50 protein-coding genes and 1 pseudogene (1 of these 51 cut by a window edge) are annotated in these 57,671 nt (G+C 38.7%); 17 read left to right on the forward strand and 34 right to left on the reverse strand.

Annotated elements, in window-relative coordinates:
* The first annotated feature begins 88 nt into the window (after positions 1-88).
* The 4 genes from AC04NP_RS14640 to AC04NP_RS14655 all read left to right on the forward strand — a co-directional run bounded on the left by AC04NP_RS14640 (position 89) and on the right by AC04NP_RS14655 (position 3,827).
* A complete protein-coding gene (locus tag AC04NP_RS14640) occupies positions 89-1,135 on the forward strand; it encodes a DHH family phosphoesterase (protein ID WP_482860517.1) in 1,047 nt (348 codons plus the stop codon).
* Positions 1,122-2,078 (forward strand): FKBP-type peptidyl-prolyl cis-trans isomerase, encoded by a 957-nt coding sequence (locus tag AC04NP_RS14645; RefSeq protein ID WP_482860518.1) that lies wholly within the window; start codon positions 1,122-1,124, stop codon positions 2,076-2,078. Before AC04NP_RS14640 ends, AC04NP_RS14645 begins: the two co-directional genes overlap by 14 nt.
* An 84-nt stretch (positions 2,079-2,162) precedes the next feature.
* Complete coding sequence (locus AC04NP_RS14650) at positions 2,163-3,131, forward strand: FKBP-type peptidyl-prolyl cis-trans isomerase (protein WP_482860520.1); 969 nt, start codon at positions 2,163-2,165, stop codon at positions 3,129-3,131.
* A gap of 114 nt (positions 3,132-3,245) precedes the next feature.
* Positions 3,246-3,827, forward strand: a complete 582-nt coding sequence (locus AC04NP_RS14655) for a non-canonical purine NTP diphosphatase (protein ID WP_482860522.1) — start codon at positions 3,246-3,248, stop codon at positions 3,825-3,827.
* Between the two features lie 367 nt (positions 3,828-4,194).
* Here the strand turns inward: AC04NP_RS14655 and ccsA (AC04NP_RS14660) are convergent, their stop codons facing one another.
* The 7 genes from ccsA (AC04NP_RS14660) to AC04NP_RS14690 all read right to left on the reverse strand — a co-directional run bounded on the left by ccsA (AC04NP_RS14660) (position 4,195) and on the right by AC04NP_RS14690 (position 11,620).
* Complete coding sequence (ccsA, locus tag AC04NP_RS14660; protein WP_482860524.1) at positions 4,195-6,744, reverse strand: cytochrome c biogenesis protein CcsA; 2,550 nt, start codon at positions 6,742-6,744, stop codon at positions 4,195-4,197.
* Between the two features lie 3 nt (positions 6,745-6,747).
* A complete protein-coding gene (locus AC04NP_RS14665; RefSeq protein ID WP_482860526.1) occupies positions 6,748-7,155 on the reverse strand; it encodes a cytochrome c maturation protein CcmE domain-containing protein in 408 nt (135 codons plus the stop codon).
* A gap of 170 nt (positions 7,156-7,325) precedes the next feature.
* Entirely contained in the window at positions 7,326-7,562 is a 237-nt protein-coding gene (locus AC04NP_RS14670) for a CcmD family protein (RefSeq protein WP_482860528.1), read from the reverse strand.
* A gap of 9 nt (positions 7,563-7,571) precedes the next feature.
* Entirely contained in the window at positions 7,572-8,234 is a 663-nt protein-coding gene (ccsA, locus tag AC04NP_RS14675) for a cytochrome c biogenesis protein CcsA (protein ID WP_482860578.1), read from the reverse strand.
* A gap of 148 nt (positions 8,235-8,382) precedes the next feature.
* Positions 8,383-9,051, reverse strand: coding sequence for a heme exporter protein CcmB (locus AC04NP_RS14680; protein WP_482860530.1), 669 nt, complete (start codon positions 9,049-9,051; stop codon positions 8,383-8,385).
* Positions 9,052-9,335: 284 nt separating this feature from the next.
* Positions 9,336-10,757 (reverse strand): hypothetical protein, encoded by a 1,422-nt coding sequence (locus AC04NP_RS14685; protein WP_482860531.1) that lies wholly within the window; start codon positions 10,755-10,757, stop codon positions 9,336-9,338.
* Positions 10,758-10,780: 23 nt separating this feature from the next.
* Entirely contained in the window at positions 10,781-11,620 is an 840-nt protein-coding gene (locus AC04NP_RS14690) for a hypothetical protein (protein ID WP_482860533.1), read from the reverse strand.
* Between the two features lie 243 nt (positions 11,621-11,863).
* On the opposite strand from AC04NP_RS14690, the gene AC04NP_RS14695 reads away from it, so the two are divergent.
* Entirely contained in the window at positions 11,864-12,556 is a 693-nt protein-coding gene (locus AC04NP_RS14695; RefSeq protein ID WP_482860534.1) for a hypothetical protein, read from the forward strand.
* 331 nt (positions 12,557-12,887) lie between these two features.
* On the opposite strand, the gene AC04NP_RS14700 is transcribed toward AC04NP_RS14695, so the two are convergent.
* The 7 genes from AC04NP_RS14700 to AC04NP_RS14730 all read right to left on the reverse strand — a co-directional run bounded on the left by AC04NP_RS14700 (position 12,888) and on the right by AC04NP_RS14730 (position 24,546).
* Positions 12,888-13,115 carry a hypothetical protein gene (locus AC04NP_RS14700; protein ID WP_482860535.1) on the reverse strand — a complete coding sequence of 76 codons (228 nt, stop codon included), beginning with the start codon at positions 13,113-13,115 and terminating at the stop codon, positions 12,888-12,890.
* Positions 13,116-13,510: 395 nt separating this feature from the next.
* Positions 13,511-17,041, reverse strand: coding sequence for an RHS repeat-associated core domain-containing protein (locus tag AC04NP_RS14705; protein WP_482860537.1), 3,531 nt, complete (start codon positions 17,039-17,041; stop codon positions 13,511-13,513).
* A 23-nt stretch (positions 17,042-17,064) separates the two neighbouring features.
* The gene (locus tag AC04NP_RS14710; RefSeq protein WP_482860538.1) at positions 17,065-18,360 is read right to left on the reverse strand and encodes a DUF6443 domain-containing protein; all 1,296 of its coding nucleotides are present in this window, start codon (positions 18,358-18,360) and stop codon (positions 17,065-17,067) included.
* The gene (locus tag AC04NP_RS14715) at positions 18,354-20,582 is read right to left on the reverse strand and encodes a hypothetical protein (protein ID WP_482860539.1); all 2,229 of its coding nucleotides are present in this window, start codon (positions 20,580-20,582) and stop codon (positions 18,354-18,356) included. The genes AC04NP_RS14710 and AC04NP_RS14715 overlap by 7 nt, the downstream gene beginning before the upstream one ends.
* A gap of 78 nt (positions 20,583-20,660) precedes the next feature.
* Positions 20,661-21,911, reverse strand: a complete 1,251-nt coding sequence (locus AC04NP_RS14720; RefSeq protein ID WP_482860540.1) for a hypothetical protein — start codon at positions 21,909-21,911, stop codon at positions 20,661-20,663.
* Positions 21,908-23,269 (reverse strand): hypothetical protein, encoded by a 1,362-nt coding sequence (locus tag AC04NP_RS14725; protein ID WP_482860541.1) that lies wholly within the window; start codon positions 23,267-23,269, stop codon positions 21,908-21,910. Before AC04NP_RS14725 ends, AC04NP_RS14720 begins: the two co-directional genes overlap by 4 nt.
* A gap of 200 nt (positions 23,270-23,469) precedes the next feature.
* Entirely contained in the window at positions 23,470-24,546 is a 1,077-nt protein-coding gene (locus tag AC04NP_RS14730) for a tail fiber protein (RefSeq protein ID WP_482860542.1), read from the reverse strand.
* Between the two features lie 326 nt (positions 24,547-24,872).
* Between AC04NP_RS14730 and AC04NP_RS14735 the strand changes: the two genes are divergently transcribed.
* Entirely contained in the window at positions 24,873-25,751 is an 879-nt protein-coding gene (locus AC04NP_RS14735; protein WP_482860543.1) for a hypothetical protein, read from the forward strand.
* Between the two features lie 266 nt (positions 25,752-26,017).
* On the opposite strand, the gene AC04NP_RS14740 is transcribed toward AC04NP_RS14735, so the two are convergent.
* Positions 26,018-26,218, reverse strand: a complete 201-nt coding sequence (locus AC04NP_RS14740) for an HTH domain-containing protein (protein ID WP_482860544.1) — start codon at positions 26,216-26,218, stop codon at positions 26,018-26,020.
* A 704-nt stretch (positions 26,219-26,922) separates the two neighbouring features.
* On the opposite strand from AC04NP_RS14740, the gene AC04NP_RS14745 reads away from it, so the two are divergent.
* A complete protein-coding gene (locus tag AC04NP_RS14745; protein ID WP_482860545.1) occupies positions 26,923-27,012 on the forward strand; it encodes a transposase domain-containing protein in 90 nt (29 codons plus the stop codon).
* A 499-nt stretch (positions 27,013-27,511) separates the two neighbouring features.
* Here AC04NP_RS14745 and AC04NP_RS14750 read toward each other — a convergent pair whose 3' ends face one another.
* The 7 genes from AC04NP_RS14750 to AC04NP_RS14780 all read right to left on the reverse strand — a co-directional run bounded on the left by AC04NP_RS14750 (position 27,512) and on the right by AC04NP_RS14780 (position 32,304).
* Complete coding sequence (locus AC04NP_RS14750; RefSeq protein ID WP_482860547.1) at positions 27,512-28,162, reverse strand: hypothetical protein; 651 nt, start codon at positions 28,160-28,162, stop codon at positions 27,512-27,514.
* A gap of 189 nt (positions 28,163-28,351) precedes the next feature.
* Positions 28,352-29,005: a hypothetical protein gene (locus tag AC04NP_RS14755; RefSeq protein WP_482860548.1), complete on the reverse strand. Its 654-nt coding sequence runs from the start codon at positions 29,003-29,005 to the stop codon at positions 28,352-28,354.
* A gap of 129 nt (positions 29,006-29,134) precedes the next feature.
* On the reverse strand, positions 29,135-29,695 hold the full coding sequence (locus tag AC04NP_RS14760; protein WP_482860549.1) for a hypothetical protein: 561 nt from the start codon (positions 29,693-29,695) through the stop codon (positions 29,135-29,137).
* The gene (locus tag AC04NP_RS14765) at positions 29,692-30,093 is read right to left on the reverse strand and encodes a hypothetical protein (RefSeq protein WP_482860550.1); all 402 of its coding nucleotides are present in this window, start codon (positions 30,091-30,093) and stop codon (positions 29,692-29,694) included. The genes AC04NP_RS14760 and AC04NP_RS14765 overlap by 4 nt, the downstream gene beginning before the upstream one ends.
* Positions 30,053-30,511, reverse strand: a complete 459-nt coding sequence (locus AC04NP_RS14770) for a hypothetical protein (RefSeq protein WP_482860551.1) — start codon at positions 30,509-30,511, stop codon at positions 30,053-30,055. Before AC04NP_RS14770 ends, AC04NP_RS14765 begins: the two co-directional genes overlap by 41 nt.
* Positions 30,512-30,529: 18 nt before the next feature.
* Complete coding sequence (locus AC04NP_RS14775; RefSeq protein WP_482860552.1) at positions 30,530-31,165, reverse strand: hypothetical protein; 636 nt, start codon at positions 31,163-31,165, stop codon at positions 30,530-30,532.
* Positions 31,162-32,304 (reverse strand): RHS repeat-associated core domain-containing protein, encoded by a 1,143-nt coding sequence (locus AC04NP_RS14780; protein WP_482860553.1) that lies wholly within the window; start codon positions 32,302-32,304, stop codon positions 31,162-31,164. The genes AC04NP_RS14775 and AC04NP_RS14780 overlap by 4 nt, the downstream gene beginning before the upstream one ends.
* 235 nt (positions 32,305-32,539) lie before the next feature.
* Here AC04NP_RS14780 and AC04NP_RS14785 point away from each other — a divergent pair, with 235 nt between their 5' ends.
* Both AC04NP_RS14785 and AC04NP_RS14790 read left to right on the forward strand, forming a co-directional pair.
* Positions 32,540-33,415 (forward strand): hypothetical protein, encoded by an 876-nt coding sequence (locus AC04NP_RS14785; protein WP_482860554.1) that lies wholly within the window; start codon positions 32,540-32,542, stop codon positions 33,413-33,415.
* Positions 33,416-33,485: 70 nt separating this feature from the next.
* On the forward strand, positions 33,486-33,686 hold the full coding sequence (locus AC04NP_RS14790; RefSeq protein ID WP_482860555.1) for a hypothetical protein: 201 nt from the start codon (positions 33,486-33,488) through the stop codon (positions 33,684-33,686).
* A gap of 95 nt (positions 33,687-33,781) precedes the next feature.
* Here the strand turns inward: AC04NP_RS14790 and AC04NP_RS14795 are convergent, their stop codons facing one another.
* The 3 genes from AC04NP_RS14795 to AC04NP_RS14805 all read right to left on the reverse strand — a co-directional run bounded on the left by AC04NP_RS14795 (position 33,782) and on the right by AC04NP_RS14805 (position 40,749).
* Positions 33,782-34,699: a hypothetical protein gene (locus AC04NP_RS14795; RefSeq protein ID WP_482860556.1), complete on the reverse strand. Its 918-nt coding sequence runs from the start codon at positions 34,697-34,699 to the stop codon at positions 33,782-33,784.
* Positions 34,700-35,817: 1,118 nt separating this feature from the next.
* Positions 35,818-36,297 (reverse strand): hypothetical protein, encoded by a 480-nt coding sequence (locus AC04NP_RS14800; RefSeq protein WP_482860557.1) that lies wholly within the window; start codon positions 36,295-36,297, stop codon positions 35,818-35,820.
* A 12-nt stretch (positions 36,298-36,309) separates the two neighbouring features.
* Positions 36,310-40,749: a DUF6443 domain-containing protein gene (locus AC04NP_RS14805; RefSeq protein WP_482860558.1), complete on the reverse strand. Its 4,440-nt coding sequence runs from the start codon at positions 40,747-40,749 to the stop codon at positions 36,310-36,312.
* A 481-nt stretch (positions 40,750-41,230) separates the two neighbouring features.
* On the opposite strand from AC04NP_RS14805, the gene AC04NP_RS14810 reads away from it, so the two are divergent.
* Positions 41,231-42,124, forward strand: a complete 894-nt coding sequence (locus tag AC04NP_RS14810; protein ID WP_482860559.1) for a transposase — start codon at positions 41,231-41,233, stop codon at positions 42,122-42,124.
* 225 nt (positions 42,125-42,349) lie between these two features.
* On the forward strand, positions 42,350-43,537 hold the full coding sequence (locus AC04NP_RS14815) for an FISUMP domain-containing protein (protein ID WP_482860560.1): 1,188 nt from the start codon (positions 42,350-42,352) through the stop codon (positions 43,535-43,537).
* Positions 43,538-43,928: 391 nt separating this feature from the next.
* Here AC04NP_RS14815 and AC04NP_RS14820 read toward each other — a convergent pair whose 3' ends face one another.
* Positions 43,929-44,084, reverse strand: coding sequence for a transposase domain-containing protein (locus AC04NP_RS14820; protein WP_482860579.1), 156 nt, complete (start codon positions 44,082-44,084; stop codon positions 43,929-43,931).
* Between the two features lie 223 nt (positions 44,085-44,307).
* Here AC04NP_RS14820 and AC04NP_RS14825 point away from each other — a divergent pair, with 223 nt between their 5' ends.
* From AC04NP_RS14825 to AC04NP_RS14850, 6 genes and pseudogenes are all read left to right on the forward strand, one after another.
* On the forward strand, positions 44,308-45,561 hold the full coding sequence (locus AC04NP_RS14825; RefSeq protein WP_482860561.1) for a site-specific integrase: 1,254 nt from the start codon (positions 44,308-44,310) through the stop codon (positions 45,559-45,561).
* Entirely contained in the window at positions 45,554-46,531 is a 978-nt protein-coding gene (locus AC04NP_RS14830) for a tyrosine-type recombinase/integrase (protein ID WP_482860562.1), read from the forward strand. Before AC04NP_RS14825 ends, AC04NP_RS14830 begins: the two co-directional genes overlap by 8 nt.
* Positions 46,518-47,036, forward strand: a complete 519-nt coding sequence (locus AC04NP_RS14835; RefSeq protein ID WP_482860563.1) for a tyrosine-type recombinase/integrase — start codon at positions 46,518-46,520, stop codon at positions 47,034-47,036. The genes AC04NP_RS14830 and AC04NP_RS14835 overlap by 14 nt, the downstream gene beginning before the upstream one ends.
* Positions 46,981-47,523: a tyrosine-type recombinase/integrase gene (locus AC04NP_RS14840; protein WP_482860564.1), complete on the forward strand. Its 543-nt coding sequence runs from the start codon at positions 46,981-46,983 to the stop codon at positions 47,521-47,523. The genes AC04NP_RS14835 and AC04NP_RS14840 overlap by 56 nt, the downstream gene beginning before the upstream one ends.
* A gap of 133 nt (positions 47,524-47,656) precedes the next feature.
* Positions 47,657-47,869: pseudogene (locus AC04NP_RS14845) on the forward strand (transposase domain-containing protein); the annotation flags it as partial.
* Positions 47,870-47,893: 24 nt separating this feature from the next.
* Positions 47,894-48,046 carry a transposase domain-containing protein gene (locus AC04NP_RS14850; RefSeq protein ID WP_482860580.1) on the forward strand — a complete coding sequence of 51 codons (153 nt, stop codon included), beginning with the start codon at positions 47,894-47,896 and terminating at the stop codon, positions 48,044-48,046.
* A gap of 187 nt (positions 48,047-48,233) precedes the next feature.
* Here the strand turns inward: AC04NP_RS14850 and AC04NP_RS14855 are convergent, their stop codons facing one another.
* The 8 genes from AC04NP_RS14855 to AC04NP_RS14890 all read right to left on the reverse strand — a co-directional run.
* Complete coding sequence (locus AC04NP_RS14855; RefSeq protein ID WP_482860565.1) at positions 48,234-49,331, reverse strand: DUF1972 domain-containing protein; 1,098 nt, start codon at positions 49,329-49,331, stop codon at positions 48,234-48,236.
* Between the two features lie 94 nt (positions 49,332-49,425).
* On the reverse strand, positions 49,426-50,718 hold the full coding sequence (locus AC04NP_RS14860; protein WP_482860567.1) for an O-antigen ligase family protein: 1,293 nt from the start codon (positions 50,716-50,718) through the stop codon (positions 49,426-49,428).
* Positions 50,719-50,739: 21 nt separating this feature from the next.
* Positions 50,740-51,921 carry a glycosyltransferase gene (locus AC04NP_RS14865; protein WP_482860568.1) on the reverse strand — a complete coding sequence of 394 codons (1,182 nt, stop codon included), beginning with the start codon at positions 51,919-51,921 and terminating at the stop codon, positions 50,740-50,742.
* Positions 51,918-53,090: a hypothetical protein gene (locus AC04NP_RS14870; protein WP_482860569.1), complete on the reverse strand. Its 1,173-nt coding sequence runs from the start codon at positions 53,088-53,090 to the stop codon at positions 51,918-51,920. Before AC04NP_RS14870 ends, AC04NP_RS14865 begins: the two co-directional genes overlap by 4 nt.
* A gap of 38 nt (positions 53,091-53,128) precedes the next feature.
* On the reverse strand, positions 53,129-54,175 hold the full coding sequence (locus AC04NP_RS14875; RefSeq protein ID WP_482860570.1) for a glycosyltransferase family 2 protein: 1,047 nt from the start codon (positions 54,173-54,175) through the stop codon (positions 53,129-53,131).
* 11 nt (positions 54,176-54,186) lie between these two features.
* Positions 54,187-55,110 carry a class I SAM-dependent methyltransferase gene (locus AC04NP_RS14880; RefSeq protein WP_482860571.1) on the reverse strand — a complete coding sequence of 308 codons (924 nt, stop codon included), beginning with the start codon at positions 55,108-55,110 and terminating at the stop codon, positions 54,187-54,189.
* A gap of 45 nt (positions 55,111-55,155) precedes the next feature.
* Positions 55,156-56,430, reverse strand: coding sequence for an oligosaccharide flippase family protein (locus AC04NP_RS14885; protein WP_482860572.1), 1,275 nt, complete (start codon positions 56,428-56,430; stop codon positions 55,156-55,158).
* Between the two features lie 393 nt (positions 56,431-56,823).
* On the reverse strand, positions 56,824-57,671 hold the 3' portion of the coding sequence (locus AC04NP_RS14890) for a hypothetical protein (RefSeq protein ID WP_482860573.1). Its footprint extends 10 nt past the window's final position; 848 of the gene's 858 nt are visible here — the last part of the coding sequence; its start codon lies off the right edge, out of view; the stop codon is at positions 56,824-56,826.

Below are 57,671 nucleotides of genomic sequence, written 5' to 3' on the forward strand. Positions count from 1 at the left end.
ATATAAATTTTTGTTTTTGGAATTTTTGTATCACTTTTACATTTCACAATTTAGGGATACCTCATGTTTTTGAGGTGTTTTTTGGTTTATGCAAAACCTTAATGCTTTTAAAGAATTACTGGATTCACCCAAAAAGGTCGCCATAACTACTCATCAAAAACCAGATGCCGATGCTTTGGGCTCTTCCTTAGCATTAGCAGCGTTTTTAAAGAAAAAAGGCCATAAGGTTTTTGTAATTTCACCCACCGATTATCCCGCATTTCTCAACTGGATGAAGGGGGACGATGAGGTCATAATATACAATCAACAAAATGAGGGCAGATCACATAAGATTATCGAAGAAGCTGAGGTGGTATTTTGCCTGGATTTTTCCAGTTTGCATAGAATTAATGAATTGGGAGAAAAAGTAAGGCAATCGTCGGCAGTAAAGGTTTTAATAGACCATCATCTTGACCCTGAAGACTTTGCTGATTTCACCAAATGGTCCACAAAGGCTGCCGCAACTACCGAACTGCTTTACGAACTTATCGTTGAAATGGGTGATCAACATCTTATCGATAAGGACATTGCGGAGTGCCTTTATGCCGGAATAATGACCGATACAGGGTCTTTCAAACATCCGAACACAACCAAAAATGTGCACCTGATTACTGCAGCCCTGATAGAGAAAGGTGCGGATGTATCGAAGGTCAGCCGCTTTATTTATGATACCAACTCCCTGGAAAAGTTAAAATTCATCGGTTATGCTTTAAGCGAAAAGTTGGTGGTTCTGAAAGAATTTAATACCGCCTACATTTCTATCAACGCCGAGGAATTATCAAAATTCAATTCCAAAACAGGAGATACCGAAGGACTGGTTAATTATGCCCTTTCTATAGAGGGAATTGTCTTTGCAGCTATCATCATTGACAGAAATGACATGATTAAAATGTCATTCCGGTCACTGGGTGAATTTTCGGTCAATGAGTTTGCCAAGAATCATTTTGATGGCGGCGGGCATAAAAATGCCGCAGGGGGGAAATCAAACCTGTCATTGGAAGAAACACTCAAACTATTTGAAGAACTGCTGCCCCGTTATAAGGAAAAACTAAATCCACTTTTAAAAAAACCATATACAACCAATGTTGAAAACTAAAAATCTGATGTTGGCCTTTGCAGGCCTGTTGTTTATTGGCCTTCAGGCTTGTGAAAACAATAAATTGTCCGGAACACTCGAGGGCGGCATGGAATATGAATTCATTAAAAATGTCGACGGACAGAAAACAGTGGATGGGGATTTCATAACCTTAAATGTAATTTACAAAAATGAAAAAGATTCCGTTCTGGGAAGTAGCCTGGATGCCGGTGTACCTTTTGTAATGCGAAAAGATTCTACATGGGGTGCATCAAAATCCTTCGAAGATTGTTTTAACCTGCTGGACAAAGGAGATAGTGCCGTATTCAAAATCCCGGCCAAATCATTATTCAAAAATCAATTACCCCCGGATATAGGTGCGGAAAGCGTCATAACCATTTTTGCCGGGTTGGAAGATATACTCAACGAAGAGGAATTCAACGAGAAATCCATGGAATGGCAGGCCATTCAAAGAAAAAAGCAAATGGAGCTGACCCGGAAAAGCATCCTGGAAAATAGCAAAGAACTGATTGATGAACAAGGGGTTACCATCGATAAATATATTGCCGACAATAGCCTGGAAGCCCAAAAAACTGAAAGTGGATTACGCTATGTTATCTCTGAGCAAGGAAACGGAGCCATACCAAATCCTGGCGACAGGGTCCAGGTAAATTACACAGGAAAGCTGATGGATGGCACCGTATTTGACACCAGCGTTGAAGCCGTTGCCAAAGAAGCCGGCGTGTACACTGAAGGGAGATCCTATCAGCCGTTTACCTTCCAATTGGGTTTCGGCCAGGTAATTTTAGGATGGGATGAAGGCATCGGGCTGTTGAACGTAGGTTCCAAAGCTACCATCTTTATCCCCTCACCGCTAGGCTATGGGGAAAGAGGGGCCGGAGAAAAAATCAAACCGAACGCTATCCTGGTTTTTGAGGTTGAATTAGTGGACGTTGTGCAATAATTAGCAAAGTTTTTTCAATAAAATGTTCTGAACTTCGTATTAAAAATAGTTGTTGTCATAAAAATTACCCTAAATGTAGCGGATATGAAGACAGACCTTTACAAAAAATCATACCTGTTTTTTTTTCTCTGCCTCACTGCACTTGTGGCCTGCAACTCAGACGATAGCATTGATCCATCGGAGCAATTAAGGATAGATCAAGGCAGAATTGAAGAGTTCCTGAACAGCAACGGGATTACCGCACAGCAGGCTCCTGCAGGCTTTTATTATAATCCTGTTTTGAGTGATGAAAGCGGCAGGGAAATTGAAACCGATGACATCGTTTCCATTTACTATACCATATCTATATTAGATGGACAAACCCTGCATACCGTTGATACGCCTGATGATCCTATACAGCTATCTTTTGGCGGATTCGGGGCCATACCATTGGCATTGGAGGCAGGGCTGGAAGTAATGAGAGAAGGTGAGGTATTTGACTTTTACATGCCCTCCGGTTTAAGTTACGGCACTTATTCTTACAAAAATCTAATTCCCTCTTTAGCGCTTACAAGACTTCAGGTGCGTGTGGTAAGAGTGGACGATGAGGCGTCTCAGCGGGAACTCGAAACGGAGAGAATTCTGACCTACATTGAAGATCAGGGCCTTGAAGGTGAAGAAGCCCGGGAAAAAGGCTTGTATTACATACAAACCGAGGCCGGAGAAGGTGAATTGCCCAATGAAGGTCAGAATATAAGCGTACATTATACGGGTACCTTTTTGAATGGTGAAGAATTCGACAGCTCCTTTGACCAGAATCAGCCTTTGACTTTCCGGCTTGGCGCAGATCAGGTGATAGATGGCTGGGACCTGGCTTTTAAAGATCTCCGGGAAGGTGAAAAGGGAATTATTTTCATTCCTTCACATTTGGCTTATGGCTCCAATATTTATATAATACCACCGGCTATCATTCAGGATCTGGTAAACCAGAACAGTATTCCCCCGCAAACACCTCCTGGCATACCACCCTTTTCTACGTTGGTTTTTGAGGTTGAGGTGGTTGATATTCTTTAGGTGAAAAGTAAGGTTCGGAATTTACTTACATGACATTATAGTCATCGTATGGCTTTGAGCCAGGCTATGACTGGTGGTTGAATATTAAAGGTATGACTTTATTGTGTTAAAAAAATGAAAATTTGTTTTGCCACTAACAACCAAAATAAACTAAAGGAAATCAGATCCCTGATCGATGATAGATTTGAAATATTAAGTTTGCAGGATATAGGGTGTGAGGAGGAACTGCCGGAAAACCAGGAAACCATAGCAGGCAACTCGCTGGAGAAGGCACAATATGTCTATGACCGGTACCAGGTCAACTGTTTTGCCGATGATACCGGTCTGGAGGTCGATGCGCTCGATGGCGAACCAGGTGTTTATTCGGCCAGATATGCAGGCACCCATAGAGACAGCGGTGATAACATCAGGTTGTTGCTGGAAAACCTGAAGTCCGAAGAAAACCGGAAAGCCCGATTCAGAACAGTGATCAGCCTGATTAACGATGGAAAAGTTGATCAATTCGAGGGTACTGCCGAGGGTAGAATCATCGATGACCTGAAAGGGTTGCATGGGTTTGGTTATGACCCTGTATTTATTCCCGAACACTCGGATAAAACTTTTGCGGAAATGACTTTAGAGGAAAAAAATCAGCTATCCCACAGGGCAAAAGCCATCAGTAAGCTGGTCAGTTTCTTAAATACGCATGCCAAATGAAGTAATGAAAGTCTTGCAAGATTAATTCTTCATGCAAGATTTGGGTCTGTACAATAGATATCACTCTTGTTTTTTGGTTGAATTTTACTGGCTTCAACGACTAGTATAGCGCTGAACCTACCCACAAATGCGGACGAGTATGGCAATCTTTCCCCTGCATAATCCAGTCCTCGTTTCCAACGAGGATTTTATGGCTCCGAGTTTGTAACTCAATTTATCAAATAGGAATAGTGCTCAAAAAACGTTGCCCAGGCATTACAAATGCATGACCATGGCATCCGCATTAGCTTGGTACCAGGCTAACCCACAAATGCAGACGATAACAAGCGATAATAGGGTACGATGTCAATAAGATTCATTAATAGTGTTAACTACGTAACTCAGTACCCTTGTTTCTCATTGTGATGAATTCAAGGTACCGGCGTCTGATAGCGATAATAAAGCCGAGCATCATCACCAGTGTGCCAGTCCATAAAACGTTGATTCCGGGCTTTTGAATAGCCTTTAAGACGATAAAATCCCTTTGCGTAGTTCGTACTTCAAAAGTGAATTCATTGGTTGAAGGGTGGATTTTGGTGAAAACAATTTGTATCCCCAATTCCTGCAAAGTCTCCGGAATCCTTCCCAACATCCTGTCCCTGATGACATATAAAGGTTCCACCGTATAGTTCCCATCATTGCCAAAAATAGAAATAGAAGCCCTGACAGCCAGGTCCGATTCATTCAACCCTAACGCTACGACATCTTCCACCCTTTCAACCTTATCGAGGATGGTAACAAAGTCATTGATAAAAAACCGCTCGCCTAATTTCACGGTATGTGATTCGGGATCGCTCCATTCAATTTCTTCTTCAGGGTTAAGATAGGGGGCATAGTTAAGGTGAGTGTATAAATCCTTAGCAAAGTATTTTTTGATGTCAGGAGATGCTACATTGCCCATATTTTCATTGATTTGTATCCTGGGGTACAAAGAAAAATTACGGCCCTTTTCATCTATGTAGTCCACCTGGAAGTAAACATTCTCAGGATGTATTTTTACCGTGTCACCTTTTTTGGCATAGGCTTTGCCATTGATGTTTATATCTTCCAGCGCAATGGCTCTGGTCCGGTCCTCAGTAGGGGCCAGGTTGTTGTAATCGACATATCCGGGTATGCCTTTTACATCTAAACGCCTCCCTTTATAGGTTAAATCATAAGGCTCCATCCTGTAGGATTGATTTAAGAACAGCACGATGTTTTCAAGGTTAAACTCTTCCTCTACATCTGCAAATATTTTAAACCCACTTTTATTTAAAGAAACCACCTTGGAATATCCGGTTGAGAATAAAATGCCAATCAGCATCAGGGCTATGCCAATGTGGGCAATGGCCCCTCCCGCCAGGTTGATGTTATTTTTAACCAGTTTTATCAAAATGCTACTGTTGGCCACCACCGAATAAATACTGGCAGTCAGCAATAGTATGTAGCTGAATTCCTTAACTTTTCCAAATATGATTACGATTCCTGTCAGGATCAATGTGATAATAAAAGGATAAGTCAAAGCTGCTTTCAACTTTTCTTTATCAATTTTTTTCCACCAGAAAAACTGTCCTGTTCCTGAAAACAAAGCCAGGAAAATAGCAAACCAAAGCTGTTTACTGGAATAAAATGCCACCTGATCAGATGGGATTGCAATATTGCCAATCCCACCAAAGAATTCTATAATTTCATTAAATACCGGTATGGATGTGGCTACGATCACCTGGAAAGCCATGAGACACAGGGTAGTAGCCCCCATAAAAATCCAAAACTCCCGTGAGTAAGTAGATACTTCCTTGGCAGACTTGGGGAGATCTTTCCAGCGAAAAATAACCAGGGAAACTGACAGCACCAAAAATGTCAGTAAATAAATCAACAGTTGTCCTGACAAGCCAAGGTCTGTAAAAGAATGCACCGATGCATCGCCCAGCACTCCGCTACGGGTTAAAAAGGTAGAATACAAAATCAGGATAAAAGTAGCCACAATAAGAATTACAGAGGCTTTAAGCGCGGTACTGCTGTTACGATAGCTGATCATAGTGTGATAGCTGGCCACCAGTGTAAGCCAAGGTACAAATGAGGCATTTTCAACAGGATCCCAGTTCCAGAAACCACCAAAATTCAAGGTTTCATACGCCCAGTAGCCACCCATCAATATGCCTGTGCCCAACGCCAGGGCTGAAACCAATGACCAGGGTAAAGCCGGCCGGATCCATTCGGTGTATCTTTTTTTCCATAAGCCACCGAGACAAAATGCAAAGGGCACCAGGGTAGTGGAAAACCCTAAAAATAACGTGGGCGGATGAATAGCCATCCAGTAATTCTGGAGCAAGGGGTTAAGCCCGGTGCCATCGGCTGGGACAAAATTCGGATTTAACCTGAATATTTCATCATTATGAAATACGTCCCGTAGCAAGATGAACGGATCACTTCCGATTTTGAGATTAATACCCGGGATGACCACACCCAATATCATGGAGGTAAGAAAAGCCTGCACCAGCGCAAAAATCGTCATTACCGGAGCTTCCCAATACCTGTTAGTAAATATAATGACCAACCCCAGGACTACATTCCAGAATATCCATAGCAAAAAACTACCCTCCTGATCCTGCCATAAGCTGGAAATCTTATATATATTGGATAGATTGCGATCCGAAACTTTCCAGGCATAGTGGTACTCGTAATAGTAGTTGGTAATGATATGAAAAAGGCAAAACACGGTCGCAAACACTGCAGCGGCATGGATAAAATAAGAAGTTCTGGCGAACAGTTGCCATTGACCCGCCTTTAAAGGATTATCACTCGAAGATAAAAAGTAGGAAATAGCTGCCGAGGCAGAAGAAACAAATGCAATAATGATCATTAAATGCCCCAGATTCCCAACAAAAGAATGTACCATAACTTATAAGGGCTTTATTTCAGTTTCCTCATACTTGGACGGACATTTTAGCAGGATCTTGTCGGCAACAAAAGTTTCATTATAATAATTTCCTATTACCACTACCTTCTCAGATTTTGTGAAATCAGCCGGTACCGGTTCTTTGTAAAATACAAGCTGTTCCTGCTGGCTGTCATCTACCATGATAAATGAAAAAGATAATCTGTCATTACTGGGCTTAATTCCGACGACTTTTCCCTGGCCATCTTTCTTCAACTCGCCTACGACATGTACCATATTATCATCTCCATTCTGTTTCATTTCTTTGGCAGTTTTAAAATTAACGTAGGAACTGGCATCACCGGCAGTGGAGATAACTACACTCACGGCAATAGCTATGACAACTAATAAAAATATATGTGATTTCTTCATCTCATCCAGATTTATACTCGACCATCCTTATGGCATTATATCAGTCCAAATTAGAACCGCTAAAATGCCGGAAAAGTTTATGCAAATTTAAAGTAAAAAGCATTAAAACCTGCTTTTTATGACAATAACCTTCTAAGCATTGGTGATCATTGGAGGAATGGGTGGATTATTCAGTGGGTTTTTTTTTCCAGCCTTCGTAATTTTCGGTCAATAGCGATGACATAAGTGAGAATACCCCCCATTACCAGGGAAATCACCAGCACCACCACATATATTTTTCCGTTTTCCCTCATTTTGTCGGCCATCTCAACTTCGGTGTTATGATAGTCCTCCTCGGTGACCTCTATTTTCTGCGCAAAAGACCGGAGAGAAAGCAACAAAAGCGTTATTACCAGGTATTTTTTCATCGATATTTTTTAATGCTCTGTTTTCAAATACAAGGCTTTTATCCTTATCCTGAGACTTGCCAGCCACACACCCAAAAGCGTCCATCCGACAACTGCCGGGTAAAAGACCAGTCTCAATTTGCTATCCAGGTCATACGCATTGAAACCAGGGTTTCCACCTTTTCCGGGATGCAGAGAGTTTTCGGCCATTCTTGGCAGGACAAAAAGCAATGGAATAAAAGCCGCGAAGGCAAAAATATTATACACACCACTTACCGTACCCCGCCTCTGTTCATCTTCGATAGAATTTCTGAGCACCGCGTAGGCCAGATAAATCAACACAGCAATGGCCGCGCTGTTCAATTGCGGGTCATTTACCCACCATGCCCCCCACGTAAACCGCGCCCAGATACTTCCGGTGCCCAGTCCCAGGCCCCCCAACAACAGGCCGACATTGGCAAATTCATTGGCAGCGGCATCGTGTATGGGATTGTTTTTGTGGAGGTATTTGATGGAATATATCATGGAAATAAATAAAATGATCACCATCGCAAACCACATCGTCACATGAAAATACAGGTTGCGGATGGTCTCATTTAATATCGCCAACCTGGGCACGTCAAATAATAAGCCACCTATAATGGTATAAAGTACCAGAATGACCGTTATTATTTTCCACCAGGTTTTTTTTATGAAGTCCATTCGATAACCCCCAGACCCCTTTCAGGGGCTTTAGTTTAGATTTTGCTCAAAGATAAGGAAAGCGGATTAAAGATTGATAATTAAATGGGATGATAGTGCCGGCTAAACCTTTGGCCCTATCCGGGGGAATTTAGGTGGCCTAGCTTCGCCAGATATAGGGGAACAACAAATACGACACTACACCTACAATCACATTAATGGACAGCAACGTTACCATTTCATTATAACTTTCACTACGGGCGATGCCATCGATGGCGTTTTTTGAGATTTTGATGACCATTAAAATAATAGGCAGTATTACGGGAAAACCCAATATAGCCATAAGGGTACTGTTATTGCTGGCCTTGGCAGCTATACTGGAAATCATCGTTAAAGAAGTAGAAAAACCAAGGGCCCCTAAAAAAATCCCCGCTGCAAACAATACCTGATCCTGTACTTTATTCCCTAAAACCAGCGAGTAAACCAAATAAGCCAGGATGGTAAGGGCCAGCATCAAAAAAACATTGTAAACTGTTTTGGCGACAATAATACCATGGGGGCTGACGAGCGTGTAATAATATAGTTGCCTTTGCTCCCTCTCCTGGATAAAGCTTTTCGTGATGGCATTGACCGCATTGAAAAGCATGATAATCCAGAACAGCGCATTCCAGGTGATCACATTGAGTTGCGACATGTTGAGGTTAAAACTGAGATAGCACACAAAAATGGTGCTGCCTACATACAACAACATTCCGTTCAACGCATAACGCTGCCTCCATTCCAGGATGAACTCTTTTTTGAGCAGTATTCTAACTTCTTTGAATAACACGACACAAAGTTAGCAGGAAATGCCAGAAAAAAACAAAGCATAAGTTCTCGCTTCCGGCAAATAACCGATTCTACTTGAAAAGAGTATTCTGAGCGCTCATCCTGGCCGTCCCTTACAAAAAGAATGCCAGGCTCCCATGGCGCGAGCGGACGTGGTTGTTGCACTACGTTTTCAACAAAATTCTCTGTGTCTCTTTGTGCCTTGGTGCCTCCGTGGTGAAAAATGGTGAACCACCAAGGCACAAAGAGACACAGAGGTTTTTGCCGATGATGGGTGCGTAGGTGTTAGATTTTTTTTAGCTGGAAGCCGGTTTTAAATATCCAGGGACTTCGGTAGGGGCTTTCGCCTAGTTCGTGGAGGAAGTTGTAGATCAGCATGATACTGGTGTCGATTTTGGGGTGAACGCCGATGGTTTTACCGGCACCTGCCATGAAGCCAGGTATCCAGGCCGAACCGGATCCCTCTGAGCTTAGGTTTGGCAACACACGATTACTTTGCTCATAACTTGCGAAGGCAAAAAAACCTTTCATCACATCATGTTGAACGAAGGCATTGACGCCGTATTGATTCTCCGGGATAGTGATTTGCGTGGTTTCAAATTCCCCAAAGGAACACCTGTAAGTACCGCCAATGCCCATAACAAAGTATTTATTAAACATATATCCCAGAGACGGCGAAAAATCCAGGGAAAACGGATCCAGGTTAATTACTTGGAAATTGCCGCTGACAAAAAGTCTTTCCTTAAAAGGTTTTCCTTTAAGTGAACTTTTTTTGACAGCGGTGCCCAGGTCATTGGAATTTTCCACCTTACTATAAATCCTTTTGAGCTTACCCATTTTCTTTTGTACTTCTGTGACTTTATCCTGATGATGAGCGAGGAATTCGATGGCTTTCTCTTTGGCTTTTTGCCTGCCTTCTTCCTTCAGAAATTCCCGGTTTCCAAGTTGTTTGAGTTGTGGCTGGTATTTTTCACGCGTATTCCTGATTTCTTCTACCAGCGCCTTTTGTTGCTGAAACTGTTCCATGCCAGCTACACCCTGGCTCTTTTCCAACATTTTCTCGGCCGCCTGTTCCATTTGCTCGCCGGCTACCTTCTCCACCATCGCCTGCATACTGTCCGGGTGATTGAGATGGTCCTTATATTGATTATAATATTCCTGGTAGGGGATAATTTCGCTTTTTATATCTGTTAACTTTTCTTGTGCGTCGCCTAATGGTGCACCTAACGTGTTGTTCGCTTTGGGGTTGATTTCGGCAGTTGATACAGGCAAGTCTTTATTTACAAGTTCTTTACCCATGGTTTGTGCCTGATTGACTGGTGTATCCATTTTTTCGAAACCGGGCAGTTCACCTCCGTCAGACATCGTCATGGAAGAAATCCCGATATCTTTCCCCTTTTGAACAATCTGATGGTTCATTAATGTATCCATCACCACTCCTCTCTTTCCCTCCAACCTTCTCATCAAGGTGTACACACTGTCAGATTTTTTCTTCAGCACTTTATCCAAACGACGCAGGTATTTGATACTGTCTTTGGCATAGTATTTCCGGTATTTGGCCAGTTTCTTTCGAGGATCTTCGATTTCCTCAATCTTCTGCCGGTGCTTTTCGGATAACGGAATTCTGACCTGCCCTATCCCATTGATAGGACAATGTATCACGAAAATGATTATGATGACGACGTATTTTATTAAGGCTCTACTCATGCGAATCCGGCGATGCGGGTGAATTAATTCTCCAGGGTTTCTATTCTTTTTTCGAGTTTCTCATTTTTTTGCATTGCTTCCTGTAACAATTTATTTTGGTCGATGATATATAATGTCAGTTCTTCAATTTTCTGCAATAACTTGATTTGAAATTCACCCACTTCCAGGCCATTTTCCAGCATTTCCTTTTCTGAGGGGATTTCAGGAAGATGTTTGTTTCCTTTGATGAAGGCCTCGAGTTCATCAAGTTCCTGAAGTTTGTAATTATCCTGAAACACATGGTCGGCGCTATTCACAATCTCTACCTTAACTTCTTCACTTCGAATTTTTCCATCGACCGTAAGTTTTTCCGTTGGGTTTGTGATGCCAATCCCGACATTGCCGTCGGTCACGATCAAATCACCTGAGATGGTGTGGCTATCATCCGGAAGTTTATTGTAAATTTTCAATGTCCCTCCATTATCAGAAAGGTTGGCATCACTTATATCTCCCAGAGTCAATGTGGCATACTTTGATTGAAGGATTTCAAAGGTCCCCGTATTGACACCACTGGTTGCCTTAACCCAGAGTTCGGTTTGGTTACCAAAATTAATGATAGCAAATTGAGGCTGATTCCACGCGCTGTAACCCATGGTTTGGTGTTCCTGAATGATATAACTTCTGGCATTGATAAATGCGATTTCACCTTTGGCTATTGAAGGATTATGGGCAGTAGCATGACTGTAATAATATTCAATGAATGCATGTCTGCCACCTTTTGTAGCGACACGGTACCATTTACCATCACCCGGCAAAGTAAAACTCTGTGAAAAGGAACTAAATCCTATCAGTGAAAGAAGTAGTAAGCAAGTTATAGTTTTCATGTTTTCATCATTTAAATTTTCAAATTAGCCCTCAAAGAAACATTGAGCGTTTAATTAAAAGGAAATAGATTCGCTTTATAAATAACTACCCATACGGGCATTCTAACTAACCAGTGCAATTTAAGGCGGGCTGGTGACACAATATGTCACCGAGCAAATTTATCTTGTCATCGAATAGCTTGATTCGACCACTTCATATATTGAAGTAGCGATTTAGTATATGAACATCAAAAAATCTTAAAAGTGATCATCATAAAAACAAAAACCTTTCTCATCGGCATAATTTTTATGGCATTCTTTGTATCCGTCAATGCGCAATTCAATCCAATCGGAACAAATATCCTGCATACAGAGAGGAAGGTAGGCATTGGAAATACAGCTCCCGGTTTTAAGCTCGATGTTTATGATAATTCAGGCACTGATGTAATAGCGAAATTCAAAACCAACGATGGATTCATTGCTATTGCCGCAGCAGGCAATTCAACAATTAATCCTACTTATGGAAATTACATTTCCTCCTTCAATGCAGATAATACCTACAGAGACCTGGGGTTAAAAACAGCTCCCGGAGTTCCACAATTTATATTGAAAACAAACGGAAATGTCGGCATCGGTACGATTAATCCTGGTACTTTCAAGCTGGCAGTCAATGGTAAAATCCGGGCCAAGGAAATCAAAGTAGAAACCGGCTGGTCAGATTTTGTTTTTGAAGATGATTATAACCTACGTCTCCTTACTGATGTCGAGGCATTTATCCAAACCCATAAACAACTGCCAGACATTCCTTCTGCCCAGGAAGTGGAAGAAAACGGCGTAAACCTGGGAGAGATGGAGTCGAAGCTACTACAAAAAATTGAAGATCTCACCCTTTACATCATTGGGCAAGAGAAGAGGATCAAACAGTTGGAAGAGAAAATTAAGCAAACGAATCAATGAAATTAAAGAAAACTCTGAACAAAATGCATCCATAGACCATATTGAATTTAAAGGATCGTTAAAAAGCAATAAATAGATCAGGTGCGTGTAATGATCATTATATTATTTGGGCTCTTGTTCTAAATGCCGGATGAGCTGAAGCTTGACCACTCCAAAAGGGTTATGTATATCTAATTCTCCTATTGAACTATTTTTGATTTTTTCAAATCTACACTATCAAATAGATGACTCACAGGCTAGGTGAGCCTGTCACATGATATTCCAGGATAAAGTAGATTACAGAGGGTGGCATGTGATGTCACCCCGGGAAAACCTTATTACAAAAAAGAATTTATTCCTTATAAGTATAACTTCGCCGCAAAGGTTCGTAGTGGATTTCCTTGCCTTGACTTTTGATCATCTCGAGGTAGCGATAGATTTGTCTTTTGGAAACTGATAACTTAACAGCCAGTTCTTCCGGTGAGCCGGTGGCTTTCATTTTGATCAGGTGATCAATGCGTTGCATGCGATTCATTATCTCTTGGATTGCCATAGCCAGAAAATTTAATTTCGTCTCCATCCGATGCCTGATTTGAGGGATCAGATATAAAAAAATTTTGTGAATAGAAAGTAATAATAAATTGGTACAAGCAAAAATCAATTCTTCCGGCAGAAATGTACCATTTGATCTAGTAGGAATAATCTAAATTTGAAAGACCAAAAAAATAACAATTTGATATTGAATTATTTAGACCCCGGTGATAAGGCTTTCTTAAAGAAATTTTAATTCATCATGAAATAAAACAAATGTAAGTTTTATGCAAAAAAAAAGCATCTTTTTTAAGAACTTTTTAAATGATGCCTGATTAAAAAGGGAAATGTGGCCGGTGTTGTAAATTACTAATGACATTATTCAACGTACTTATATCTTCTATTGTTATTTTGATTTATAACCAGTCCCAAAAATCGATCTGTTTAGAGTCTTTTTGAAAGCTTAACTTTCTCCGGATTTCGAGTCTCAGGTCTTTTAGATTCTTCAGTTTTTTCAGCATATATTTTCGTCTCTAAAATTACTTTAACAATCTTTCTAGACAAATCTAAAAATAGAGTGGAGATATTTGCCGGACGAGAAACTAACTTATCAACTTCTTTTGGTCTTTGTCTCTTTGGTCTAGGTTTTGGAGTGAATTTGTATTTGTCCCGTCTATAATTATCACCTTTCGTAGACCTAATCCTTTTATTTCCCAATGTCCTACCGGAACTAGAAGTCAAGTAGCCAATATTTGCCCCTAAAACAGCTCCACTAACAACGTAATAACTCCAATTATCTTCATCAGCAATTAAACCTACACCCGCGCCCAAAGCCGCTCCAATCCCAGCTCCCGCTAATGTTGACCCAACAGCACCTAACCCAAACAGCCCCCCATCCGGATTAACGCCATTAACCGGCGAATTCCCCATCCCCAAATACGGACTCGCATACTGTTTATATGGATCCATACTAGTCCAACGGCCCAAAAAAGCATCATATTGCCTCAACTCAAAACCATGCCAGCCGGTGTTTTCATCCAATTCTGCATATAATCCCTGATAGCCATAGGCATTGTCCAGGCTACTGGGCTTCTGGTAGGACAAAGCTTTGATCTGACCGCCAAAGGGGTAGTAATCTGCTGAATTGGTTACCTGCAAGCCCCAGGTGTTTTTCCTATGGATGATGATGATGTCGTCAAACCAAACATCTACGTTTTCACTGCTTTCGTTGGCTACGTAGACATACATGGTGCCGTTTACCGGTACGTTGATATCAGCCAGGGCCAATTGTTCAAAAGCATTATTGGCACCCGTGGTGATTTGCTGGTAGCCAAATTGTTGAAAAACATTATTGTTATCAAATATCAGGTAATTGATATAGGCCTTGGGCACCTGGGTACCGCTACTGACAATTCCGGAAGAGAGGCCGGGCAAATTAGCATCAAAGCCCTGATACAATGCCTGTGTTTCACCACCATTGACTATGCCAAAAGCACCGGTTACCGCAGCCACAAGATTATTGATGACAGCGCTACTATTAGTGGTAGATTGAGAATATTTAGCAAATACACTTAAACCGACTTTGTCTCCCGCACTCACGGTAAATACCTTTCCGGGACCAATGGCACTTCCGGTACTACCGTTTAGTCTTGCAGCCTCATTGGCTGTACCGTTGACTTTGTGATCAGGGGTAATATTGTAAGTGGAATTGCTGGCGCGAGTGGATAATTTTACGAAGTCAACGCTTTCTTTGGCAGTGTTTTCAGTTTCCATGGTGGCCTCATAGACATCCACTTCCTTCATGTAACCAAAAGTCAAACGGGTATTCCCCTGATGGTCGGTCAAATAATATTCATACTCATAATCATTGCCATTTTTAATCACTCTGCCCTCATCAGTCCATAAAAAGGATAAATGATTGTCTTCATACTGCGCAACCCCTACATAATCGATTTCATTTATTACCGTATTGCCCTCCAGTATCCTCTTTTTAAGCTTGTTACCGGCCGCATCATAGGTATATTGCACTTTTTTGTTACCATCCAGCGCCACTTCTTCAGGAAGGTTTAAATAATTATACCCGACACCTACCACCCCTTTATTCAAGTCATATTCCATATTTCCATTTTCATCATAATTATACTCAGTAGTAACGGCAATGCCATTTTTAAACCCTTCATCATGACCATTATCTTCTACACTTTTTAATTGATTGGTACTACCGTAATTATAGCTCAACCCATCAATTCTTGTTCTGCTACCTCCTATCCTGGCATACCTGTTCAGGGATTTGATATTACCATTTTTATCATAGGCCAGATTATTGACATCATAATGCCCCGCACTGCCTGTCCATGTATTTCCGGATTTAGTAGCATATCTGGCAGTTTTTAATTGATTGAGGTAATCATAGGTATAGGCATAAGCCTTTTCAACAGGATCATCGGCCAGGTTGTTTGTTTGCCATTTTATAGCAGATATATTTCCACTGAATTGTCTTTGCGTATTTGATCCATTGAGGTTTATGGTGGACTGATTATAAATTAACTCCATGCCAAACAAATCGGCCTGGGCCATATTGTCAGTGCCGTCATTACTTAGTGCACTGTTGTTGATATGCGTCAGCCAGCCTCTGATGTTATACTGCAAATCAACAGACTGCAAAAAGCTGGTACCATTATTATTGCTGTGGAGGTTTTTTTCAATTAACCGGCCAATTTCATTATATTTCAAAGAAGCCAGCAATACCCTCGGATTATTTTCAATGGTCAGATAATTCCTGGTAACCCGGCCTGCATGGTCGTATTCATATTCCCTCAATAAGTCGACATCTTCTGAGGAAGTGCGGTGCCTGTAGGTGGATTTCAGCATTCTGCCGCTGAAGCTGAAATGGTTGGTAATCTTATCTATTCCCCCTTTGTGATTTTTGTTGTAAACCTGGATCACCTGGTAATCATCGTCATAATAAACGACACTGTTCAGCCAATTAGAACTACCCAAAATCTTAATTTTGGAACCTGTCGACAAACCCTTTACAGCGGTTTGCCGGGTGTTGTTATATCCTGGTGGATTATTGAAATTATAGGCGGTTTCCGTATTTTCAGCATCCCAGGCGGGGTTGTTTTTAAAACTATAACCATCAAAATAATTCACTGTCAACAAATCATTGACAGTGATTGCTGTCGGATAGGTAGCTGTAAAACCATAGCCGGTAGCAGAATTAGCAGTGTTTTCATATCGGTTGTTACTGGCTTTGACATGATTGATCATGGTGTTGTGATTGGCATTACTTTTATAAATACCTGTCATAACTGCCCTGTTGAGGCGGTCATACTTTACAAAAGTCCACTCCCTGGTTGATTTTGAGCGCTGGAAGCCATCCTGACTCATCACAAGTCTGTCCCATTTGTCATACACGTAAAACACCCAATCCGCTCCGGGGTCTTTTTGCTTAATCAGCCGTTGCTCCTCATCATATTGGAACTGGTACATATAGGTTTCCTGGGCATATACAGGCGTTACACCTATGGTTATCGAAAAATTCCCTTCCGTTGCGGCATTGTGTTGAAATCCGGGAGCAAGGGTAATGCTTCCGGGGTTGTTATAAACGTAATTGTTAAAATTCTTAGGAGGTAACGTTAAAGGGGTATCCACGAAGGCTATTGGATTCTGTCCGTTTGGTGCGGTTAGTCTGAGGTTAGCTGATGCTTCGGGGGGAATAATGAAACGCAAATTCCCGTAACCATCGTACACATAGTAGGTTTGCAGCCAGGTGGTAGCATTCTCCTGTACCTCTCTTAATATCATAAGACCTCTTGAATCTGAATATTCACGCACTTTTCTGTTTTCTTCATCGGTACTTTCCACAAAGGTAAGGGTATTTGCAGGATATTCGCTGGTGGAAACAGGTAGGTCATTCACTATAGTCCATTTTCTGCATGTATTTCCTGCCGCCACTTTCAACCGGGTAGTCACTTTTCTATTGTTATCTTTCCACTTTAAAGAAAAAGCATTGAGCCAAAACTCATCGGTGTAGTCACTTTTCTATTGTTATCTTTCCACAGCTTGCCCGGGCCAAAGGAATTCAGCACTCTGTTTAGCGGTGTGTTTTCAAATTCATTTTCAACAAATGGACGAAGGTCCCGCACTACACTATTTTGGGTGCTGTTGTAAAAGTTAGCCTGTTCACTGACAGCATTAGGTCTGAAAACACTGTTGACGGCCGTGGCATTACTGTTTGCCATGTAGGGTAAATAGTTCTTTTTTTGAAGTCCCTGGTTGTCATATTCAAAAAGCTGTATGATATTGTTATTGTTATATCCTGGGGGTGAGGTCTTTAAATAAGCCTGCTGTATTGGGCGGCCCAGGCCATCAAAATAGTTGATAGTGACGTTTTTGTCGTTGGTCGATATACTGCCCGGGGATGTCGATCCGACCAACATGTTCTCAGCCTTCACATAATTGTAGTTGGAACCATTTTCACCGGTGTAATTGTATTCATAACTGGCCACTATTTTATTTTCATGGTCCCTAACTAATTTCAGGCGGTTGTAGGCGTCATATTCAAATTTTGTAACCAAACCATTGTGGTCTGTGACCGTTTCAACGCCTACCAGGCTCTTATAGGTATAGGATGTTGTAAAGTTTTTTCCACCGGTACCCTCATCAACAACCACGAAGGTTAGGAGGCTTTTTGTAGCATCCCAATTGTACTTGGTGACTATTTCATCACGGCCTTTTTCTTTAAGTAAATTTCCATAGTTGTCGTCATAGTCCAGATAGGTATGAATCAGGCGCATATCGGTTTCGTATATAAATTTTCCTTGTTTGTTTATGCGAGCTTTTGTGTAATTAGACAATGACCTCATATCATTCAATGTCCAAACTGTGGAGGGAAGATACATTTCTGTATTTCCTATACCTTCTTTCTTAAATTTTATCAAGGTAGCATTGACCAGTTGAGTGCCATTGTTGTCGGATACCCATTCCTGAGTTTCCACTATTTGATGGGTCATATGGCGATCTACCATTGATTGAAGGGCACTGACGTTTTCGCTCAGGTTGGCCTGATTATTACAAGCATCCCGGGCATTATTGCATGCATCAATGCAATTTCCATCTCTTGGTGGACAACGATCACGACATCGAATATATTCATCAATACAGATGCCGGACAAATCAAAATCTGTGCTGTATTTGTACTGATTGATATATTGTTCGGTTTCTCGGGGGTTATAGCGCTTGACCTCGGTTAATTGCAAATAGTGTGGGTCAAATGTGTAATCACTTACCAAAACGATTTTCTTGTTCTCATCACCGGGAAGTCCTGGTCATAGGTTGCTGTTGTTGATTTTTTTAGAAAGACAGGTTTGCTTATGTATTCATATATCCCGGTAGCATATAAATCGACATTGCCGGTTTGAGACAAAAAACCAGGATAAAATCTTGATATATAACCTTTTACGACTCTTTTAACTGGCTGTTCAAAATCATATTCATTGGTTATCTTAGAAATTATCTGGCCACTACTGTTGTAAACCGTCCGGCTTTCCAATAACCCCCTCTCAAAGGCCTTTGAAGTATTTGGAGTAAATGTGTATGGCTCGTCCTGAATGAAAGACCCCGATGATATCTTTGAATATGATCCCCCCGGATATTTTGTGAAATATGCTTTTTCAGGTTCAACATCTCTATGGTCATAGCCGTTGTTATCCGTTTTAAATCCGGTATACTGATATTCTATTCGACTTCCATTGGAAAAACTTTCGCTTACCTTAGTATATCCAACATTTAATCCATTCAGATCAAACAGGGGCACAAAGGATTCGGAATAAATGATACTGTTGGATTTTATAGTAAATCCATTTATCTGTAATATACCGAAAAAAAAGAAATAGTTCGGTCCAATTTGTCCAGTCCTGGTGCTAACATAATAAGAAGGATTACGTAAACCATTGCCTTCGAGATAATTGAAAGTTCTGACAATATTTTTGTTGGCATCGACTCCGTCGTGAGCGCTGATTTTACGAATCCTCAGGCCGCCATATGCCCTTCCTCCAATTGCATTGCCTTCATATTCAAATTTGGTGGAACCACCTGTTGGCAGAATAATATCGGTTAACATGTTTGCTTTGGCAGATGAAGTTAAAGGAGCTTTTAACTGCCCGGAAATATCGATATTACCATCGTTAATATCAGGTGTTTTACTGTAAGGGTCCCGAAGGCAAGGGTGAAATAACGGGTAATTTTCCCTGCCATTGAAATAGCCCCAATGATCGAGAAAAACGCCATTCCTGGCTGGTAAATGAACATCTTCATTGTATTTAAATTCTCTGAAATTGATTGGGTTTGAACGGGTATTTTCCTTAATTTTCAGGAGTTTCAACCTATAACAATCACTGCTATTACACCAATCATAATTATCCAAAGCGTGCCCCGGTTTTGGCAAAGTGTAATTAGCATCAAAATAACCATATTCAAAAAAGTAAGCTTTAACTACCTGACTTGAAAGGTTTTTGATTTCAATTCTATCTAAATACTTACCATTCATTAAATCACGTCTTTGTGTACCTGTTCCTAAAAATGTGAATTTTACTGTTGCCTTTGAGGTTGTTATTTCATTTAGATATTTAGGTGATAAAATCCTTATTCTTGTATTCCTTTCTTCACGGTTATAACATTTATCTACATTTATATCAGTTGTTTCAATAATCTCAGAATAATAGTTATACTCAATCCGGGATCCGGCAGAATAAGTAAAAGTAATTTCATCATTAAAGGCAGACCTCGCTTTGGAAAGATACCAGGCAGACTCAAATTCGTATTCATTATTGGTATTATAATTTTCAAATTCATCCATTGTGTTTTTGGAAGTTTTTTCTATCGAAGCTGGGGTGTCACCAAAGGTGAATTTGGTGCCGTTTTCATCGGTAATTTCCCAATAACCAATTCCTCTTGGTCCGATGGCAGGCTTGATTTTCAAATTTTGATAGGGGATAAGTACCGCATCACCGTTATAGTCCAGGACAAAACTTCCTGTTCTTCCCATAAAGTTAAAGTAAAATACATCCGGCTGTCCGTCCTGTATTTCAGTGGCAATCTCCCAATGAGATCGAAAGATATCGGAATTTGAAGCAGGGTCTACCGTCACATTCCTACCATTCCTGTTTATCCAATGGTCAGGCAACCCTCTAACCACTCTTGTAATCGCTCCACCTGCATTCAAATTCCAGCCCAATCCATAGGAACTGGCCACATCCTGCACCTTAATCCCCGAGGCATGATAACTTAAGCTGACAGGCACAGATAACTGCCTTCCCGGCAAATCATATAAAGGCACCTCTATTGCTGGCAAACCGTTATAATAATTCACCGGCACATTCGCATACTCCAATAACGCAGAGGCATTAGGTGATGGCGGAACAGGAACGCCTTGCCCAAGGCCAATCCTGGCATGGGTCATTAGCGCAAGAAAAACAAACGTTAGTCTGGTAAAACACGTATTTACTTTATGCATTTGATTACAGTTTTGTAGTTCAATGTAAAATTTAATGCGACGAGGGGTGTGGTCGCCAAACTGTCACTCCTCGTTTGTTTATTTTCTTTCTTTCATCAACTGTGTATTTATCGCTTCAAGTTTCTTGATTCTTTTCTCCTGGTCTATAATGTAAAGGGTTAGTTCTTCAATCTTTTGCAAAAGCTTCGAATCCATTTTACCCAGTTCCACGCCATTCTCTTCCACCTCCTTTGCCGAGGGGATTTCAGGCAAATGTCTATGGGTTTTAATATATTTTTCCACCTCATCCAGTGTGGGAAGATCATAATCATCCTCAAATACAAAATCCGACCAGCCCGTTTCCACTTTGATCTCTTTGGCCCGGATGTTTCCGTTGACTGCCAGTCTGAATGAGCCTGGGTTTCCTGTACCTACGCCAAGTCTTCCATCTCTGGTTAAAATCATTTTTGTACCTGCCACAAAATCCGCGTGGCTTAATGATTTGGGAAAGTTGCCTTCTGATTCATGAACAATAAAATTAAATCCTCCTTTATTAGGAATTAGGATTGTCTGAGCGTCATTGGCGCCTGATCCCATTATATTCCATTGGTTAGTGGTGAAATCCCAGTAAGCGTTGTGAGAAAATATGGCTCGGGCAAAGTCTGTATCCGGGTCATACAATGATTGTACAATGGCACCTCCTGTACTGTTATGATTAAGACTGCGAATATATCCGGCTCTTACATCAAGTTTGGCTGCAGGATTATCGGTACCTATACCGACATTGCCATTAGGCGTTATCCTCATTTTTTCAGTCGTCCCTCCACCATTAGTCCAAAATGAGATAAAACCGCTGCCACCAAAGGAAGCCATTCGAAAGTTGCTGATTTCGCTTTCCCCGGCGAATCCAACAGATGCCGCGGCGGCCGCATCTGATGGCCTTCTGAAAAAGACTGTTCCCGAATTACCAGCCCTGCCTACAATCATGTCGCCATTCACGTCTAATCTTTGATCAGGACTGTTAGTGCCGATACCTACATTTCCTTCGGTAGCATTTGGGTTAATAATCACGTTATTCCAGTTGCCTGCACCGTAATCGTAAGAAGATATTACTCCATGATTGCTGGTTGCATCATGATATAATCTTAGACCCTTACCGGCATTGGCACCTAAGCCTGCACCATTACCTCCGGTCAACCATAGAGATTGTCCTTCAACATGAAGCTTGGTTGCCGGCGAAGTGGTTCCGATCCCAATATTAACCCCAGATTGATGGATTTCATCGTACTGCGCTACGGCGTGCACTTCCACAAATAAAAAGAGACAGATTGTGCAAATAGATTTTTTCATTGGTTGGTTTTGTTTAGATTTTTGATTTTCTCATTCAGCTTGATGTTCTCATTTTTCAAGTTTTTAATTTCTTCATTAAGGTCGATCATGTACAAAGTCAGCTCTTCGATTTTTTGCAAAAGCTTCGAATCCATTTTGCCCAGTTCCACGCCATTCTCCTCCACCTCCTTTGCAGAGGGGATCTCAGGCAGATGTCTGTGGGTTTTAATATATTTTTTCACCTCTTCCAGTTTGGGAAGATCGTAATCATCCTCAAATACAAAGTCTGACCAGCCCGTTTCCACTTTGATCTCTTTGGCCCGGATTTTTCCGTTGATTGCCAGTCTGAAGGGGCCTGGGTTTCTTGTACCCACGCCAAGTCTTCCATCTCTGGTTAAAACCATTTTTGTGCCTGCCACAAAATCCGCGTGGCTTAGTGATTTAGAGAAGTTGCCTTCTGATTGATGAACGATAAAATCACCCCCCCCTTTATTGGGAATTAGTATTGTCTGGGCGTCATTGGCGCCTTGTCCCATTATATTCCATTGGTTGGTGGTGAAATCCCAGTAAGCATTGTGGGAAAATATGGCCCGGGCATAGTCTGTATCCGGGTCATACAATGACTGTACAATAGTACCTCCTGCACTGTTATGATTAAGACTGCGAATATATCCACCTGCTACATCAAGTCTAGCTTTAGGATTAGTGTTACCCACACCAAGCCTTCCATCTCTGGTTAAAATCATTTTTGTGCCTGCCACAAAATCCGCGTGGCTTAATGATTTGGGAAAGTTGCCTTCTGATTGATGAACGATAAAATTAAATCCTCCTTTATTGGGAATTAGTATTGTCTGAGCGTCATTGGCGCCTTGTCCCATTATATTCCATTGGTTGGTGGTGAAATCCCAGTAAGCATTGTGGGAAAATATGGCCCGGGCATAGTTTGCATCCGGGTCATACAATGATTGCATTATGGTACCTCCTGCGCTGTTATTATTAAGGCAACGAATACGTCCCCTCACATCAAGTCTAGCTGTAGGATTAGTGGTACCTATACCAACATTACGATTACCTTTTAGCGTCAAAATGCTAGGCTCACCAAAAAGGCCTGAAAAGTGCAAATCGGTAGTATTACCTTGTACCCAGTCGGTGCCCCATTGAAACCAGGCGCTTTGAGAAGGTGTATGAGCCAGTAACCTTAGTTTTGCCTGGTCTCCGTCAATTCTCAGTTCCTGGACGCCGGTTCCGTCACCAATATGTAACTGCGACTCAGGGGAAGTATTGTTGATACCTACTTTTGAGCCAGTATCAAATACCGCCTGTGCTTTTACCAAAATCGTTGTAAAAAAGAAGAATGGAATAATTAATAATTTTTTCATGGTTGATAATTTGAGCTGTTTGAAGATATTTCAGTGATTAAGCTGGTTGTATAGGCACATAAAGTGTTTTGTGATTTTTGTTTAATTACTATGTCGGGAAATAAATCTCCTTCGATCATTAAGACAATGATCAAACGAAATCGCCTTTCGCATAAAGCTAGTAGCTAAGAGCGACATAATATGTCACCCTGAGATTTTTTTTACTTCTGCGAATTTCCCATACCGGAAACCTTTTCCTTGAGTGCTTTAATTTCCTTTTGTTGATTGATAATATAGAGTGTGAGCTCTTCGATTTTTTGTAGCAGCTTTATTTGAAATTCGCCGACCTCTACACCATTTTTTACCATTTCCTTTGCCGGGGCTATTTCAGGTAGGTGTTGATTTTCATTTATAAAGGCTTGCAATTCTTCAAGCTTCATCAAGGGATAATCTTTTTCAAAAACAAAATCGGATCCGGCATTCACAGATACTTTAACCTCTCTCGCATCTATTTTGCCTGCTACAGTGAGCTTTGATCCGGAGTCCGGAGAGGGCGCACCTATGCCGATACTACCGGCAAAGTAGCTATGACCTGTCCCCTCAGAAGAAAATTTCCCTTTGATAGAAAAATCTCCGTTCCTGGTATTGAATATACCTCTTGTCGTATTATCAAAGTCGGAGTGAAAACCAATGCCAAACCAACTGCTAAGCCCGCCGTTCCAGCTACTAAAACTAGCGCCATCTCCTGTTCCCGACCTTAATACAGCTGTAACGGAATTAGTACTGTTAGACATGGTGCCTGTTGCCATGATTTCACTTACTAACCCGATTGCTCCCAAGTTCGTCGCTCTAACATCACCGGCCACATGAAGTTTTGACTGTGGACTGTTGGTCCCAATACCGACGTTGGCGTTAAAAATCTCGAATTCAGAATTATCATAGTCAAAATTTAATATGGTACTCCCTTGCCCTGAAGCTACTTTTAATATTCGAAGATTGTTAGTTTGCGCGGTGCCGTAGTCAATAAGCCAGCGGAGGTCGCCAAGATGACTGAAGATGATGGCAGCATACGGATCAGTTGCATTGACAGCGTTAAAAGTCAATTTTGAATTGCCCCGTAATTTGAGGTTTCCTGATACATGAAGCTTCTCATCAGGAGAGGTAACACCAATCCCAACATTGGTATTGGAAGAAGTACCAATTCCTGACTGTCCATTCGGAACATAAAGAGTTTGTGCATTGGCGCAAAAAACTAGATATTGAAGCATAAGAAAAGAAACTACATATAATTTTTTCATGATCAATAGGGTTAATGTATCCAAAAGATATTTGTTATTGCAGATTGTAAATATCTGTTTCCCCAAACAAGTTAGACTATGGGAGTGACGTAATATGTCACTATGCGAATTTTCTTCTGAACAGGAATTACTATGCCTTGTCCCATTGGAAAATTAAACCAGTAAAATCCGTGTTGAAGTATGATTTAGAACTTGAGGCAAAGCGTAAAATAATCTAACTTTTTTTGCCTGCTATAACAATTTATTTGAGAGTGACATAATATGTCACTGGCGTCATTTAACTTTCGTACTTCAAAACCTTAAGTGACATTTAAACAATTTAACCAATGAAACCGAAAATAATCTTTTTAATCCCCGTTTTTCTTTTGGTCATAATGACAGACTCATATGGCCAATGGAACCCTGTAGGAAGTGGCGATATCTACACCAATGGAAATGTAGGCATCGGTACTAATACCAATCTTGATGCAAAACTTTCTCTAAACGGAGACCACTGGCAGTTAAAATTAACCAACAGTGGTGTAGGAGGAAGAGATTGGAGAATCGGTGTGTCATCTGACAACTGGGTAACTACCGACGGCAAATTTTTAATTTCCAACACCGGAGCCTCTAGCGATGCAGCTTTGGTTATTGACTCCCAAAATAAGGTCGGAATAGGCACCACCAATCCTCCTTCTCTATTAAGTGTTTCAGGAGATATTGCACTGAAATACGGATCAGAGCTTAAAACTACCATCGGCAACCACAGAACTATTTTAAGGACCGGGTGGAGTAACTGGCAGGATTATCTGAGTATTCACGTCCCTGGTAATTTAGCCGCCAACGCCACCCCTAAAATTCATATCAGAAGTAATGGCAACGTAGGTATCGGCACCACCTCTCCCAGCTCCAGGTTGACTGTTAAGGGAAATATCCATGCGGAAGAGGTAAAAGTAGACCTGAATGTTCCGGGACCCGATTATGTTTTTGATGAAGACTATGAATTATCCTCCCTCGAAGAAGTTGAGAAATACATTCAAGAAAACAAACATTTACCGGAAATTCCCAGTGCCGCTGACATGGAAAAAACCGGGATCTATCTTAGCGAAATGAATATGAAACTGTTGAAAAAAGTAGAGGAGTTGACATTGCATATGATCGATCTTCACCATGAAATGAAGCGATTAAGCAAAGAAAATGAGCTGCTAAAACAAAAGATTAAATAATCCGAAAGTGAAGATGAGTCCGCAATTGAAAATTGCGGACTTGCAGCACATACTGATTTGGGCCAGTGCTAAATAACATGATGCCCATGCTATCATAATACCTGAAGAGCATTGTTTTTTCCGAAATAGTAATTAATACCTCCGATTTTTTATTTCTTAAAAACTCAGCAATGCTTAAAACAGTCAATGCTTTCAGATTTTGTATGATGGCATTGACTATTGCCAAAAAATTGAATGTCAATTAACACCCCTGATTTGTAAGAGTTTTACTCTTTATAGGTATAGCTCCTCCTTAAAGATCCATAGTGAATTTGCCTTCCCTGATTTTTGATCATTTCGAGATAGCGATAAACCTGTCTCTTAGAAATTGACAGTCTATCTGCCAACTCCTCCGGGGTACCTGTAGCCTTCTTTTTGATGAGTTCATCAATACGTTGTACGCGATTCATTATCTCCTGGTATGCCATAGCCCAATAATTAAAAACGTTTCCATCCAACGCCTGATTCAGAAATCAGGTATAAAAAAATTAGCAAAAGAAATTACTAATAAAATGCCACATGCCAAAATCAATTTCAGGGGGTTGAATGTACCATTTTAAGATGTTATAATATTAACAGCTATAGTTTCTTAAAGGTAGGCTCCTAATAATAAGCTATTTATGATCACAAAAGCGCATGGAACCCTATAATCTTGATTTAATGTCAAATTAGTCGAATGTAAGTTTTATGCAAAAATGCAACTTTTTGGGAATTTTTAAAAGAGGATGGTTAATAGGTTTTCAGGTTGTTACTTAGGGGGTTTTCATTTTTACAAAATTGTCTTTGTTTCTAATTGATAGCAGCATTCACCAGGTAAGAGTCTAAGCAATATGAGTCAATAATAAAACTATTTAAGACCACTCATTTAGTTTGTACTATTAGCCCTTGACAATATTGAAACATTGTCAGAACCGTATTTAATAGTAATTTTATTATCTTCCATACTTACAAGTTCAGTGACATCCTCATTTCTATCAAGTAAATCATTCAAGAGTGTAAACCTCATATTTTTACTTAAAGTAAAGGTGTTAGACTGATAGCGGAAGGTAAAAAAACTATCTTGTCTACTGATCTCATGATGCCGCTCAAATGACCGCTGTCATGTATTCGTTCATGGCCACCTGCAAAAAGAATGGATGAGTTTGAATGGCTGACTGATGTATTTGAAAGAATTCAAGATCACAAACAGAAAGATCTCTACCAGCTATTACCCAACGACTAGAAAAAGTACAAGCCCTCACTGAAAATTTAACTGACCGTTTGATCGGACAGATACAGAACAAGCGTAATCTGGCCCAAGAGGAATGAATTGAAAAACTTGAAAAGAAGCTTAAGGTCCTGAAAAGCGGATAAAAGGGTCATAATTTTTGGTAGCTCGCGCGTGCTTAAAAGCGTTCCTTTCTAAAACTACGCAGGGTTATTTATGAAAAATTTCGGCTATTGAGAGGCTTTTGATTTTATCTATTTAACCGGTCACATTTTTGTGCCTTCCATGGCGTGGATATGGTCAGACCGGCTATTAATATTGTTCAACATCAGGCGTGCAAATGCAGTTGGCTTATGGGTAGTTTTCTATCCATTAGCCAAAAGCCCGTTAAGCAAATATCCTTTTGTTCAAAAATAAATTTTCTGCGATGGGAAGGTCTTTGTGACTGTTGATAAAGCCAAAGCAATTTTCACAAAGCAAATACGCCCATATTTTTACGGGCCTCTGATTTCATCTATTTTCTAAAGTGCCTGATACTGATAAATATTTGTAACACGATAATCAGTCCCGCTAGAACCAGTGTTATCTTGTAGTATTGGTTCATCTGCACCAGTTGATCATTTAAGCGAGTATTGTCTGCCTCCAGTTTCATGAGACGTTCTTCAAGCTTATTTTTTCTTAAACCTGAGATTTCAAAGTACATCTCATTTAATGCCTTATCTTTTAAAACCTGTTCCAAGACAAACATCTGTGCAGGAGCTCTTAATATCTCAGGTGGTGGTGGAATCAGGTATGCTATATCATGTGCTCCATGGGGAAAGCTAAAACTTTTGGATCCGCTACATGCATCTGCAATAAAAGTATTCCTGCCTAAATCGGTACTATAAAATAACCATGTACTTCCCTTCTCCGGTGGAACCACATTTTGATTAATAATACCGGTTAACGTATCAGGATAACTCCCTTTATATGTTGCAAGAAGTTTAACGCTAAAAGTGGTATCCATTACCTCAAACACTTGCCCCAGGAATACACCATCAGCGAAATTGTATATTTCGGTTTTTGACAGCTTGATACAATCGCTTGCATTGCAATAACCAGTACATAGCGAAAGAACAACCAATATTGGTTTACATTTATTAATCCAAAATGCATGTTTTAGCATCAAAAATCAATTTAACAACTTTACAAATCATCAAATCCGGCATACCTTGTGAAAGATCGCATCAGTAGGAATTAATTACACTCTCCTAACAATTGTCTGGTATAAAACAACCCCAAAACATTGGTGAGCTACAAAAGTTGATTAAATCAATTTCTCTTACTCACCTTTGATTCAGGAAGTCCGAAATTATTAGAATTCACAATCAATTTTTTTGTCAAACTCATCTTTAATGGAAAAAAACCAATTTTCTATTTCACTCTGCGCATTTAAAAATATACTAAAGGTAAATTCACTTGAATTTGGCACATATTTCGCAGATGTGACATTCACTTCTATTTGAAAGCCGCTTTTGGATTCAATAGGGTGTCTTACAGTTATGTATACTGAATTGCCTGGTTTGACTTTTTTGTAATCTTCCCAATTCATGATTTTAACATAATCCGGCAAAGGATATTTAAACGGGGTAAAGCCATATTCTTTTATTGAGCGGAAGCTTTCTTCATACTCTAATGTTTCTTTCAATAATTCCCCATTTCTCCGGATTTCAGAGTCACCCGAAAAATTTATTGGTCCCGTTAATTCACAAACTACTCCATTTGAACATATCCTCTTTGACTCTATTAATTCGGTTATTTCATCCACAAGTTCCGCTTTAAAAAAAATGCTATCATTATAATACAAAAACTCTTTGTTACCAATTATGCTATCAAGCACAAATTCGAAGGCCAAACTTTCACTTAAAATTGGGGCTTCCTTCTTGGAAACCTTTTCTTTTTTTGTACAAAAGACAAATGTTCCAATTATTATCAAACCAAAATTGATAAAGATTCGGTTATTATGCATATGCTATGAATGAAAATTGTTGATTACCAAGGATATACAATTTGAGAAGAACTCCGTTTTATGTTTTCATTTTAGAACACACCCTGGGCCAGTTAGGGAAGCTTATCCGGTCTTGTGGCGTGTTTGATTTTAATTCAAATAGTTGAACCGTAGTAATTCTACTATTTCCTTGTCAATAATCAGTGATAATGAATCCAACTCTTTTGATAATTCACTTTGACTTAACATCCTTTTTTTCAAATTAAATAAATCGAACCAAGCTTCTTCAACTTTTGGGTTTTGCTGTAAAAAAGTACTTATCTCTTCTACTGCTTGATTGAGATAGATTTTTTCATCTACCGAAGGGTTATTACAGGCTTTAAATAAACTTCCAAAAAATATTTTCCTGTAGGGATATTTGAACGCTTCTGGATTTATTCCTTCAACAAAATCAAATCCTTCCCGGCATTTATCTAAAAGCAATAAAATGTGGATTTTCATGCGCCTTAAACTGTCATTTTCACAAGAATCGATTCGCTGTAATAAGTTTGATAATTGCAGCGAGTCTTGGTTGATGTAAAAATGCTTTAGAAGAGAGTCCGCTTCTTTGAAGCTAGTTCCACATTTACTGCTTGTCGCTTTTTCATTATTACAGCTAACCTGAAAAAAGGTAAGCAGTAGAAATACACAAAATAACTTTCCAGTCTTCATTTTGATACATATTTTTTCAAATTCCAGAGAATTCCATCCAACTTGGTTTTCATAAAAAAAACAAAGCTTTTGTAATTGTCGGTTTGTGACCCTCCGGATAAAAAAGGTGCGTGATGTTGATGCGGAGCCCCTGTATAAAACAAACGATAAAAAAGTCTTGACAAGAAGCTATCAGAGCTTCTTACTTTCAAATCTAAACCACTAATACTCAACTCTATTATTACTTCATTATCCACCATTTTAATCACATCTTTCAAAACCTTATAACATGAGTCTTTATACAAATGGAAATCTGCTTCGCTAATGAAGTCCTTCTCCATTAATAAACTAGATGCTCCTATTAGTTTAATTAAACGATCATTTAGCAGCGATAATAAACCCTTTTGATATTCTTGCATTTATTTGAATAAGTTCTAAACTTAAAGGCACTAGTTGATTTTGCAAGTCCCACAAATGCCTTGTTCTACTGATTATTTCCTGGTCATGCAGTCCTGATAAATTACCCCTCCTTAATGATTCTATCCCCTGATTTACCTTGGATATTTGATTTTTCAGATTATTGCTAATACTTAATAGGTTGTCTCTATAGGCAAACAAATTATCTGGAGGAACACTATCCGAAGTTTTGTCAGTTAAAAAATCTTTTACATAGTCAGATACAAGCGAATCATCAACTTCTGATATTACTTCACCAGTACCTGACGGCAGTCCGCCTAAATTAGGCAAATTTTTTAAACCATCGCCAATAGACGCTTTTAATTCTAGGGCAAAACCGCCAATTAATTCTTCAACTACAGCATAAAGAACCCCAGACATCTAAAAGGTTTAACTTCATTACTTTTTTTTAAAAACTTTTACCAGCAGAATCACATTTAGCAAGACTATGATCACTAAAAGCAACTGAGTCAGATCCAAGCTTCGTGTATTATCTTTATCATAGGAAACGGAACTTGGTTCAGTAATACTCAATGAGTCTAACCTATTCAAAATCTTCAGTTGGCGTAAACTAATGATGTCATTGCTTAATTCATTTAATGAACGTATATGATCAATTTCTTTCAAAATCTCTATTTCGACCTGGGTTAATGGTACATTAATTGGGGGTGGTGGTATGTTCCCGCCAAGATTTACTACGGTTGGGTTTCTGAAGCTTCTCGAATAACCACAACTACTTGCATAAATAGCATCAGCCTCAAAATAGGAATAAATTAGCCAAATTTCTCCCTTCTTTGGAGCTACAGTACAAAGCTCAATTTTACCTCTAATAACGGTATCATTGTTTATCAAATTACCTTTAAAAACCTCCAGCACGGCAATAAAATACTCGTCCTCTGCCGACTCTATTACTTGACCTAAAAATACCAGATCTGAATTTCTGAAATCGTCAAACTTGGAGAATGTTTTGCAATGACATCCATAGGAGCCATGGAATATTAGAAAAAGTGCTAGTAAAATCAGGATTAATCTCATTTATAAAGAGTTTGGTATTTCCAAAAAATATTATGATAAGGCTGCGGCATGGCGCTTCTACCGACTTCCTTCCTGAAATAAGTCCACATCTGATTTACTGAACTTGATTTAAAGGTATCTGTGGTACCAGCCCAGTATCTACTATCTATTTCGGCAAAATAGGCCTTGTGATGATTACGTTTAGAATCATGATATCCTTTGATTCCATGACCATAGATTTTGTGAACTGCAATAGTTCTAATATTATTCAGAGTTACTTCTACTTCATCAACATCAAAATTAACGTGATGTTTTCCGTTTTTGAAACCTCGATATCTTGCCGTAACTCCTAATCTTTCCGGCTCAAAAGTAAGAACTAAATCATCTCTTGAAATAATACTGCCATCATTAAGTACCAACCCATCTAATGCATTGTAGTAGTCTTCTGGTGTCCATCTCTGTTCACCCCCCTCCAATGACTGATTATCTCTATTAACAACGTTTTCCAAAAAAAACATCCCACTCCTGGTACTTGCATACAACTCACCAACATCTCCTATTACTTCACCAGCACCTGATAATACCTGGCCTAAATTAAATGAATTTTCAGCAAAACCAGATCCTAACCCTTCAACTAATCCCCCAAATATAGCACCGGATACCATCCCAACCAATGCGTCGGTAAACCTATCTTCTATATTATTATCAGCCGAAAGGCCACCGATAAGACCACCTGCCCATGCTCCTCCAAAAACCCACCAGTTCAATCCCCCATCCGGATCAACGCCATTAACCGGTGAATTCCCCATCCCCAAATACGGACTCGCATACTGACCATAAGGATCCATACTCGTCCAACGCCCCAAAAAAGCATCATATTGCCTCAGCTCAAAACCATGCCAGCCGGTGTTTTCATCTAATTCTGCATATAATCCCTGATAACCATAGGCATTATTGATACCGCCGGGCTTTTGATAAGACAAAGCCCTGATCTGCCCGCCAAAAGGATAGTAATCGGCAGAGTTGGTCACCTGCAGGCCCCAGGTGTTTTTCTTGTGGATGATGGTGAGGTCGTCAAACCAGACATCCACGTTTTCGCTGCTTTTGTTGGCTACGTAAACGTACATAGTGCCGTTGACCGGTACGTTGATATCAGTCAAAGCTAATTGTGAATTATCGCAATAAAAATAACAGCTTTTTTCAAAAATACTTTGATTATATACAAATAGTTGACCTTGCAAAACAGAATTACCACTTTCAAAAATCTTTATCCAGGGAGGTGAAATTACGGGAATCAAACACAACGAAACAGGCAACATCTCGATAAAGTTGTGAAGCAGGCATTTTTGATTTATATTAAATTTTTAACCAAGTTCTAAATTAAACCTTAAGAAAATGAAAATCACATGGCTACTAGTCCCTATCATTTTGGTATGTTCAAATGTGAAGGGACAAACACTTCTGATTCCGAATGGTGAGTCGTTAGGAGTCTCATCAACCGCAGGACGGGTCGAGATAAATGGTTCCAACGGAATTGTAAATGGAAAGCAATTCAGCGTGTTTTTCGAAGGTGGTGGTAATTTGTTAAATACGGAGTTTCAGGCATTAGCCCATCTTCCGGGAGTTCTTAACGGGAACGCCTGGACAGCCCTTTATGCAACCAGCGGTAATGCGAGAAAAGCTGCTGTTTTTAATGGAGACGTAAGTTTTTTTAATGGAAAAGTCGGGCTGGGCATTGAAAACCCCAGTAGTTCATTAGAGGTTGTCGGTTATATAGGCACAACCAATGGGCGAAATTTCAAAGTAACCTATTCGGGTGGGGGCTGGTTAACAGACACCGAATTCTCGGCTTTATCACATATAACTCATATACCAAATGTGAATGGATGGACAGCCTTATATGCAAAGCAGGGCAATGCAAAAAAAGCCGGAGTTTTTGATGGAGATGTTTCTGTCAACGGCAACATACATACCCAAGAAGTTAAAGTTGATCTCAATGGCTGGGCAGACTTTGTATTTGAGAAAAGCTACGAACTTCCCACACTGGAGGAAGTAGAGCGGTACATAGCCCGGAACAAACACCTTCCGGAAATCCCATCTGAAGCCGAGGTCACCGAAAACGGAATCAAACTCGGAGAAATGAACGCCAAACTACTTCAGAAGATAGAGGAGCTGACACTTTATCTGATCGAACAGAACAAGCGTAATCTGGCCCAAGAGGAACGAATTGAAAAACTTGAAAAAAAGCTTAAAGCCCTGAAAAGCGAATAAAAGGGTCATAATTTTTGGTAGCTTGCGCGTGCTTAAAAGCGTTCCTTTCCAAAACTAAGCAAGCTTATTTATGAAAAATTCCGGCTACTTAGAAGCTTTTGATTTTATCTATTTAACCGGTCACATTTTTGTGACTTCCATGGCGTGGATATGGTCAGACAGGCAATTAATATTGTTCAACATCAGGCGTGCAAATCCAGTCGGCTTACAGGAAGATTACCACCCATTGGCCAAAAGCCCTTTGAGCAAACATCCTTTTGTTCAAAAATAAATTTGCCGCGATGTGGAGGCCTTTGTGACTGTTGATAATTTGATCGCTCATCAACCAAAAATTAAAAAGCCCCGAAATCCCGGGGCACTACTTCATCACTTCAGTTCATAAATACCAATTCCCTGAGCGTAGGGAAGATCTCCAAACTCATCTACCGCCTGTTTTCCAAAAACAGCTTTTACAAGTTCATAATCTTCCTCAAGATTAATCCCTTTTGATGCTAGCTGCTCAACCTTAAGTACCTGGTCTCCGATCTTAATAAATTTAACTTCAGGAAATTCGACATCATATGATACACTGATTTCCTCCCTGTGATAACCACCCGGTTCAAATGTGTTTACTACCAACACTGGAATCAAGGCAGTATCATTGTCCCAATCATCGACAAATGTTAGTTCTCTAATTTCATTGGGCTTAATCCTTGGTAGCTTGCCATAGTCATAGAGCCTGTTTCTGTAGAAAAGACTGCCCTCATTTTCAAAATATTTCAATACCGGATGATCAATGTCTTTCACCAAAAACTCAATAACGGGTGAATAGCTGTAAGGAGTAAAGGTCGGTTTTAATAAAATTTCATCAGGTTTGAACAGCAACAATACCTCTTCCTTCACTTCCTTTCCTCCCAGGTAATACAACTTTTTTGATAATTGCTGTTGGTCGATCTTTTTCGAATAAAAACGAAAACTCAGGGTGTAATTGAAAGCATTGAAATGCCTCAGTGTAATTGAAACAGGGCCATTGAACTCACTGCTTTCAAAAGAACCCAAGTCTTTAAATCTTTCTTCAATTGTTTCATCATTTAATAAATAAGGTCTTTTCAGCCTCACCTGAACATCCCTGTTAAAGTAAGACGTGGCGTTATTGAAAAATTTCGCATCTGATGTCTTAAAGTCTATTGCCATGAAATCATCGTAGACTACCACCATTACAGCTTCGAAAACGTCCTCTCCTAAACCTAGGTTTGATATTTCAATCGCATTTTCAGACCAAATGCTGACCTCTTGGTTATCCAAATTGTTCAAATTCCCATTTGATAGAATTGAATAAAGAAGTGTATTCTTCTTTATCAACTGAAAAAAATAAATCGTTTCCATCTGATTAATGAACCCCCTACAACCTATGGTAGTATTTTTAAATTATACTCACGTATTAAATTCCCCATTTTAAAAAAGGAAATAAATAATACCGTTAAATATAATATACTAACAACCGTCAAAATTCTTTTTTTAGTAATATTCATCTCGTTAAACTGCTTAATGAGCCTCAAATACCTCTTGTTCCGGTTAAAAAACCACCAGGGAAACAACAAAGAGACCAAAGAAAAATACTTGTAATACTTTGAATAGGAACTAATCATCGAGGGATCTGTTATATACCCAATTGCATCCGCTAAAACGGTAATACTTCCTACTATGACCAAGGCAAGAATTCCCGATGCAAAGTATTGTGGAAATTCTCTTTCATTAAAAATATCAATACACAAATAATAAGATCTTGAAAAAATATAAACAAATAATGATACCATATTTCATTAAAATCTTCATTAAAAATATAACTATTCGTTTTTTATCAAAACCTTTTAAAACATGATTAATTAATAACCAAGAACTCCCCTTCCCCATGACAACCAGGTATTTTTTTCACTCCTGATAGAAAGGTATATTGGTAATACCTTTCCAGTTCTAAACTGTGGTTCCACATCATAAGCGCTCCAAGCTGTAAAACCCAATCCACTAAAATTTACCAAGAAGCCTCACCCCTTTTGGAAATTTAAATGGCTCCACTTCGGTTAAAGGACTTTTCAAAAGCGATTTATAAATTTTCCATTGACTCATTATTTCATTTTCTCCCAATTTGCTACTTTTTAAATCCAGTAAACGCTGTACCAAATACAAATGCCTGAGAAACTGCAGTTGATGCCCTCTTGATCTGAATAATCTTTGAAATGGTTGATGGTTTCGGATTTAATGGCGGTGTTTTTAGCGTTTTTGTTTGGCCTCTATCCAACAGCTTCCGGATGAACATAAAACTTGCAATATGTATGCAATTGATGGGCTGGTTCGGTATGCCAAGAATAGACAAGCGCATTTAGCTAAATAAAAAGCCCCACCGAAGTGAGGCTTTGATCCTTTTATTCCGGTGGATACATTTGTATCCCATCCATATTTGCGTTTGGTGGATATATCACCTCGAAACCTAAGCGTTGTAAATCTCCTAAACTTAAGTCGTAACGCTTCAGAATCTTATAATCCTCTATGATTTTCTGCCACTCATATTTAGCCAAAGTATCCGGATGAAATATGTATAGAGATAAGGTGTCAGATGGAATAAACTCAAAAATTTCTTCTTCAGTACAATGGCAATCATAATAGCCAGATTGGCCTTTTCGAGCTTCCGGAAAAGGTGGCGTTAAGGTTGCTGATAGTGTTGATAGTGTTGTATCAGGGTATAATATCCCACCTTCTCCTCCGAATGCAAAATAATAGCTTATATCCATATCAGAGCTATTCATTAAGGTGATTGAAGATTTTGGAAGCGTGTCCTTACAACCACTGGATAATATCAATAAGAGTAACCATACTAAGGTCATTAAACATATTAGATTTCTCATTTCGTTCAATTTTTAAGGTCTTCTTCTTGGATATCTTCCCATGGGCGGTTCGTGAGTACTCCAATCAACCCCATAATGCTTTTCGAAGTACCGCGCTGCATGTTTGTTAGCACTTCGTTCGTACCATCTTACGCTGTGGGTTGTAATTCCACCAGCGAGAGGTTCGGAGGTAGCCGCGCTAAAAAGACTGGGGATTCCAACAACAGGAAGGTAAAACGGCCCAAATATCTGACTATCAAAGGTATGTCCATATTCATGCATAAACAAGGGATCGCTGATTACCCTATCCTCAAAGCTTCCTGTAATCTCATCTCGAATGTTAAGATTGATAAAATTACCAATACTCACACCATTCCTGGTTCCTTGATTCTCACCGGTCGAAAAGGTGGCTCCACCAAAATAATCTACCCGATCGATTCCTCCAAAAGCATTTCTTAGCTGTGAATAGCCATGCCCAAGAGTTGACTGAGGTAACTCCCAGCTAAACCGACCTATCCCTTGAAGTGTCTGGCCAAAAAAGTTTCGGTTACCATCTAAATAAAAATTACCCGCAAAAAGTTTTCCAGTATTTTGCAGTCTATCCCAGTCACCATGTAAAATGCCATCTCCAAGTCCACTTAGAATACTCACAGCCAAGGTCCCACCATAAAAAATTCCAGCACCTTGGATTACTGTCCTTAAAACAGGAACTTCAAGACCTTCTATTACTCCACCTGTAATGGCTGCACCTGCTACTGCGCCACTACCAAAAGCTTCTAATCCATCCCAGATGTTGTTGACTTCTCCGTTTGCTGCCTGAACTGCTAAATTGGTCGTACCAAATACAGCTGCTCCAATCGCCAAGGTAGCTGAAAACGGTAGTTGTCCGTCTGGGTCAACATACATAACCGGGTTATTCATCATACCAACGTATGGAGAGTTGTAAGGCATTAAGTGCCCTTTCGGGTCTAGCCCTGTCCAACGCCCCAAAAATGCGTCATATTGCCTCAGCTCAAAACCATGCAGGCCAGTGTTTTCATCTAATTCTGCATATAATCCCTGATAACCATAGGCATTATTGATACCGCCGGGCTTTTGATAGGACAAGGCCCTGATCTGCCCGCCAAAAGGATAGTAATCTGCAGAGTTGGTCACCTGCAGGCCCCAGGTGTTTTTCTTGTGGATGATGGTGAGGTCGTCAAACCAGACATCCACGTTTTCGCTGCTTTCGTTGGCTACGTAGACATACATGGTGCCGTTGACCGGTACGTTGATTTCGGCCAGGGCCAATTGCTCGAAAGCATTGTTGGCAGCGGTGGTGATTTGCTGGTAGCCAAATTGTTGAAATACATTATTGCTATCGAAAATCAGGTAATTGATGTAGGCCTTGGGCACCTGGGCGCCGCTGCCGGTAATTCCGGAAGAAAGCATGGGCAAATTAGCGTCAAAGGCCTGGAACAAAGGCTGGGTTTCTCCGCCGTTGACGATGCCAAAACCACTGGTTACCGCCGACACAAGGTTGTTGATGACAGCGCTGCTGTTACCGGTAGCCTGAGCATATTTGGCAAATACGCTTAAGTCAACTTTGTCACCCGCGCTTATGGTAAATACTTTGCCCGGCCCAATGGCGCTGCCGGTACTGCCATTAAGTCTGGCAGCTTCATCGGCGACTCCATTGACCTCATAGTCAGGGGTAATGTTATAGGCGTCATCAGTGGCCCGGGTGGCTAAATTTATGAAGTCGGCGCTTTCCCTGGTATTGTTTTCGGTTTCCATGGTGGCCTCATACACGTCTACCTCTTTCATATATCCGAAAGTCAAACGGGTATTGCCCTGATGGTCGGTCAAATAATATTCATACTCATAATCACTGCCATTTTTAATGATCCGGCCTTCATCAGTCCATAAAAAGGAAAGGTTATTGTCTTCATACTGGGCCACCCCTACATAATCGATTTCACTGACCACTGTATTGCCCTCCAGCACTGTTTTATTAAGCTTATTGCCCGCCGCATCATAGGTATATTGCACTGTTTTATTACCATCCAGTTCGACCTCTTCGGGAAGGTTCAGATAATTATATGTGACACCTACTACTCCTTTATTCAGGTCATATTCCATATTCCCATTTTTATCGTAGTTATATTCAGTGGCGACGGCAATGCCGTTTTTAAAGCCTTCAGAGCGGCCGTTATCTTCCACACTTTTTAGCTGATTTGTCTTACCATAGGCATAGGTAAGCCCATCGATTTTTGTTCTGCTGCCCCCTATCGCGGCATACCGGTTCAGGGATCTGATATTCCCGTTTTTGTCATAGTTCAGGTTGTTGACATCATAGTGGCCTCCGTTGCCGGTCCACGTACTTCCCGTCCTGGTTGCATACCTGGCGGTTTTTAATTGATCGAGGTAATCGTATGTATAGCCGTAAACCTTTTCTACCGGATCGTCGGCGAGGTTATTCGTTTGCCATTTGACGGCAGAGATATTGCCATTGAATTGCCGTTGGTTTAATGTTCCGTTGATGTTAATGGAGGCCTGGTTATAAATTAGCTCCATGCCAAACAAGTCGGCCTGGGCTATATTGTCGGTGCCATCATTGCTCAGGGCACTGTTGTTGATGTGTGTCAGCCAGCCCCTGATGTTGTACTGCAAATCAACGGACTGCAAAAAGCTGGCGCCGTTGTTATTGCTGTGGAGGTTTTTCTCCATTAACTGGCCAATTTCGTTGTACTTCAAAGAAGCCAGTAATACCCTCGGATTGTTTTCAACAGTCAGGTAACTCCGGGTAACCCGACCGGCGTGATCATATTCATATTCTTTCAACAGGTCAATATCTTCTGTAGCAGTGCGATGCCTGTAGGTGGATTTCAACATTCTGCCGCTGAACGTGAAATGATTGGTGATTTTATCTATCCCGCCTTTGTGGTTTTTACTGTAAACCTGGACCGCCTGGTAATCGTAGTCATAATAAACAACACTGTTGAGCCAATCGGAAGTGCCCAGGACCTTGACTTTGGCACCTGTTGACAAGCCCTTTACAGTGGTTTGCAGCACGTTATTGTATCCTGGCGGGTTATTAAAGTTGTAGGCCGTTTCGGGATTTTCATCATCCCAGGCGGCGTTGATTTTGAAACTATAGTTATCAAAATGATTCACGGTCAATAAATCATTGACTTGGATAGCTTTCGGATAGGTGGCCGAAAGACTGTAGCCGATAGCATTGCTGTGGGTGCTTTCATACCGGTTGTTACTGGCGTTGACATTGTTGATCATGGCGTTATGGCTGGCATTACTCTTAAAAATGCCCGTCATAACGGCCCTGTTAAGGCGGTCATATTTGACAAAAGTCCACTCCCGGGTTGGTTTTGAGCGCTGCAGACCATCTTGGCTCATCACCAGCCGGTCCCATTTGTCGTACACGTAAAAAACCCAATCCGCCCCGGGGTCTTTTTGCCTGATCAGCCTTTGTTCCTCATCATAGCGGAACTGGTAGATGTAGTTTTCCAGGGCATATGCAGGTATACCGATCTTTATTGAGAAATTGCCATCTGTAGCCGCATTGTGCTGAAATCCGGGGGCAAGGGTAATGCTTCCCGGGCTGTTATAGACGTAATTGTTGAAGTTTTTAGGGGGCAAGGTCACAGGGCTGTCGACATAGGCTATCGGATCCTGACCGTTTTGGTTGGTTGTGCTAAGGCTGGCCGATGCTTCGGGAGGAATAATGAAGCGCAGATTCCCATAGCCATCATATACATAATAGGTTTTCTGCCAGTTAGTGGCACTCTCCTGTACCTCTCTCAATACCATGAGACCCCTCACGTCTGAATATTCGCGCACTTTTCTGTTTTCTTCGTCTGTATTTTCTACAAAGGTAAGGGTATTTGCCGGATATCGGCTGATAGAAACCGGTATGTCATTCACAACACCCCATTTTCTGACTGTATTTCCTGCCGCCACCTTTAGCCGGGCAGCCATTTTTCTGTTGTTGTCTTTCCACAGCTTGCCCGGGCCAAAGGAATTGAGCACCCTGTTTAATGGTGTGTTTTCAAATTCATTTTCAACAAATGGCCGCAGGTCCCGTACCACACTGTTTTGGGCGCTGTTGTAAAAGTTAGCTTGCTCCGTGGCGGCATTAGGCCTGAAAACGCTGTTAACGGCTGTAGCGCTGCTGTTGGCCATGTAGGGGAGGTAGTTCCTTTTTTGAAGCCCCTGGTTGTCATATTCAAAAAACCGTATAATATTCCTGTTGTTATAGCCAGGCGGTGAAGCCCTTAAATAAGCCTGCTGCACCGGGCGGCCCAGGCCATCGAAATAGTTGATGGTGACATTTTTGTCGCTGGATGATATACTCCCCAACGACGTCGCTCCGACCAACATGTTTTCAGATTTTACATAATTATAGTTGGAACCATTCTCACCGGTGTAATTGTATTCATAGCTGGCGACTATTTTATTTTCATGGTCTCGAACCAATTTCAGGCGGTTATAGCTGTCATACTCAAAATTTGTCTCCAGACCATTCGGGTCTGTGATCGTTTCAACCCCTACCAGATTCTTGTAAGTATAGGATGTCGTGAAATTCTTTCCACCGGTCCCTTCATCGTAAACTACAGAGGTTAAGCGGCTTCTCGTAGCATCCCAATTGTACCGGGTGACTACTTCATCTCTTCCCTTTTCTTTTAATAAATTGCCATAGGCAGCTCAATATGCTGCTATAATGTATTCACCGCCTGGCACATGTAAAATTAGCCAGGTAGAAACCTTCAAATTGTTACAAGAAATTTTTGTCAAATTACCCAATTGCAAACTTTTTAAATTGGAAAGTTTACTACCAGTGAGGAAACTTCAGGTCTAATATCCAAAAAACATTAGAAACCTTACTAGTATAAAGTTTCCAAATTAATATTTCAATAATATTTTGTAACTTGGTCCCGATAACGAAAAGATTAAACTTATGCCATTCAAGAGTAAACGGGCCAAGATCGTATTAACAGGAAAAGACAAAGAGGAGTTAGAATCGATCAGTAAATCCAGGACAGCATCCAAAGCGAGGGTGGAAAGGGCTCGTATGATCCTGGCCTATTCGGCAGGGGAAAGCATAAATTCTATCGCTAAACGCCTGGGTACTAATCGGCCAAAGATTGAAAGGACGGTTGACAGGGCCGTGGGTTATGGGGCGTTGACGGCCCTAGACGACCTGCCTAGGAAAGGGGCAACGCCAAAGATCACCCGGGAAGCTAAAGCATGGTTTTTGTCTATCGCCTGTACCAAGCCAAAGGAACTAGGATTAGCTTCGGAAGTGTGGACCTTTAAGGAATTGGCCCGGTATGTACGAGAGAATTGTGAACAAGCGGGTCACCCCTCATTAGTCAAGCTACAGAAAGGTACTGTTTCGAAGATCTTGGCTAAAAGTGATATTAAACCCCACAAGCAGTCTTACTACTTGGAGAAGAAAGACCCGAACTTTTCAGAAAAGACGCAGGTAAAAGACAGGCATAGAAGTAAAGAATTCGTGGAATACCTCCAAGGCCTTGATGAACTTTATCCCAAATCGTTTACAATCAAAATCATCCTTGATAATCACTCATCCCATATTTCCAAAGAAACCAAAGCCTATTTGAAAACCGTACCTAATCGCTTCCAATTCACTTTTACCCCCGTACATGCTTCATGGCTTAATCTCATTGAAGTATTCTTCAGCAAAATGACCCGGAGCTTCTTAAGAGGCATTCGAGTCCAATCAAAACAAGAATTGCAAAATAGGATATTGCAATACATCGATGAAGTAAATCAAATGCCCACCGTTTTCACATGGAAATGGAAAATGAACGAAATTAGCATCGCTTAATTATTGATATGATAATTGTGAAACTTTATACTAGAGACGTAACACAGGTTACAAAACCTAATTTTTTAGGACAAACTTCGTTAAAATAGTATTAACTTTGAGTGAAACCATGAAAATTAAAGGCAGCTCAAAGGGTAAAATATAAGAGAGAATTATTAGAAATTAGTTACTAATACAACTTGGATAAAAACTGTTAGAGCATGATCATATAAATGTTTATAATCTATGAAAAAAACAATTAAAATTGTAGTTGTATTTATATTCACAATCATCATTATTACCAGTTGTGAAGAAAAGATTGATGGTATCAAGCCAGTTGTAAAGATAGTTACGCCAAAAAATAGCACTTCGTTTTATAGGGAAGATGACATAGAAATTATTGTAACCGCAAATGATCCTGACGGATTGATCAATTTAATATCGTTTAAAATAGATGATATTGTCGTGCATGAGACCGAAGTTGAACCGTTTACTTATAGCTGGTCATCAAGAGAAGCATCGGTGGGGTCACATAAAATTACAGTGACAGCCACAGACAATTCAGGGTTAAACGAATCGGTTTCAGTCGATATTGAGATTATGGTTTCAGATCCAGTGATAGAGACTATGCCGATATCCCTTGCAGGCACAACATTAGTCATTTCAGGAATTCAGGTAAAATCAGGAGGCATTCCTTTTTATAAAACCAAAGGATTGTGTTGGAATAAAGAAGGGTCACCAACCGTTGAAGATAATGTTTTAAAAATTAAAGGCATTAATTCAAATTCTCCAGATGGTAAAGTGGAGGGTAAGATTAGTGGACTTGATTTAAATACAAAATACTACATAAGAGCATTTGCTGATAATGGAGTGTCAATTGTATATGGACAACAAATAATTGTCACAACAGCTAGTGAATATTTTTCAGACACAGGATATATCCTTGATCCACGTGATTCCAAGCAATATGAATGGGTGAAAATTGGGAATCAAACCTGGTTGTCTGAAAATCTAGCTTATGGCCTTGTTTACCCCGATTCAATGGGCCAAATTTATGGTTCTTATTACCATATAGAAAAAGTCACGCCGGGGTTGTGTCCGGATGGTTGGCATGTCCCAACTATTGAAGATTGGTCAGAACTGGTTGATTTTGTTGGAGGTGAGGAAGTTGCTGGTGGGATTTTAAAAGAGGCTGGAACAGCTCATTGGAATAGCCCAAACACCGGTGCTACGAATTCTGCAAATTTTTCTGCCTTACCTGCAGGGCACATATACACCAAGTTTGAAGTCAGACATGACTATTTACACGAAAGGGCTACTTTCTGGACTGCAGAAAGAAGTTCTGTTGCTATTTATTCTGATAGTGAGATTGTATGGTACGGTGGGAATGGTCTGGGATGGGAAAAATATTCCTGTAGATGCATAAAAGATTAAAAAAAGGACATGAATGTTAACTTAGTGGGAAAAGAACAAATTTATTGAAATTCCAGGTAGTCTGGACAATCTAAATCTCCTTATGCAATGTATACATCTGGTAAGCTACGCCAGTATTTTGGCTTTTCAAAAGATACATTGCTAGGCAACAGATTGTTGATCTTATTGATCGGAATACATATTAACCTCCTTAAGAGCATTGAACCAAATGCTTTTAACCCCGCGTCAAGCCTCCCTATATTAGTGTAGGCTTAAAACATCGTACCAATTAATATTGGTGCACATAAGAATTGATAAACCCACTTTTGAACAAACAACTAGGATATCCTTGAAAATTAGTTGAAGCGTAAGCATACTGCCAACCCCCAGTTGATTAGTATTTATGTTCCCCTTAGCTTTGCGTTGGGCCAAAAAGTTTCTTGTTTGTGGGGAGCAGTGCTTCGATGCGATTGATTGGGTAGTCATTAATGGTTGCAAGCACTGTTTTCAGCCAGGTGTACGGCTCTACTTTGTTCCTGGTAAATGTGCCGAAAAAAGAATAGAACATGGCAATGCGCTGTGCAGCCTCATATGAGCCGGCAAACAAATAGTTACGCCTCCCCAGGTTATGTAAAGCTTTACATAAGGTAGGTTATGCATAGTAATTTATTATGTGAAGCGGTTCGATCAACCATCTAATAACCAATACTTTACAACCCTGTTACTTCACATAATTTTCCACCTATTTTTATTGCAATAGCGATGTTGCTATCAATAAAAATAAGTTTACCATGAAAGAAAAATGTAAAACCTTTGAAGAATTAACTTCCATTGCTGCCGATTTCTTAAGGAACAAACTATTGCGGTCCGATGGAACTATTCGCCATTACCATGTCTTGTGGAGAAGAGTGAAAAGGTATATGGAATCGAAGCAGATTGAATACTTTGATACGACGGTTGGTAAAGAATATCTTTTACAGGAATTTGGTGGGCGCGATTATGCTAAGCTCTCAAAACGGGAAAAGGATTTAATCAGGAGTGTCAATGTCTTATGCGAGTTTCAGAAAACCGGAGCTATACAGTCCAGGAAAGAACAAACTGTGTTTGAAGGCTCAATCGGGCAATTGATGACCGCCTACCTTTGTCATAAAATATCTTTAAGGCTCAAGAAGCACACAACTGATCTACACCAACTATATCTTTCCCGATTCTTGGGCTATCTCCACAAGAATGGGATCACTTCCATCAAAACAATAAACCAATTGCATATATTAAATTATCTCAAAGGAATGGATTCCCGTTTCTCAACTTTAACTCACCAGACAATAATTACGCTTCGGGGCTTCTTCAGATATCTGTACGAACAGCAACTGTTAGACATTGACTTCTCTTCCCTCATTCCAAAGGATAACTTTATAAAACAACCGAAATTGCCTTCTGTCTATTCGCCAAAAGAGATAGAGACCATGATAGGCTCGATTGACCGTGCAAATGCTACCGGTAAACGTAACTATGCCATTGTGTTGCTGGCAGCACGACTTGGACTGAGAGCCTCCGATATTGCGAACCTTAAATTTGAGCACCTGCATTGGGAACAATGCACCATCGTATTTAACCAATACAAGACAGGCAAAAAAACAGAACTCCCCCTACTTGCAGAGGTCGGTGATGCCATTATTGACTATCTGAGATATGGCCGGCCCAAATCAAACGAAGCATTTGTTTTTCTCCTTTCCAGATCCCCTTATACACCTGTACATGGTGGTGCAATTACCGGAATCGTACATTCTTGCCTTGTGAAGGCCGGAATAAATATCGAAAACCGCAAACATGGTTCACATACCCTACGCCATAGCCTTGCCGGAATCCTTCTGGAGAAAGGAACAATTCTGCCGGTCATATCTGAAGTACTGGGACATGAAAATACAGCATCTACCAGGTATTATCTTAGGATTGATCTTAAATCCCTGAGGCAGTGTGCCCTTGATGTTCCCTCAGTGTCAACTTCTTTTTATGACCAGAAAGGGGGGTACTTTTATGAATAGGCAATTTTGGGGAGTCTATGCCTCTTATATTGAACAGTATATTGCTTTTAAGAGGGGGGTGGGCTTTAAATATAATACTGAAGAAATTATATATTCCATTTTCGATCGCTTTACCATAGAAAGGGGTGAAACAATTGTTGGTATTACTAAGGATTTAGCAGATGCGTGGAGGAGGCTTAAACCAAATGAATCTGATTCATACAGGTTCCACAGGGTCGTGTGTTTAAATCAATTGGCATCTTTTCTTTGCCACATGGGGATTCGTTCATACGTATCCCAACTACCTCCCTGCAAGAGTACATTTACGCCTTACATTTTTTCCAAACTTGAACTCACTGCCATATTTAAGGCGTGTGATGAAATTAGGGCAAAGAAAAGAGCAATGAAGTCTATCATCATTATCCTTCCGGTATTGATCAGGCTCTTGTACGGAACAGGGTTACGGATAAGTGAAGCTTTGTCCTTACTGAATAAAGATGTCAATCTTGATGACAATTACCTGGTCGTTACAGACGCTAAGAATGGAAAAGAACGTATGATTCCGATATCGGATTCTCTCTCCGAGGTCTGCAAAGAATATCAAAAACACAGGGACCGGCTACCTTTTAGCCTGTCAAAGAATGATCCCTTCTTTGTATCACTGCGGGGAAGTGCTTGTAAAAGTGATATCGTTTATCGCTGGTTCGGAAAGATTCTGCAGAAAGCGGGTATCCCGCGCAATGACCGGGGGCCCCGACTCCATGATATTCGCCACAGCTTCAGTGTTCACGCTCTTGCTATGATGGCCGAATCAGGGGTTGATCTCTATTGTTCCCTGCCAATTCTCTCCACCTACCTTGGACATCAATCGCTCGAAGCTACAAACTCGTACGTCAGGTTGACCTCCGAAATGTACCCCGGTTTGCTTAAGGGTATCGATATGATTTGTTTAAATGTTTTCCCTAATACCGAAACCCATGAAGCCGACTGATTTTGCTAAATATCTGACAGACTTTCTCACAAGTTATTTACCTCATGAAAGAGGAGCGAGCACGAACACGATTATCGCTTACAGGGATACGTTTGTTTTGTTCATCACATTTATGGAAAGTGTGCACATAAAAGTGGATAAGCTCACCCTTGGAAAGATAAATAAGGAGAGGGTAGTAGAATTTCTTGACTGGACTCAAACTGAACGGGATTGTAGTGGTTCAACAAGGAATGTGCGACTGGCTGCCATTCATTCCTTTTTCAGGTACCTTCAATATCAACATCCCGAGAACCTTTACGAGTGTCAAAAAATACTATCGATCAAGATGAAGAAAACTGAAAAACTTCCTATGAACTATCTCACCATAGATGGCATTACCCTCCTTTTACAGCAACCTGATACGGCCTTCAGTAGGGGGAGAAGAGACCTTGCCTTGCTCTCACTTATGTATGGGGATCAGGGTGCAGGAATTAATCGATCTCACTCCATCTATGATACGGTTTGATAAACCTTGTATCATACGTGTTACCGGTAAGGGCAATAAAACACGCGTAGTTCCTATGCTGGAAGAGCAGGTGAAGCTTTTAAAAAATTACATGATTGAGTATAAGCTTTTAGAACCCCATGCCAACATGTATCCGCTCTTTTATAATAATCGCCGGGAGAAACTTACCCGGGCCGGTGTTAATTACATCCTGCGCAAGTATGCAGGGATAGCAAGAAGGAAGGATTCATCACTTATTCCTGAGAGGATCAGTTGCCATGCGCTGCGACATTCCAAAAGCATGCACATGCTTCAGGCGGGTATAAACCTGGTATACATAAGAGACTTTTTAGGTCACCAATCCGTTCAAACCACTGAGATATACGCACGGGCCGATTCAAAACAAAAACGGGAAGCCATAGAAAAAGCATATACTGATGTCAAACCTAAAGAAAATCCTAAATGGTTAATGAACGATAATTTATTAGAGTGGCTGAAAAGCTTCTAAGCTAAACTAAAAAATTATGTAAAGTGATATTGAAAAATATTTAGCCAATATGCTCATAATGAGATTGTAAGAAATATTGCTTTACATAATAAATTACTATGCATAACCCAGGTTATGTAAAGCTTTACATAACATCGGTAGAAAAAACTATCTTTTCTGCGGATCTCATGATGCTGCTCAAATGACTGCTGCCATGTATTCGTTGATGGCTACCTGCAAGAAGAATGGCGTAGATGAGTTCGAGTGGTTAACCGATGTATTTGAAAGAATACAGGACCACAAGCAGAAAGACCTCTACCAACTACTACCTAACAACTGGAAAAAACACAAGCCACAGAATAGTTAACTGATTGATGGTTTCCTCGGACGCATACATTCTTTTTTCGGCACATGTACCAGGAACAAAGTAGAGCCATACACCTGGCTGAAAATAGTGCTTGCAACCATTAATGACTACCCAATCAATCGCATCGAAGCACTGCTCCCTACAAACAAGAAACTTTTTGGCCCAACGCAAAGCTAAGGGGAACATAAATACTAATCAACTGGGGGTTGGCAGTATGCTTCGAAGCTGATGTTGAAAATGAAAATGGCACGCCTAGAAAGTACTATCTTTAAGTTCTTTAAAAAACCAAACCTTTTTGGGGGGTCAGTATCGCCGGTAGAGGGGTCAGTATCAACGGAATATCCAACATTGTGTGCTTACCCACTTATTTTGGAAATCTGTTGTAGCTTGACTCAATAAGCATCATATATTGTTTGTTGATTTTATCCCATGGATAAATCTCAATTATTTTTTGAAAATTATTTGCTAGAAATTTATGACCTTGTTTATCTATTTTGCGGTTCAATAGACGAATTATGTCTCCAGTATTTTCAAAATAAAAGGCATCTTTGTTTAAAACAGTTTTATTAAACACGTTATAATGGGCACATATTAAGGCCTTGGAAGCCATGGCTTCCAATAGAGATGGATTTGTACCTCCTACTGAGTGCCCGTGAAAATAGATTTGTGAATAATATCTTAGGCTATTTAACACCTCAATATTGTATATTCCTCCTAAAAATACGATTTTTTCATTATTGTATTTATTTTTAAGGTAACGACCGTATTTTGTGTGATGATTACCAATTACTACGCACTTTCTTTTACTAGAAGTTACAAGGACTCCATCAAGTATTAATTCAATATTATTCTCTGGTTGTAAGCGTGCTACAACCAAATCGTAATTGTAAGGAAGTAAATCATATTGATCTAATAGTTTTTGATTGGGCCTTGTGACAGGAAATGCTCCATATGGGATAAATTGTGAATGTTTTCGATATTTTTTTTTTAAATAATTTTGAATTCCAATGGAATCGGCGATTAAATAGTCACTGGTTTTAATTGCTAGTCTTTCGGCGAACAAAAGAAATTTTTTGGCAAGGGCACTATATTTTGATCTCTTCCATTCTAGACCATCCATATTTGTTATTATGGCTGATTTTTTTGGTAATAACCATCCCCAAATCGAATTACTCGTATATCCTAGCTGAATAATTACGTCGAAATTTCTACTGCGAGAGTCCAAAATGCAATTAAGATCGTAAAAAAACTGTCCTGTCACCCCAACTAAATATTCAGGATCATATTTAAATATTATGTTCACCCCTTTCCATTTTTTCTTTTTATAAGGATGTGTATGAGAGTTATACACGTAAACAGTATGGCCATTGTCAACCAAATATTTTGATAAATATTGAGCAAATTGCTCAAAACCACCATAATTATTGGGTATTCCTCTAGTCCCTAAAATGCAAACTTTCATTAAATGATTTCAATATAATCTACTTTGTACAAATTGCAACCAACTAAAATTTTTATGACTGTATGAATATGGTTGCAAATTAATAAGAATAAAATTAATTTTTTCGTAATCGAGAGACAAACAAAGATGTAATGAAATTAAAGAACACAATACCCCAATATCTTTCCATTGTACTTTCCGATATAGAAAAAATACAGAAAAGTAACAAAAAATAAGTAAAAACTTTTTCTCCTGATTGGTGAGCAGATTTAAACAAGATGGCCAAAAGTAAAAGGAAATAGCCTAAACCAATTAAGCCCATGGAAAGCAAATATTGAATGTATTGATTGTGAGCATTATATCTGGTTAAATCCGGCCATCCATTTTGGTCATTCGGTTTCCCGGTAAATAAACTATATTCTGATGCTTTTAATCTTTGTAACTCTCTTGCATCACCAACATAATTACCGAATAACCAACTTTTTTCATCACTCATAATTTCCACCGCGAATCTCCAAAGAATCAACCTTATGGTTATACCACTATATCTTCTAACCCCTGAATAATTATCCTTTTTAACAAGTTCAAGATTGGAATTTATGGCTAATGAAAACCTTTCTCTTATAAATGGAATGTTCGAAACTAGTGAGGTTAACAGAATATTGCCTATAATTATTATTGCTAAACCCATTTTAATCTTTTGTTTCTTTAAGAAGAACCGAAATAGAAAGATATTTAAAAAAAAGAAAAGAGACACCAAAATGATTTTAGATGACAACAGAATAATAGCTAATAGGTAAACTACCAACAAAAAGATGGTAAAAAGCTTTATTTTCTTAGAATAGCAGTAGTGTTTTTTGAAATAAAAATTAGCAATAATAAACATTGCTACTAATATGTAGAATGAAAAATAAACTGCATGCATTCCTATATAGGAAGCAAATTGATGATAAAAAAAATGTTTTATCTCGCCAGAAATCCAATAATCATAAGAAGCGCAAATCAAACAAATAATGATCCCAATCGCGCAACCCATAGCAAATGAAACAAGTACGAATTTAAGTTGGTTTTTTGCTAGTATTGTACTAGAAAAAATAACAACAGGATAGATGACCCATGAAATATTCCTTTCTAGTACTTTTAACCCATAAGATATATTTGTAGAACACATGAAACTTAGAACAAGAAGAATATAAAATCCTAGAAAAAGTATAAGTATTTTGCTCGTTTTGAGCACGCTTAGTTTTTGTTTGAATTTTCCTTCAAGCAACCAATTTGTAACCAAGATAATGCTTGTTAAACCATTAATTTCCCTAGATAAGGGCAAAGTAAAAGCCACTACTGCAAGTGTGTAAAAGAAAACATAATTGTGTATTTTCTCTTTAATCAAATGTTCTGGATCTATCACTTTAATATTCGATCAAGTGTTTTAAGTTTCCATGTGAGACTGAAAACGCCTAATGAGTAAATCGGATTTAAACTTCCAAGTTAATTCTTCAGGAATCTTGAAATCCGTTGTTTTCATTTGTAAAGCTAATCTTAGTTTGTCAGAAAAATCTCCAGCATTTTTGGCTATCAAAACATTCTCATTTATTTTATAAACGCCGTTTCCATCGGTTGATACAATTGGTTTGTTTGCGGCTAGATATTCATAAAATTTTATGGAGTCCCCCCCATGAGCTTTTTCTTTGGTATGATATGGTATAATGCATATATCAAAACTTTTTATGTATGATGGGTAAATATTATAATGCTTATTACCTAAATAATATAAATTCGGAACTTTTTTTATCATTTTAAAAACCTTTTTATCTATTATAGACCCAATAATCACGAAGCTATACTCGGGATGATCACTTGTTATTCTGTTAAATAATTCATGATTAAAAAGATGGGTTATCGTGCCCCCAAAACCGATTACAGGTTTTTTTAAGTTTTCAATATCTTTTGGAACTTCATATGTTCTATTGAATAATTCAGCATTGACTCCATTTTTAATAACATGACACTCCTTCACTTTGAATATTTTTTGGAAAATAGTCTTGTTTTCCTCAGAATTTGTTATCCAAAAATTGCACAATTCAGAGTAGGTTTTATATCCTTTTGTTATTTTCTGTTCCATGTAATGGTAATGAGGCCATCTAAGCCAATTATCAAAAGCATCTAAAACAGCACATCTGGGTGTTAAATGAAACAATGAGTCTGATGAGAAGATGTTGTTGAATAAGCAATTGTATTCATCTACATTGAGTCTTCCAAGAGAATTGTTAATAAATTCAATAAATTTTGGATTAGAGTATGCTTCCCAAAACCATGACTTCTTTTTAATCATATTTCTAATTACCTGTAAAGACATATAATCTAGTACATACAATTGCTCATGAATTTTAACAACTCTAGATAATCCGCTTTGTTGTATCACTTCGCCTTTAGTTTTCCAATTTATTTTAGAGTAAACAATCTCTGCAGGAGTAATAGGGCGATTTACAACAACCACTTTGGAAACTTTAGGATGTTTGCTAAGTTGTCTAATAAAATGTCCGTCTCTGTTTCTAAATCCATATTTTAAACTTTTTCGAATATCATGAAAAGGAAAAAGCAATAAATTCATGAGTTGATTTGTTTAATTGCCAAAGGTCTTACTAAAGAAGAATTAATAAAGATATTGAAAGCTAGCATAATGCTTCCGTCAGTCAATATATTGACTGTGCTTGAAAAAATAAATAAAGTGGAAATACATCCTAAAAGGTATAAATTTACTTCTCTACCTTTTAATTTCGCAATCAACATACAATAACTGAGTACTAAGCCGATTATTCCAATATCCGCGTAAACATTTAATAAATGACTTGCATCACCACCAAACTTGTACTTTTTCGTGTTAGGATCAAAAGTTGAATACGGACCATTACCAAAATATCTTATTGGGCTATTGAGGTGATGTAAGACGGCTGCTGGTCGGTTTCCCATTGCTTTGTTGTAAAATAATCTGGAATGATAGGTATCTATATTGAACGAAATCCTTCTAGTTAAACCCTCAATGTTTCCACGAATCTGCTTTTCAAAACCAAGTAATAAACTAAAACTAATCACTATAGGAAATACAACAATAAATGAAAAAAGAACTTGAGGTTTTGCTTTGGTAAAAATATAGAAACCCCAAATTAGTGCTAATATTAGAATTGAAAGCTTTGAGTTTAAAGCTAAAATTGATAAGGTTAACCAGCCAGCTATAAACATCTTACGTTTAATGAAATAGTTGTTTTTAGTATCAAAAAGGAGAAAAAGAATATAGCATAACAAAAAAAAAGCTAAGCTGGGATCGTTTGAAGTATAAAAAGTTCCGAATCCAATGTCTATTTCCTGTACAGGTACAGCTCCAAATTTTGAAATGACATGAAAAAATGCTTTTTGAGCGATAACCACTGGAAGTTGAATTATCCCGATAAAAAGACATAGTTTTAATACAAGCTTTATATTTTTGGGATTTAAAAACTTGTCAGCCAAGAAGTAGAATACAAAAGGAGTGACAGCATGTTGAAGATAAAGAAATAACAATTTTAATTCCGTTTGATTGACAATGGCGGAAGTAAAAATTGAAATAAAAAAAATTATTGATGTGAGTAGAACATAGTTTATTTTTACTTTTAAAAAAAAAAATAATAGGAAGGGCAAAAATGAAATATAAGCCATTTTTATGGGCAATAAACCAAAGTAATTAATGAAGCCGCCAGCTAGGAAAAAAAAGACAAATGAAATGTAAAAAATTACTTTCTTCATTAGTGCAGAGTGTTGAGTTATTGTGAAACCATCAATATTTATAGATCTTTTGAGGGGTTAATTAGAATTTTTAATATCATCCCAACTCGGTTAATTTGTCCTCTCCTCAACCGATTTATAAGCATACCCAGTATACCTAAGTATACTGTTGGTAGACAGATTGGGAAAAACTTTCTGGTGAAAATTAATGTGCTTCGAATAACATAAAAATCCGTAAATTTGCTCTTTTTAATTTTTTTTGGTAATGCATGGTTGCCTGTACTTGCGCTAACTTTATGATAGACTTTTGCCCTCCATTCATACCCTAGCCCCCACCCTTTACTTCTTCCTCTCTCAGCCCAATCAATTTCTTCGGAAAAAAGAAAATAATCTTCACAAAGCAAACCAACCGAGTTAAGGAATTCTTTTCTTACGAACATCGATGCACCTGAAACCTGATCCATGGCAATCTCATTAACATCATATCTCCCATCATCTTTTTTGAAACCACCAATTGCAGAAGCGATTCCTATCCATTTATAATATTTTGCTCCTCCTGCATATTGAATTGTTTTTGGGAAGTAATAATGAAGAATTTTATTGCCTATTATTCCTACTTTTTTCCGAATGTTCTCATAGTATTGCGCTTTTTTCACTAGGTGTCCTAAGGATTCAGGCTCAAGTACTACATCATTGTTGATTATCCATAAGTATTTGAAATCATCTTTGTAGAGCGCATATTTTATCCCAATATTGTTCCCCCCAGCATAACCATTATTTCTGTAATTTCGAATTAACACGACTTTTTCCTCCCTATTTATAGTTTTTTGATTGAGATTATGTGAGTGATCAATTAGCAAATAATTAATTGGTTTTTTAACTAATGGATAAACAAATTCATTTAATGTATTTGAACGGTCTAATATTAAATTAAAATCTCCTGCAGCCCATTTTTGTATCATTTCCACAGAGTTGTTTGTAGAATTATTATCTACAATTAGAACTTGAAAATTTGAATATTTAAGCTTAAGAATGGTCTCAAGACACTCTATTGTATCTGCCCAGCCGTTATAGTTTAATATGATTATGTATACCTTAGGTTGCATTTTAATAGGCTTTACTCTAACTCTTTTGAAATATAAAATATAGCCTGATCTCCTTCTTTAATTCTATTCAAACGATTTGCCTTTTTCTTAAAGCTTATAATGTCATTTCTTTTAAAGATGGATTTTTTTGGGTTGACAGCATAGGAATTTTCAGAAAATGTTGCAATATTATTTTGGTGTTGTTCACTTCCCCAAAATTGAAAATCAGTTGAATCATAAACTACATCGGTAAGGCTCAGTTTGTGGAGTTTGCATAAATATTTTATACTTTTAGTAGTATGTAAAAAAAAATGCCTTGGCGCATCAAATGCCACCCAACTAGTTCCATAATGATTGAAGGCAAAAGTATCTGACACAGGTATCCTTATAATTATATATCCATTTTTATTTAATAGTTGTTTTGCTTTTTTAAAAATTTCTTTTGGATTTACCATATGTTCAAAAGAATGATGCATCATAATCACATCAAACTTCTCATCCAATTTTAGTAGCTCCTTTTTATATATTTTGACCCCGCAATCATAAAAAATATCATTTTCAATATATGGATCAATACCAGTTAGCTTTCTAAATCCAATTTTTTGAAGCCGTAGAAGCTCTTCACCATTTCCGCACCCTATGTCTAAAACAGACATGCTTTTATTAACATTAATTTTTGAAAGTGCTCTGAGTTTTTTTTCGTTATCGATATGAAATAAAACTTTGCCTATTAAACTGCTATTGAATACGGAATATTTTAACCTTTCCCTTTTTAAATATTTTATAATCCAATGATCTTTGTTAGAATTCTCTTTAGAGGAATAACTATAATAATCGTGAGGATAATATTGACTTATGTTGTCGGGAATATCTTTTATTTGTATACATCCACAATTTGAGCAACGAAAGTAATCGAATTGATGTCTTAATCCAAACATCATTTCTTTACCTGTCATAACTTCGTTTTTATTAGAATTTGAGCAAATTTCACATTTCATATCTTAGAAAAGAGCATGTGATGAATATTTATACTTTAGGATTAAATGCAAACTAATTGTGATATATAGTGTGGTTGCAAGTGTGGCATAAGCAATTCCAATAAAATCAAATAAATGAAATAAAATATAGCTTAAAATCAAACATATAAAAGCCGCCATTAACATTGTTATTGAATAACTTTTTTTGAAATTATATACCAAGAGAGTTTGATTGGCTGGAATATTTAAGGCTACAAGAAACGGAACGGCGCTAAGTATGCGCAATATTTTTGAAGCCTCTATTATATTCTCTCCTGAAATGAGTTCAACGATCCGGTTGGCGTTTAAATAGATTAATATGCAACCTATGAAAATGATAAATATAAATGGAGTAAACAGGTTTCTAAAAAAAAGCCTTAAATCTTGATGAGCTTTAATAGACAATTTGCATATGAAAGGATAAATAGCTTGTGAAAATACATTTAGAACTTGCCAAAAGGCCTGTATTACCTTATCAGCGATGCTGTAATATCCAATAATTTGATTTGTTGAAACAATTCCAAGAATGAAAATCCCAGAGCTTTTGAAGGTCATAATTGAAATATTGCTCAGAAAGATTGAAAACCCATCTAAGAGTTCAGACCAAACTTTTTCCCACTTGTATAATTTGAACTTTACATTGAAAATTACAATAACAAGGAATAGGCTTAAAGTCCCCGATACAATATTACCAAGTCCATGGTAAAATAATATGTATATATAGTCAGAAGGTTTTTTGATGAGTATAAAAATCAATGAAGTGAAAATAAACTTAGAAACTAAATTTAAATATGTTATGTATTTCATTTTTTCTATACCTTGGAAAAACCAAATAGGCATCAACATATGGCCTATTACTATGGTGAAACCAATTATGTAAACGAACTTCTCACTTTGAAATTTTGGAATTAATGATACTAGCAGAAGAAGGATTATAAAACAACAAAAGCCCAATGCAAGTTTCGTGATGAGGACTTTGGAAAACGTTATCGAAACCTTTCGAATATTTTTTCGGTTGATTGAAATTTCTCTAGTCGCGGTTACATGGAATCCATAATCAGTAAAGACTGTAAAAAATACCATAATAGTTTGTGCAAATGAGATTAAACCGAATTTTTCAGTTCCAATAACTCTGACTATATAAGGAATTGTAACAAGCGGCAATATATAGTTTGTCATTTGAAGTATGGATAAAGCAAAAAAACTTTTATAAACAGATTTGTAATTTTCAGGTAGAATTTTTTTGAAACTTATTTTCAACCGATTTTAAATTAAAAGATAAACCACTTTCGTTAGAATTTGATATCATAATAAGAGTTTCATTCCCTTTGTTTATTCAAATGACATATCAGGAATATAGATAGAATAAACTATTTTCAATGTTATAAAGGTAGTGTAAAAAATATTAAAGTAATAGATATGTCAAAGTAATCCGAATGCAACCCCTCATGTTTGGGTGTTTGTTGACCTTAGCTTTTGCTATGGGCTAAAAAGTTCCTATTTTTGGACAAAAATTTTTCAAATCTGTTTGTGAAGAGGTCATTAATCATTCCAGGCACTGTTTTCAGCCATGTGTAACGGTTTACTTTTTTGTTGGCTGTGCTAAAAAAGAATAGAACATAGCAAAACGATCGGTTCTTGATGATGGCCTTTTCATTTAACAAAGCTAGATTTTCCGGTTTTACTATTCTTTATTAATTTATTTATCTTATCAAAAACGATTATAGTAATACATATGGTTAATCCAATGGTAACCCCAAATAAAATGTTTGGTCCCAATTTAGGGCTTACTGGTTTTTGAAATGGTGTAAAGCCTTCAATTATCTGAAAGTTCTGCACCAATAATAAATCTCTTTCTGATTGCAGTTTTTGGTCAAATAAATCGACCAATTCTTTATAAATTGTAAATGGATTAAGTAGCATAACATTACCAAATTTTTCATCAAAAATTTGGCCTTTCACTATATCGTTTTTCAGTTTTTCTATTTGATCTAATTCATTTTGTAAAAAAAATATTTTAGCATTATAACTTTTTATCTTAATGTCAATTCGTTTTTTAACATACGGATTGTTTTCTAAATATTTCAAAATACCTTTCTGCAAGTTTGGAAGAATTTTTATATCCGTAACTTCAACAGAAATCTTCACGGTTTTTGTCTCGGTTTCATTATATACTTCAAAAATATTTTCTAGTTTTATTCTTTTGAGTTTCTTTACTGAAGACTCCTCCAGTGAAAGCTTCTTTGAAATCTCTGAAAAATTCTTTTCATCTATCAGGTTTTGTAGAGTTAAAATCAGATTTCTGCCACTTGGAAGGTCGATTATGCCGGTAGAAATAATCATGCTACTGAAATAAATTGGTTTTTTAATTAAAAAGAGAGTTAAACCCAGTGCAAAACCAAAAAAAAGACTAATGACAACTGTCTTTAAATAATTATTAATAAGTGTCACTAATTTTAAAAATTGTTCTTTAATACTTATATCTTCCTCCTGAAAGTTTT

Source organism: Agaribacillus sp. DX54, from assembly GCF_056858335.1.

Bases quoted from the DNA above. Each gene is read 5' to 3' on its own strand.
- AC04NP_RS14665 (WP_482860526.1), bottom strand. From the start codon at position 7,155: ATGAAGAAATCACATATATTTTTATTAGTTGTCATAGCTATTGCCGTG.
- AC04NP_RS14815 (WP_482860560.1), top strand. From the start codon at position 42,350: ATGAAAAAAACAATTAAAATTGTAGTTGTATTTATATTCACAATCATC.
- AC04NP_RS14790 (WP_482860555.1), top strand. From the start codon at position 33,486: ATGAAAAATTCCGGCTACTTAGAAGCTTTTGATTTTATCTATTTAACC.
- AC04NP_RS14770 (WP_482860551.1), bottom strand. From the start codon at position 30,511: ATGTCTGGGGTTCTTTATGCTGTAGTTGAAGAATTAATTGGCGGTTTT.
- AC04NP_RS14825 (WP_482860561.1), top strand. From the start codon at position 44,308: ATGAAAGAAAAATGTAAAACCTTTGAAGAATTAACTTCCATTGCTGCC.
- AC04NP_RS14690 (WP_482860533.1), bottom strand. From the start codon at position 11,620: ATGAAAACTATAACTTGCTTACTACTTCTTTCACTGATAGGATTTAGT.
- AC04NP_RS14645 (WP_482860518.1), top strand. From the start codon at position 1,122: ATGTTGAAAACTAAAAATCTGATGTTGGCCTTTGCAGGCCTGTTGTTT.
- AC04NP_RS14650 (WP_482860520.1), top strand. From the start codon at position 2,163: ATGAAGACAGACCTTTACAAAAAATCATACCTGTTTTTTTTTCTCTGC.
- AC04NP_RS14750 (WP_482860547.1), bottom strand. From the start codon at position 28,162: ATGCTAAAACATGCATTTTGGATTAATAAATGTAAACCAATATTGGTT.
- AC04NP_RS14785 (WP_482860554.1), top strand. From the start codon at position 32,540: ATGAAAATCACATGGCTACTAGTCCCTATCATTTTGGTATGTTCAAAT.
- AC04NP_RS14715 (WP_482860539.1), bottom strand. From the start codon at position 20,582: ATGCATAAAGTAAATACGTGTTTTACCAGACTAACGTTTGTTTTTCTT.
- AC04NP_RS14745 (WP_482860545.1), top strand. From the start codon at position 26,923: ATGGATGAGTTTGAATGGCTGACTGATGTATTTGAAAGAATTCAAGAT.
- AC04NP_RS14720 (WP_482860540.1), bottom strand. From the start codon at position 21,911: ATGAAAAAATCTATTTGCACAATCTGTCTCTTTTTATTTGTGGAAGTG.
- AC04NP_RS14735 (WP_482860543.1), top strand. From the start codon at position 24,873: ATGAAACCGAAAATAATCTTTTTAATCCCCGTTTTTCTTTTGGTCATA.
- ccsA (WP_482860524.1), bottom strand. From the start codon at position 6,744: ATGGTACATTCTTTTGTTGGGAATCTGGGGCATTTAATGATCATTATT.
- AC04NP_RS14765 (WP_482860550.1), bottom strand. From the start codon at position 30,093: ATGCAAGAATATCAAAAGGGTTTATTATCGCTGCTAAATGATCGTTTA.
- AC04NP_RS14835 (WP_482860563.1), top strand. From the start codon at position 46,518: ATGAAGCCGACTGATTTTGCTAAATATCTGACAGACTTTCTCACAAGT.
- AC04NP_RS14830 (WP_482860562.1), top strand. From the start codon at position 45,554: ATGAATAGGCAATTTTGGGGAGTCTATGCCTCTTATATTGAACAGTAT.
- AC04NP_RS14655 (WP_482860522.1), top strand. From the start codon at position 3,246: ATGAAAATTTGTTTTGCCACTAACAACCAAAATAAACTAAAGGAAATC.
- AC04NP_RS14760 (WP_482860549.1), bottom strand. From the start codon at position 29,695: ATGAAGACTGGAAAGTTATTTTGTGTATTTCTACTGCTTACCTTTTTT.
- AC04NP_RS14800 (WP_482860557.1), bottom strand. From the start codon at position 36,297: ATGAGAAATCTAATATGTTTAATGACCTTAGTATGGTTACTCTTATTG.
- AC04NP_RS14840 (WP_482860564.1), top strand. From the start codon at position 46,981: ATGGGGATCAGGGTGCAGGAATTAATCGATCTCACTCCATCTATGATA.
- AC04NP_RS14740 (WP_482860544.1), bottom strand. From the start codon at position 26,218: ATGGCATACCAGGAGATAATGAATCGCGTACAACGTATTGATGAACTC.
- AC04NP_RS14875 (WP_482860570.1), bottom strand. From the start codon at position 54,175: ATGCAACCTAAGGTATACATAATCATATTAAACTATAACGGCTGGGCA.
- AC04NP_RS14700 (WP_482860535.1), bottom strand. From the start codon at position 13,115: ATGGAGACGAAATTAAATTTTCTGGCTATGGCAATCCAAGAGATAATG.
- AC04NP_RS14730 (WP_482860542.1), bottom strand. From the start codon at position 24,546: ATGAAAAAATTATATGTAGTTTCTTTTCTTATGCTTCAATATCTAGTT.
- AC04NP_RS14880 (WP_482860571.1), bottom strand. From the start codon at position 55,110: ATGACAGGTAAAGAAATGATGTTTGGATTAAGACATCAATTCGATTAC.
- AC04NP_RS14870 (WP_482860569.1), bottom strand. From the start codon at position 53,090: ATGAAGAAAGTAATTTTTTACATTTCATTTGTCTTTTTTTTCCTAGCT.
- AC04NP_RS14810 (WP_482860559.1), top strand. From the start codon at position 41,231: ATGCCATTCAAGAGTAAACGGGCCAAGATCGTATTAACAGGAAAAGAC.
- AC04NP_RS14865 (WP_482860568.1), bottom strand. From the start codon at position 51,921: ATGAATTTATTGCTTTTTCCTTTTCATGATATTCGAAAAAGTTTAAAA.
- AC04NP_RS14670 (WP_482860528.1), bottom strand. From the start codon at position 7,562: ATGAAAAAATACCTGGTAATAACGCTTTTGTTGCTTTCTCTCCGGTCT.
- AC04NP_RS14820 (WP_482860579.1), bottom strand. From the start codon at position 44,084: ATGTTCTATTCTTTTTTCGGCACATTTACCAGGAACAAAGTAGAGCCG.
- AC04NP_RS14640 (WP_482860517.1), top strand. From the start codon at position 89: ATGCAAAACCTTAATGCTTTTAAAGAATTACTGGATTCACCCAAAAAG.
- AC04NP_RS14755 (WP_482860548.1), bottom strand. From the start codon at position 29,005: ATGCATAATAACCGAATCTTTATCAATTTTGGTTTGATAATAATTGGA.
- AC04NP_RS14855 (WP_482860565.1), bottom strand. From the start codon at position 49,331: ATGAAAGTTTGCATTTTAGGGACTAGAGGAATACCCAATAATTATGGT.
- AC04NP_RS14775 (WP_482860552.1), bottom strand. From the start codon at position 31,165: ATGAGATTAATCCTGATTTTACTAGCACTTTTTCTAATATTCCATGGC.
- AC04NP_RS14725 (WP_482860541.1), bottom strand. From the start codon at position 23,269: ATGAAAAAATTATTAATTATTCCATTCTTCTTTTTTACAACGATTTTG.
- AC04NP_RS14685 (WP_482860531.1), bottom strand. From the start codon at position 10,757: ATGAGTAGAGCCTTAATAAAATACGTCGTCATCATAATCATTTTCGTG.